We start from the raw sequence: 57,671 nt of genomic DNA on the forward strand, positions 1-57,671 counted from the left end.
TTTGGGTGAGATTTCGCGGGGAATGTAATAGAACATATCGCCATCTTTTTCAACGGTATCTAATACGGCTTCGGAATATTCAAGACTAGAGTAGAAAACAATATTGCCATCATGATCGGTTAAGCCATCAAAGGTAACAATATCACCATCGATAAACTCTTCCATAATGTATTCAACTTTTGGATTTTGCACCGCAAAGAAATCACTTAATTGTGCTTCATCACGGATTTTATAAGTGTCGGAAGCGCCAACGCCCGAATTTGGTTTGATAATGACAGGAAATTTGAGTTCTTTAGTTAATTTACGCGCATCTTGTTCATCTTTAAAAACACGTCCTTTTGCTACTTTTAAGCCCGCTTTGCGGAATACTTCTTTCATCTGCGCTTTGGTTTTGATCATGAGCATATCCTCATTCTTATAACCAAACACATTAAAATCAGTACGTAATTTTGCATCAAGTTCAAGCCAATATTCATTGTGTGACTCGATACGATCAATACGTCCATATTTATGTGCAAAGTAACCCACCGCACGATAAACCTGATCGTAATCTTCCATATTATCTACACGATAATACTCGGTTAAATGCGCTTTTAAATTATCGCTTAGTTGCTCGTAGGGCGTATCAGCGATACCTAAAGTGCGAATGCCTTTTTCCTTCATTCGGACGGCAAAAGTCTCGAAATTGGTCGGAAAGTGAGGCGAAATCATCACAAAGTTAAGAGGTGTTGTCATATGCTTCGTTCCTAAAATAAACAAATTATTATTAAAAAATATGATATGTGCTTAGATTCTAAGCGAGTTTAGTACTTTTTGATACTATTTTATTTATTAGAATATATATATGATTGATAACAAATAAAAAAGCGGTCGAATTTTTGCAAAAATTGCCCAAAATTCAACCGCTTGGATTAGTTTATCAAACGATTATTTGCTTTCAATCGCAATACTTTTGTTATCTGCAAGGTGAAGATTCATTTGGTTGTATGGAATCTCGATCCCTGCTTTATCAAATTCAACTTTTACCGCTTCGGTAATGTTCCAATACGCAGTCCAGTAATCGCTGGTTTTGACCCATGGGCGAACCACAAGTTGCACACTGTTTGAGGCTAATGCACCCACCGCCACCACGGGTTCAGGATCTTTAAGTACTAAGGTATTATTCGCTAAAATACGAGCCATAATCTCTTTTGCTTCTTTCAAGTTTGATTCGTATGAAATATCAAAAATGAAGTCAATACGGCGTACATCGTTTGCTGAGTAGTTTACGATACTGTCTGAAAATACCTTGCCATTTGGAATTAATACGGTTTTGTTATCGCCTGTGCGAAGTTCTAAAACTAATAAGCCCATTTGTTCGACTGTACCTGTCATACCACCTGTTTCGATTAAATCGCCTTTACGGAATGGCTTGAAGATTAATAACATCACGCCAGCAGCAAAGTTTTGTAATGAGTTCTGGAGTGATAAACCAATCGCTAAACCTGCCGCCCCAATTAATGCCACTAATGAGCTGGTATTAATGCCTAATTGTGAAAGTGAAGCAATTACGACGATTAAGAGTAATAAAAAGTAGCTGATTGAGCTCACAAAACTTTGCAACATTTCGTCTTTGGTAGAAGCTAAAGCCGCTTTACCCAATAATTTACTGATTAAGCGAGCTAAAAATTTACCAATTACAAAAATGGCAATCGCTAATAAAATTTTTGTACCGTACGGAATTACCCAATCGTTTAAGAGTGTTTGGGTGTCCATTGTACTGACTTTGTCGATAACTTTTGTTGTTTCAGCAACAACATCTACATTTTGTGCTGTTTCAGCGGTTTTTTCTGCTGACATTTTAGTTTCCTTTAAGTGATCCTTCGCCCAATGCGAGAGTAAGAATTTGGAGCGCGCATTTTGCATAAAATGCGTACTAATGACAAGCGATATCGTAATTAGTGCCATCTATTTGTAAAATTTTTGCTAAATCTGACCGCTTGCCTGCCGAGCCAATGTCTCTTGTGCTAAAATTAAGCCCAAACTTTTTATCATAAACAAAGAATCATAGACCTTAAAACCCATGACTACAGAAAAAGTAATTAGCGCCAGTGTACAATTTTTTACCATTAGCGATGATGAGGCTGGACAACGTTTAGATAACTTTCTACTTGCTAAATTGAAAGGTGTGCCAAAGAGTTTGATTTATCGTATTGTTCGTAAAGGCGAAGTACGAGTAAATAAAGGGAGAATCAAGCCTGAATATAAATTACAAGAAAATGATGTGGTGCGAGTACCGCCTGTGCGTGTCGCCGAAAAAAATGAAGCGCCAATTTCAACGAAACTGAATAAAGTTGCAGAATTAGAACAGCAGATTCTCTACGAAGATGATGTGATGTTAGTTATTAACAAACCATCTGGGATTGCGGTTCATGGCGGTAGTGGCTTAAGTTTTGGTGTGATTGAAGCATTACGTGCTTTACGCCCGCAAGCAAGATTTTTAGAGCTTGTTCACCGTATTGACCGTGATACCTCGGGCATTTTATTGGTAGCCAAAAAACGTTCAGCACTTCGTAATTTACATGAGCAATTGCGTGAAAAAGTGGTGCAAAAAGATTATCTCGCATTAGTGCGTGGTCAGTGGCAATCGCACGTGAAAGTGATTAAAGCGCCCTTACTCAAAAATGAATTGGCAAGCGGTGAGCGTATCGTAAAAGTGAGCGAAGTAGGCAAACCTTCCGAAACGCGTTTTGCGATTGAGGAACGTTATGCAGCTGCAACTTTGGTTAAAGCTTCCCCTGTAACAGGACGTACACACCAAATTCGTGTCCACACGCAATACGCAGGTCACCCAATTGCGCTAGATGATAAATACGGCGAAGCAGAATTTGATAGCAAAATGAAAGCAGTTGGTTTACACCGCCTCTTTTTACACGCCTATGCGATTCGTTTTGAACATCCCAAAACAGGCGAAGAAATGCTAATTACCGCGCCTTTAGATAAAGCTCTAAAAGGCGTACTGGCGAAGTTGAGAGCGGAAAAATAATTCAAATTAAAATAGGAGCTAGCGACGATGAGCTTAAGTATAGAACATTTACAGCACACTGCAGATACATTAGAGCAAGCCATTCTGCGTTTAACCGAAACAGATCCTCAAGATACTGTGCTATATGACCTCTTTCGTAATGCAGCAATTAAAAGTTTTGAATTTTCGCTTGAAATCACAGGAAAATTGTTACGAAAGGTGCTAAAGCTTTATAGTGGGAGCTCACGAGAAATAGATCGCTTAGTATTTAATGAGCTATTTCGTTACGCCAATAAACATGGGCTACTCGATGAAGAGGCAACGGAGCGTTGGTTAAATTATCAAGCAAATCGTAATGTTACGGCACATGATTATGGTGTTGCTTTTGCTGAAGAAACGCTAGCGATGCTACTACATTATTTAGTTGATTTACGTGCATTAGCACATTCGATGAAAGAGGTATTTGATGCGCCAGCCAATTGAAAAACTAATGCTTAAGCCAAGACATCTTACTCAAATTTTGCAAATTTTAGCTGAAAATGCACCGCTTGCAGAGGTTTGGGCTTATGGTAGTAGAGTGAATGGCGATGGGCATGAAGGAAGTGATCTTGATTTAGTCGTAAAAGGGGAAGTGAACCTTCGCTCATTAAGAGAGGCGTTCCAAAATAGCTTATTGCCAATGCTGATTGATGTGCATTTGTGGGAACAAATTCCACCGAGCTTTCATACCAACATACAAGCAAATTACGTCGTGCTACAAGAGAAACAATAATGCAAATTCATTTTAAAAATTATCAACAAAAAGACCGCTTGTTAGATTTAACTCGACCTCAAATTATGGGGATTTTAAATTTTACCCCAGATTCTTTTTCAGATTCGGGCAAATTTTTTAGCTTAGATAAAGCGCTTTTTCAGGTAGAGCGAATGCTAAATGAAGGGGCGGATATTATTGATATTGGTGGTGAATCGACTCGTCCGAATGCAGCAACTGTAACCCTTGAGCAAGAGTTAGAACGCGTGGTGCCTCTGGTGGAAGCGGTACGTGCACGTTTTGATTGTTTGATTTCAGTGGATAGCTCTAAAGCTGAGGTATTTAAGCAATCGGCTATGGCTGGGGCAGATATTCTGAATGATATTCGAGCTTTAACCGAACCCCATGCGCTAGATGTAGCAGCCGAATTGGCTTTACCCGTTTGCTTAATGCATATGCAAGGTAATCCACAAAATATGCAACAAAATCCCGTGTATGACGATGTGTTAGAGGATGTTGCTGATTTTCTTAATCAACGTATTTTTGAATGTATGCGCGCAGGCATCCCCAAAGAACATATTATCCTTGATCCTGGCTTTGGGTTTGGGAAAAGTGTTCAGCATAATTTTATACTACTCAAACATTTAAAGGCTTTTGTTGATTCAGGATTTCCTGTTTTGGCGGGGTTATCGCGTAAATCAATGCTTGGTGCAGTAACAGGTAAACCAGTAGAACAACGAGTAGCGGCCTCAGTGGCAGGTGCATTAATTGCAGTGCAACATGGTGCTAAAATTATTCGTGTGCATGATGTGGCTGAAACAGCGGATATGTTGAAGGTGTGGCTTGCGGTGCAAGAGTGTGAATAAATAAAAAAAGAGATGTGAGTTATAATTCACATCTCTTTTTGTTTAGTAAGAATAGATTTCGTTTTTTACAGGCTCCCAATTGACTTTAATGCGGTCACTTGGCGCTTGTGGTTTTTGGAAGGTTGATTCTTTTTCTTCCTGCTCAATTGCCTCTGAATCAAGCATATCTTCCTGAGCAATATCTAGTTGATCTTGGTTTTCGCTATTATCAACTTCTGGCTTCGTGACTCGAGTAGCTTTTTTCGTCGTTTTGGTTTTTTTGCTATTTTTAGCCGTGGTTGCTTTTGGTGCACTTGTCTGTTTTGCCGTTGCTTTAGTTGGTTTGGTTGGCTGCAGATAAGTGGCTTTTAATGTATTACACCATGCTTGGCTAAATTGTGCCTTTTGTGAATGTTCATACTGTTGTAATTTCTTTGCCAAATAACGTTGTGAGGCAGGATCTTGTGAGATAGTAAGATAGTTATCTTTCCCTATTACTTGACCTAACGTCGTTTGATAAACCGCCATTTGATATAGCATTCGGTTACCTTCAGACAATTTTGCGCCTTTTGCTTTTCGCTCTTTCGGATAGAGGCACTGTTCAGCTTTATTTTTTTCAAGCACCCATTTTTTTACATCTTCATTCGAAATCTGATATTTCGCTTTTTTGGGGTTGTGAGTATTTGATCCCGTAAAACTTCCGCAAGCCGTCAGCAACAACACAGCAAATAATGTGAGCGTTCTGAATGTTAATTTTTTCATTAGTGGTAATACCTTTGTAAAAGAGTGCGCAAATTATACCGACTATTTTTAATTTTTCATTACAAATTTTCGGAAGTTGCGAGTGTTATGCTTGTATCCTGCGGTAAAAAACACTAGAGTATTTAGTTTTTCTGAGCAATCTAAGGGACTCATTATGGTAGTACGTGTTTATGGTATTAAAAATTGCGATACGGTAAAAAAATCACTCAAATGGTTGGAACAACAAGGTTTACAAACTTGTTTGCATGATTATCGTGTCGAAGGATTAAGCGCTGAATGGCTGCAGCAAATTGAGCAGCAATTTGGTTGGGAAGCATTAGTAAATAAGCGCTCAACCACTTGGCGTAATTTAGATCAAGCGGTTAAAAATAATCTTGATCGTACAACGGCATTAAAGGTGTTATTTGAGCAACCAACACTGATTAAACGCCCGATTATTTTACAAGATGGGATTGCATTAATTGGATTTAATGAAAAGCAATACCAACAGGCATTCGGTAAATAAGATTATCTTGGAACTTAATATATGAAGCAACACATCATCGAACTCGCACAAAATTTAATTCGTCGTCCGTCTATCAGTCCTGATGATCAAGGCTGTCAGAAAGTAATTGCAGCGCGATTGGAAAAATTAGGATTCTCTCTGGAATGGTTGCCTTTTGGCGATACGCTAAACCTATGGGCAAAACATGGTAGCGGAGAACCCGTAGTTGCCTTTGCAGGACATACTGACGTAGTGCCAGTAGGTGATGAAGCGCAATGGACTTATCCTCCGTTTGAAGCACGTATTGTCGATAATATGCTTTATGGGCGCGGTGCGGCAGATATGAAAGGTTCGCTATCTGCATTAGTGGTTGCAGCAGAAGAGTTTGTTAAAGCAAACCCTAATCACATTGGTACTATCGCTTTATTAATTACCTCTGATGAAGAAGCGGCGGCAAAAGATGGAACAGTGAAAGTGGTAGAGACACTGATGCAAAGAGGTGAGCCAATCCATTATTGTGTAGTGGGTGAGCCTTCAAGCGGTAAAATATTAGGTGATGTGATTAAAAACGGCAGACGAGGTTCTATCACGGGTGATCTCTATATTGAAGGTGTGCAAGGACACGTAGCTTATCCTCATTTAGCTGAGAACCCTGTACATACTTCATTAGACTTTTTAGCTGAATTAACTCGCTATCAATGGGATAACGGTAATGAATTTTTCCCGCCTACTAGTCTTCAAATCGCCAATATTAAAGCGGGAACAGGGAGCAATAATGTGATTCCTGGTGAGCTATATGTACAATTTAACTTACGCTATTGCACCGAAGTTTCAGATGAAATTATCAAAAATAAAGTGGCGGAAATGTTGGCTAAACATCAGCTAAAACATCGCATCAGCTGGAATTTATCGGGCAAGCCATTTTGGGCAGGCAATGGTGCTTTGGTAAAAGCCACAGTACAAGCGGTCGAAAATGTAACAAAAATTACACCTCGCTTAGATACCAGTGGTGGCACTTCAGATGGGCGCTTTATCGCTTTAATGGGGGCAGAAGTTATTGAATTTGGGCCACTTAATGCCACTATTCATAAAGTGAATGAATGTGTCAGCGTAGAAGACCTTGGCAAATGTGGCGAAGTTTATTATCAAATCTTAGCTAATTTATTGAAATAACCAATTAGCACGGGCAACAAACCCCGTGCTAAATGTTTGTAGTAGTACAAATAGAAGAACAAGCAGGAGAACCTATGAACTTAAGCGCTATGCTGACAGGGAAAACGCGTGAACATCTTGTTGCTTTACCAAATCCGTTATCCGATAAACATTTTTTGCAGGCCCCTGTCGTTGAGGCTTTTCTTGCGTTGCAACAAGCAGCAAAACAAGCGGGTTTTAATTTACAACCAGCCAGCACTTATCGGGATTTTGAACGCCAAATGCTGATTTGGAATGCTAAATTTAATGGCGAGCGCAAAGTACATGATGATCAAGGCAATCAGATTGAAATGAATGAACTAGATGAGCAACAAAAAATTCAGGCCATTATGCGTTGGTCTGCTGTACCTGGCTCGAGCCGCCATCATTGGGGAACTGAAATTGATATTTTCGATCCTGATTTAGTGCCTGAAGGACAACAGCTACAGCTAGAGCCTTGGGAATATCAGGAAGGTGGCTATTTTGCGCCATTGGCAAAATGGCTAGCAGAACACGCCGCAGCTTTCGGATTCTATTTTCCGTTTGACGGCGTACAAAATTTAACAGTGGGCTACGAGCCTTGGCATATTAGCTATCGTCCACTTTCAGCAGAATATGAAAAACACTTTACTAATGAAATGTTGCAAAAAGCTTGGAAAAACGAACCGCTTGCGGGTAAAGCTTATTTACTTGCGCACTTTAACGAACTTTTTAGCTAATACTCCACTGTGGTTATACGATACTTACGATAAATATCATGACAATTCAACTGATTAACGAATCTTCACATGCTGAGAAATTTCAGCAGATTTGCCAAAAATGGCAGTTAAAGCATGATTCCTCCGCTATTTTGGCTTTAGTGCTAACGGATGAACGTTTAGAGTTACGAAAACTCGATGAACCAAAACTCGGCGCAATTGCAGTCAATTTTGTGGATGGCACAATGGCGCATCGCCGTAAATTTGGCGGCGGTCGAGGTGAAGCTGTCGCTAAAGCAGTTGGTATTAAAGGCGATTATCTCCCAACCGTCATTGATGCTACGGCAGGACTTGGGCGAGATGCTTTTGTCTTGGCTGCCGTTGGATGTAAGGTGTTATTAGTGGAGCGCAACCCGATTGTTGCTGCATTATTAGAAGATGGTTTAGCACGCGCTTATGCAGATCCTGAAATCGGAGCATTTATGCAACAGCGTATGATCTTGGCGGATGAGCGTAACATCAGTTTGCTTGATCCAGTACAACAGGTGGCGGATGTGGTTTATCTTGATCCAATGTATCCACATAAACAAAAAAGCGCTTTAGTGAAAAAAGAAATGCGAGTATTCCAACATTTGGTTGGCGCAGATCTGGATTCAGATGATTTCTTTTTACCAGCAAAAGCGTTGGCGGGTAAAAGAGTGGTGGTGAAGCGCCCTGATTACGCTCCTTTTTTAGCAGATCAGAAACCTGATTTTTCTCAAACCACCAAAAATCATCGATTTGATGTTTATTTATCGCATTTAAAATCTGCGTAAATTTTTGTGAAAATCAGACCGCTTGTCTTAGGATCTTCTAGGCAAGGCATGGTTTTTTTAGTAGGATTATAATCTTTGTAGTTTTTAGGTTTAAACAAGATAAGGTGTTATTGTGCCACAACGTGATTATGCTGCTCGCTCTAACAAAAAAAAGGGCTCCAATAAATCTCTCATTTTAGGGATTATCATTTTCTTGCTATTAGCAGCAGGAATTGGCTTATGGGTATTAAAAGAAAACGCACCAACGCAAACAATGCCTGTGCTACAACACACTCAGCCTGTTCAACAGCCACAAGGCCCAGCCTTACCAAGCCGACCAGAAGAGGTTTATAGTTATATTCGTGATTTAGAAACACGCGAAGTCTTAACCGACAATAGCCAAAAATCACAAGAGAAATTAGCGCAACTTTCAGCAGAACAAAAACAGCAACTGGAAGCAAAATTAAAGCAAGAAGAAGCAGCTCGTTTAGCAGTAGAAAAAGTAGCGCAATCTCAACCTGAAGTAGCAAATACTGCAAACTCAAGCGAAACCGCTACCAGCGAGGTACAACCTGCTGTGGTGGCATTAACGCCTGAAGAATTGGCAGCGAAAAAAGCAGCGGAACAGCAAAAGGCTGCAAAATTAGCTGAAGAAAAACGTAAGCAAACTGAATTGAAGAAACAGCAAGAGCTTGCGAAGCAAAATCAAGCACCTGTTGAAACGGCAAAACCTACAGAAGTAGCCAAACCGAAAAAAGCAGAGCAGACAAAAGTGGTAGCAACTGCAGCAAAACCAGCGGAAAAAGCGACAACACAAGCGGGTAAATTCGGGTTGCAATGCGGTGCATTTAAAAATAAAGCTCAAGCTGAAAATATGCAAGCCCGTTTAGCGATGGCAGGCTTCCACGCAAGAATTAGCTCAAGCGCAGATTGGAACCGTGTATTTGTTGGGCCTGTTGGTGATAGAGCAGCCGCTTCAACCGCACAGTCAAATGCGCGTAGTGTGGCAGAATGTGTAATTGTTTCAATGTAATGGGTATATGAAAAAAGGCTCAATTCTTAGGGGATTGAGCCTTTTGTTTATTTGCTTGCGATTATTTTTTCAGTAAGAAAGTGACTGCATCAACATAACGTTTGATAAATTCGTTGGTTGATTGCGAATCTGCAAAACCTTCCATATTTAATTGGTATTGACCGTTTACAAAGAACACGGGTACACCACGAATTTTGAAATCATCAGCTAATTGTACTTGCTTGTTCACTAAACCATTTACTGCAAAGCTGTTAATACCGTTATCGAAATCGGCTTCACTTACACCGTTTGCGGTGAACACTGCTTTGATGTCATCCATTGATTTGAACGCATCTTTTTGTGCCGCTTCAAATAGGGCTGTTTTTACTTTATCTTCCACGCCAAGAGCCATCGCTAATGCCCAAGCACGAGTAAGGTTCTCTGATTGGCGACCTAAAAAATTCACATGGTATTGCACTAATTTAGTGTCTTGTGGCAATGCTTGTTTAATTTGGCTTGGAATTTTATAAGTTAATTCAAAATCGTAGCAGTGAGGGCAGTAAAATGAGAAAAACTCAACCACTTCTTTCTGTGCTGAAGGAGCTTGGCGAATTTGAGTATATTCTTTACCCGCAACAGGATCAGCCGCTAAAGCGGTCGAATTTAATGTGAAAAGTGCAGAAAGTGCGATTAACGTTGATTTTAATGCAAATTTTTTCATTGGTTCATTCCTTAATAGATAATGCGTCTGTTTGACTATATTAGTCGTTTAAAATTCCACGTGCGCGTAATAATGCAGTTTTGAAATCTTCTTCGTAATCTTTTTTGATCCCTGGGATTGGTTCGTGTTTATCAGCGTTACGCATTTTCAGTTGATAAATTAACACTTCATCACTCAATGCGCTGTAATTATCAGGTTCACCTACTTCGACAGAAAGTTGTTGCAGAATATCAATCAGATGTAAATCTGGTTGTTTGCGCCAGTGTTCGCCTAATAGCTCAAGTAATTCTTCTAAGCGTTTGCATTTCATACTTTGCTTCCTTAAAAATTCTTGTTGAAAAGTGCTCGGAATCATATACTTTTAGCCACACTTTTGCAAAAACTTGGGCATAAAATGGAACAAATAAATCAAATTTCTGCGGTAATTTTAGCAGGTGGGCTAGCTCGTCGTATGAGCGGTGCGGAAAAAGGCTTACAAATGCTAAATGGCAAACCTTTAATCGCACATATCATTGAGCGCTTAGCTCCACAAACAGCGCAAATTTATTTAAATATCAATCGCTCACAAGCTGAATACCAAGCACATTTCCCTGCATTGCCGTTTTATTGTGATCGGCTTACCGATTTCCAAGGACCGCTTAGCGGTATGCTTTCAGGCTTTGAACATATCGCTAGCGAATATCTGTTATTTGTCCCTTGTGATACGCCATTCTTACCTGCTAATTTAGAGAGTAAATTATCGGTAGCATTAATGATCAACCAAGCACAAATTGCCTATGCGCATGACGGAGAACGAGCACACCCAACAATTGCGCTTATTCACCGTTCGGTAGTAGCACCATTACAAGCGTATTTAACCAAAGGTGAACGCCGTTTATTCCATTTTTTCCAAACACAAAAAAGTATAGCGGTCGATTTTTCAGAACAAAAAGCCGCTTTTCAAAATATGAATACCTTTGAAGATTTGGAAAATTTCCACTTTATTCAACAGCAAAGCACGCCGAAATTACTGGGTATTACAGGTTATAGTGGCACAGGCAAAACCACGCTATTGGAAAAATTAATTCCAAAATTGACCGCTTGTCAGCTGAAAGTTGGCTTGATTAAACATTCTCATCACAATGTAGAAGTGGATAAGGTCGGTAAAGATAGCTATCGCTTGCGGATGGCAGGAGCAAATCCAACCATGATCGTGTGTGAAGAGCGCTGGGCGCTAATGATGGAAACCCCAAAACAAGCGGTCGATTTTCAGCAATTAATTGCAAATTTTGCGAAAACAGAGGTTGATTTAGTTTTGGTGGAAGGCTTTAAACACGAGTCAATCGCCAAAATTCAACTACATCGCCAAGCGATTGAAAGACCATTGCCAGAGCAAGATCAATGGACGATTGCAACAGCAACGGATTACCCATTAGAGAGAGAAAATTGGTTAGATATTAATGATGTTGGGCAGATTGCAGACTTTATTCTACAATGGGTGAGAGGTTAAAAGAAAGCGGTAAGATTTTCAGGAAATCTTACCGCTTATTACTTATTTAAGACCTAATTTTTTCTCTAGGTAGTGAATATTGGTTCCACCTTCACGGAAGTGTTCGTCTTCCATAATAAGATTGTGTAATGGAATATTGGTTTTAATACCTTCCACAATCGTTTCAGATAACGCATTTTGCATACGGCGGATCGCAATATCACGATTTTCTGCAAAGGTGATTAATTTACCGATCATTGAATCGTAATGTGGCGGTACAGTGTAGCCTGTATAAATGTGAGAATCCCAACGCACGCCTAAGCCACCTGGCACGTGTAAACGTGTAATTTTACCTGGTGAAGGCAAGAATGTATTTGGATCTTCGGCATTAATACGGCACTCCATCGCATGGCCTTTAATCTTAATGTCTTCTTGCTTGATTGAGATTGGAAGCCCTGCAGCTACACGTAATTGCTCTTTTACTAAGTCCACGCCTGTAATCATTTCTGTTACTGGGTGTTCTACTTGTAAACGGGTATTCATTTCGATGAAATAGAACTCGCCGTTTTCAAATAAGAATTCAAATGTACCTGCACCACGATAGCCGATTTCACGACACGCATTTGCACAACGTTCACCGATAAATTTACGCAATTCAGAGGTAATACCTGGTGCAGGGGCTTCTTCTACCACTTTTTGATGACGACGTTGCATTGAGCAGTCACGCTCTGCTAAATACACGGCATTGCCGTGTGTATCTGCTAAGACTTGGATTTCAATATGGCGTGGATTTTCTAAATATTTTTCCATATACACCATATCGTTATTAAATGCTGCTTTCGCTTCTGCTTTGGTCATTGCGATAGATTCTTCGAGATCTTTCTCGTTGTAAACTACGCGCATACCACGACCACCACCGCCACCTGATGCTTTAATAATAACAGGGTAACCGATACGTTTTGCAATTTCTTTGTTTTTAACAGGATCATTACCCACAGGGCCATCTGAACCTGGTACACAAGGCACACCTGCTTTTTTCATCGCATTGATTGCTGAAACTTTATCACCCATTAAGCGAATGACATCAGCTGTTGGGCCGATAAAAGTAAAGCCTGAGTTTTCTACTTGTTCCGCAAAATCTGCGTTTTCTGATAAGAAGCCGTAACCTGGGTGGATTGCATCTGCGTTTGTTACTTCTGCCGCGGCAATGATCATTGGAATGTTTAAGTAACTTTTTACTGAAGGCGCAGGACCGATACAAATCGTTTCATCTGCTAAAAGCACGTGTTTTAATTCACGGTCTGCAGTTGAGTGAACTGCAACCGTTTTGATACCGAGTTCTTTACAAGCACGTAAAATACGTAATGCAATTTCACCACGGTTTGCAATGACAACTTTTTCTAACATTGGCGTTTCCCCTTTTGCCAAGGAAGAGAACGGAACACGCGGAACTGGTTAGAAGCGGTCGAATTGGCTGATTTTTTCGCAAAATTTGCGAGAAAACAGACCGCTTGATTGGCAGATAAAATTCCGTGTATTCCGTTATTTCCGAGATGAATAAATTATTCGATGATGATAAGTTTTTGGTCGAATTCAACCGCTTCGCCGTCGTTTACTAAAATTGCTCTTACTACGCCAGCTTTATCTGATTCGATACGATTCATCATTTTCATTGCTTCAACGATACATAATGCATCACCAATATTAACTGTTTGACCTACTTCAACGAATGGTTTTGCATCAGGGCTTGGGCTACGGTAGAAAGTACCTACCATTGGTGAAAGTACTGCATGACCGCTTACTTCTGCTGAAGCAGCTGGTGCAGCTACTGCTGGCGCCGCTTGTGCAACAGGTGCTGCTACTGATGCCGCTGCTGCTTGAGGTGCTGCAACATATTGTACTGCTGCTGAGGCTGCAGGTTGTGCACGGCTGATACGTACTGTACCTTCTTCTTCTGACACCTCTAACTCAGTGATGCCTGATTCTTCAACTAATTCGATAAGTTTTTTGATTTTGCGAATATCCATAGTGAGATTCCGTTTTATAGTCAATTAAAAAGAGAAACTCTGCACATCGTTGTGCAGAGTGAAAAACTTGCGTAGGTTACCTGAATTTCGCCTATTTTGCGAATGAAATCTTGCAATTTTGGCGAAATTCACGCAATTTTATAACTGATCGTAGCAGTGGCTTGAATGAAGTTATTTTAATAAATCTTCATTCTTTTTATAGTTCCATTTGCTGCGAGGTTTATCAATATATTGGAAATACTCGTTAGTGAAAGTACCTTGTGCACAAGTGACTTTATCACGGCGAGTATTTACCCGTTTATCGCCAATTGCCGTATTAAGTGTATCAGGACCTGTCATCACAAATACACCACCTTCAATACGACGATTTTCAATGTTACTTACAATAATCTCAAGAGTTTCTTTTAAGATCGGGTGTCCTTTCTCGCAAGCAAGGAAGAAATTGGTATATTTGTCACGCCGTTTAATCATCACTTCTTGATCGTTTTCATTGATGATTTGCGAGATTGGAAACACCAAATGCCCGTCGATATCAATGTAAATTCCGCCTTCTTGAAGCAAAGTAAATACACGCCAAAAGTCTGCCTGTGCTGCGCCGTCGGTGAGTTTGCTATAGGCATTAAAGATTCGCTCGTCCGCATTGGCTTTAATGTAAATTTCACGCTCTTCAGTGCTCACATAACGATAGTCGTAACTAAGCGACATCAAGCGGTTAAACAGATAATTGGCATACACAGGTAATGTGACTTTATTTGAATAATTCGTTTGCCAGATAGTTTTGGTAATTTTGGTTTTTTGGTTCGATTTAATTTTTGCAGGGCTATATTCTGGAATCGTAAAACGAAGCTTTGGGAACAGAGCATGAAACGGATAACTTAATACCTTTACCACATTTCCAAACAAACGCTCTAAACCGTTACAAACGACAATCAGCGATTCATATTTCACTGGATTCGCCATTAGTTAATCTCCTTGATTTAATTTTTTTAATTGCGAAATTGCAAAATCGAGAGCGTAATCATAACCTTTTGCACCTAAACCACAGATTACGCCTTTTGCTACATCGCTTAGATAAGAGTGATGGCGGAAAGGTTCACGTGCGTGTACGTTAGACAGATGCACTTCCACAAATGGAATGGCGATGGCCAATAACGCATCTCGAATAGCTACGCTAGTATGGGTAAATGCGCCTGGGTTAATAATAATAAAGTCAGTATTTTTAAATGCCTGATGAATGCGATTGATCAAAGGTTCTTCGCCATTCGCTTGGAAATAGTCTAATTGGTAGCCCTGTTTTTGTGCTTCGTTTTGAAGGTGCGTTTCAATATCTGCAAGGGTTTGTGAGCCGTAAATATGCGGTTCACGCTTGCCTAACATATTGAGATTTGGGCCATTAAGGAGCAGGATTTTGTTCATATTTAACTCTACAAGCGGTCAAATTTTGCGAATTTTTTGCAAAATAAAAAAAGGCACAAGCGAGGAGCTTGCGCCATCAGTTTCAAATTACTCTTCGATAGTACGAAGTAGTTCGTTGATACCCACTTTACCTAAAGTTTTAGCATCAACTTTTTTCACGATCACTGCGCAATATAAGCTGTATTTACCACATTTTGATGGAAGGCTACCTGAAACAACTACAGAACCTGCTGGTACACGACCGTAGTGAATTTCGCCTGTTTCGCGGTCATAAATACGAGTTGATTGGCCGATAAATACGCCCATTGAAATTACACAGCCGTCTTCAACGATTACACCTTCAACCACTTCTGAGCGTGCGCCGATAAAGCAGTTATCGCCGATGATTGTTGGGTTTGCTTGTAATGGCTCTAATACACCACCGATGCCCACTCCACCAGATAAGTGAACGTTTTTACCGATTTGTGCACATGAACCTACGGTTGCCCAAGTGTCCACCATTGTGCCTTCGCCTACGTATGCACCGATGTTCACATAAGATGGCATTAACACACAGTTTTTAGAAATATATGCGCCTTTACGCACTGTCGCTGAAGGCACTACACGGAAACCTTCTTGTGCAAAGCGTTCTTCAGTGTAATCTGCAAATTTTAACGCTACTTTGTCGTAGTATTTTGTTTCTGCACCATCAATGATTTGGTTGTCATTGATACGGAATGAAAGTAATACCGCTTTCTTTAACCATTGATGAGTAACCCACTCACCGTCAATTTTTTCTGCGACACGATATTTACCGCTATCTAAACCTTCGATAACTTGTTCGATTGCTGCACGAGTTTCAGCATCAACCGTTTTTGGTGTGATTTCAGCACGACGTTCGAATGCTGCTTCAATAATTGCTTGTAAAGACATTGTTGTGTTCCTTAAATGTGAATGGGAAAGAGAGAAAAAATTGCCCCAATTTTTAACATAAATAGCCATTTTTTTCTACTAGAAAAAAGATAATCGGTTAGATTGGCAAACTTTTTTGCAAAATTTCCGCCAAATCTGACCGCTTGTATTTATAAAGGGCAATCTATCGTTGATAAAAGTATGAGAATTAGGCGAACTTATCTACAATTTCTTTTAACAAGCGGTAAGATTTTGCTTGTTTTTGCTCATCGTAGATATAACTTACCGCCATAATTTCATCAATGGCTACACGATCAGCAAGCTGTGTCAACTGCGCTTTTACTGTTTCTGGCGCACCGACTAAAGTGCAAGCGGTCATTTGTGCTACTACAGCTTTTTCTTGTTGATAAATCGGAATTTCATTTAAATCAACGGGGCCAAAATGCAATTCATTTTCTCTACGGCTGAAGTTTTGCCACACTTCGGTATTACTTGCCATCGGAGGCTGTAAATTTTGCTGAGCGTTGGTGACTACGTTAATAAAAAATTGAGTTTGTGTGGTCGCTAATTGCTGCGCTTCGCTATCGGTATCCGCCACAATCGCATTTACGCCCATAATGACATAAGGTTTTGCCAAGTGAGCAGAAGGCTTGAAATAACGACGATAAATTTCGACCGCCTCTACCATCATGCGAGGTGCAAAATGTGCCGCAAATGCATAAGGCAAACCAAGTTCAGCCGCAAGATAAGCACTTTCTGTGCTAGAACCTAGAATATAGAATGGCACATCTAATCCCGCTGCAGGGTAAGCAGAAACCAGATTGGTATTCTCAAAATAGCCACGTAATTCCGCTATTTCATCGGGAAACTCAAGATGTTTTGCCCCACGACGCAACGCATTTGCGGTACGCATATCTGTACCAGGCGCTCTGCCTAAGCCAAGTTGAATACGGTTTGGATAAAGCGTCGCAAGCGTGCCGTATTGTTCCGCAACGATATAGGGACTATGGTTTGGCAACATCACTCCGCCAGAACCAACCGCAATTTTCTGCGTATTGGCTAAAGTGTGCTGAATCAGCAACGCCGTTGCAGAGCTGGCTAGATTTTTCATATTGTGATGCTCTGCAATCCAATAACGAGCGAGATCTAATTCTTCCGCTAATTGCGCCAGTTTAATCATTGACTGCATCGCCTGTGCATAATTTTGCCCTTCACGCACAGGGACGAGATTTAAAATAGAGAGTTGCATATAAATAAATCCGAGTGTGATAAATAAAAAAGTAAAGTGGTGCAAAAATATCATTTTTTACACCGCTTATAAAAGATTAATTGGTAATAACCATTATTCATTTATTAGCCAATCTACTACATATACTACAGGTACGCCGTCAATTTCTTTTTCAGGTTGGTATCTGCCTGTAATCAATATTTTGCGGTAATTATCGCGAATATGTAGCAAATTATCGGTCTCGTGTGTGTTGTTAGGCATATCGTAAGCGACTTGAACATATAAAATTTCATCTGTTTTACGGGCGATAAAGTATTTTGCGTTGGTTTTTAGATAGCCCTTGCCACGAATATCGTATTGTTTTGCTTTGTAAAACAGAAACGCATTTTCCAATAATTCCAAATACTTATTGATCGTATGATTAGAGGTTGGCACCCGCTCGGAAGTGAGTGTGTTACTAATTTTGTTTGGGTTCACCAACTGTCCTACATTATCGGCTAAAAACAAAATCACGTTTTTAAGAATATGTGTATATCGAACGCTTGCTCGATGAGCAATATCATTTAGCACGATAGAATCAAAAATACCTGATAAAATCGTGTCTTTCAGCATTTCATCAGCCAGCACGACACTTGGAAAACCGCCGTATTTTTCGTATTCCACATATACCAGATCAACCAAACATGATTGCAGGTCGATATTTTTTTGCGTAATAAGCACTTGAAAATCATCGGGATTTTTCACCCGTTGATACTCAAAACTCTCAAAATTAAGATAAATAATGCTTTCTGCTGATACGCCTTGGCTCTGTAAATAATCCCGATATTGCATTAGCAATACGGATTTTCCTGAATGACGAACACCAGAAATGACTTTTATAGAGTCAGTATCTTTGAATTGGAAGTGTAGTTCCAATTTTTATGACTTGTATGTAAGTTGGAATTGTAATTCCAATTTTAGGATCGCTACCAAATTCTCTTTCTAAACACGATATTGCCAGTAAGCGATAAACCCTATTTTAAAAAGAGTGACATGGCTTTATCGTTATCTGCCAGTTGTATAGATTGAAAAAGTTTCAATTATACTTGAAACTTTTTCGATAATTGCTTTCAGTTTCATTTATAAATGAAACTGAAAGCATAGGGGAGTTGTTTGGCTGGTACGGGAAAGCGCACCATGAACTGTACAAAAGATATGCGTAAATTTAAATTTGCTTAGCGCTATAACCGAGTTTTTCGATCGCTTTGATCATCTGTTCTAGCGAGCTGCTTTCTGTCGCATGAATTTTTACGGTGCGCTCTTTCATATTGGCTTTGGTGGAAAGCACGCCGTCAAGCGCACGTAATTCTTTATTCACCAAATAAACACAAAGTTGGCAGGTCATTTCTTTAATATAAAAATTCACTTCTTTTTGTGCTTGTTGCTCAACAGTAGCATTATTGCTCGCTACGTTTTCAGCATAGACAAGCGGTGAAATTCCCACAGAAAAAAGCAAAGTAAACAGTAATTTTTTCATTCTAACACCCAAGGTAAAACAAAAGGATAGCTGAGGAAAAACAGAATAATCGCAAAAGTAATCCAATATAAAATTATCAGGGTACGGCGCGAGCAATATTTGGTACAGATAATTTTCTTAGAAAACATCAGTAACCAAAAACCGTAACCGAACGACCCTAGCGAGATAAACAGCAACGGTAATTGCAAATATTCATATTCGCTTAAGCTGATTAGCCACGGCGAAGAAACACCGAAAATCAGATAAACTAGTGGGGCAATGCAGCATAAGGTTGAGCTCACTGCCGCCACAAGTGCAGCGGTGAGTGACGCGAAAAAGCGCTTATTTGAGTTCTGTTGAGATAAGCTCATAGCCAAACTCTTTTGCGTCAAATGAATTAAGCGGATCGTCCCCAACTTCGGCATACGGATAGCCAAAATTATTGATTGGCGTTAATTCAGGTTGTGGATATAAGTCAAAATCACGTGCGTGGTTAAAGCCCATCCAGTTTGCTTCCCAGTTGCCAAATAAATATTTGGCGACCGCTTGTGTATCAGGATCGTTGACCGCTTTTTTCTCGGCTAAACGCATTTTCGCTACATCAGCAGAATCCACAGGCACCCAGCCAAAACCAGCTAAATAAAATTCGGCACGGCAATGTTGTCCTGTATTTTCGTTCGCTATGCCATCTTTGGCGCTACCGAAGGCGGTTTGTGAATATTTTGACATTTTTGGTGCTGCACCTAAGCGAATCCCAAACACTTCTCGTGCGGGAATATTAGAGGCACGCGCTAACGCCACAAATACCGAGTTAATATCGGTACATTTGCCTTTGAGTACGCCAGTGGTGAGCATTTTCTCCACATCGCCATCGCCACAGCCTAACACCGAGTTATCACGCTCCATATTTTCAACAATCCATTGATGGATTAACGCTGCTTTTTTAAGCGGGTTTGTTTCATTTCCCACAATTTTATCGGCAAATTGCTTCACAATGCCGTCAGTTTTGATATGTGTTGTCGGTTTAAGATATTCTTGCACATCTACTGAATAAATGATGTTTTCTGGCACTTGGTAATTAGCGAGCGCACCTGTTGCCATTGGTTCACGATCTTTAGTCTGCACTACTAATTTCACTTTTAATAAACGTTTTTGTGCCTTTTCATCCCAATTGGCAAAGAGGGTTTTGGCGCCATATTGATTATTTTCGGTGATATAAGCTTTATTGTAGTTGCCTTCAAACTCAATGGATTTAACCTCTTGATAGTCATTGCTAAATGGCAACGGCACCCATAAATTGGTTACACCTTTTGAGCCTTGTGGCACAACTAAGTCATAGCTCTGGTCAAATTGATAAGTATGTATGGTGGTGTTTTGGTTTGGTAGTGGGTTTGCAAATGCAGTAGAACTTGCCAGTAAGCTGGCTAAAAGCAATTTTTTCATGAGGAATCCTTAAAATAAACAAACTTGTTATATTTCATTCGGAATGAATGAGAACGAGACAATAATAGATTAAAAACTATGAATAAGGAAATGGTTTATTTTTTGATTGCCTTCACAGTTTTGACGATAGCCCTTTGCAAGCGGTTAAATTTCTGTATAAATTTGCAACTGTAAAATACTTAGGGTGTTACGTTAATTCGGCAAGCCTAAGCAGAACGATACATAAGTATTTGTTCTGCTTAGGCTTTTTTGTTGCTTTTAGCAAGGGGTAGGTTATGGCGAAAGATGTTAGTAAATTAATTTTTTTAGATGTGGATGGGACGTTGGTGAATTATCAAAACCAAGTACCGCAATCAGCGATTAATGCGATTCAGCAAGCACGCCAAAATGGGCATAAAGTGTATATTTGTACTGGGCGTAGTCGTGCGGAAGTGTCGCCTGAATTATGGGATATTGGTTTAGATGGCATGATTGGTGGAAATGGTAGTTATGTAGAACATCACAATCAAGTTGTGTTACATCAGCTGATTCCTGAAGAGGTGGCGCACAGAGTCGTCGACTGGCTTATCGCACGCAAATTAGAATTTTATTTAGAAAGCAATAATGGCTTATTTGCTAGCGCTAACTTTGAGCAACGAGTAGAGCCTGTATTAGAAATTTATACCGCTCGCAAAGGCATTGCCAATAAAGGTGTGCGGGAGTTGATGCACGGTATTGTGTTTGACGGCGAGCTATATCGTAATGATTTAAACAAAATTAGCTTTATTTTGGAAAGTTACCAAGATCACTTAGATTCCAAACAGGCATTTCCTGAATTAAAAGCAGGAACGTGGGGCGGAGTAGGGGAGGTCGCCTTATTTGGTGACTTGGGAGTAAAAGATATTTCTAAGGCTTATGCCATTGAAGTCTTGCTTAAATATTTGAATATGCAACAAGCAGACACTTTTGCTTTCGGTGATGCTAAGATTGATATCCCAATGCTAGAATTTTGCCAAGTTGGCGTTGCAATGGGAAATGGTGGCGAAGAAATCAAAGCCATGGCAGATTATATTACGGATGATGTCGATCAAGACGGTTTAGCAAAAGCTTTCCAACATTTTGGGCTTATCTAAACAAACAAGCGGTTAAATTTTGCCAGTTTCAATAAAAATTTAACCGCTAATTTTTACGCTTGTGACTTGTGAGAATAGTGAATACGCCACAACATTCGAGCGTCTAAATTACTTGAGGCGATCATCGTCAGAAATACCGCCGCACCAAAGAAAAATGCCGCATCACCCACGGAAAAACTGAGAATTTGTCCTCGTTCTAATAATGACATCATTAGTGCTAATACAAATAAATCCAGCATCGACCAGCGACCAACAAAATGGACGTAATGTAGCGCTTTCATTTGCCAGTGAATTGGATGTTTCCACTGATAATGAATAGCGAGTAACAAATATAAAATAATTGCCACTTTGCTAAATGGCACTGCAATACTTGCAATAAAAACAATAGCGGCAACACTATAACTGCCCATTCCAATAAACGTTAATACCCCTGAAAAAAGCGTATCCGCTGAAACCGAACCTGCTAAACCTGTTGCAGAAATGGGTAAGGTATTGGCGGGAATCATCATAACCACACCTGCAATTAAACAAGCCCATACGCGTTGGAGTTTTACATTATCGGAAATCGCTAAATTGCTTTCGCAGCGCGGGCAACGTTGGCGACCTTTTAAATCGACAATTTTTTCATCAAAGGTATATTCGCAAGTAGGGCAAAGCGACGGATGAGTTGGATAGCCCTTCGGTAGTAAATGATATTCGGGGTAAAAATATGTCCAAGCTGCTTTTGGATCGATTTTGATAAATAATAAAGTGGTTAATACCGTAACGATCACAAACGCACTCAAATGAATGCTAAAGCTAAGATCCGCATAATCACGAATTTTAAATGCGGCAACGGCTAATGCAACCAGATACACATCTAACATTACCCATTCTTGAATTTTGGATAACAGTATAAGGGTATAGCGAGGGCGATGCCCAATCCATTTCTGGATCTGAATTAATAATACCAATGTTGCAAATGAAATTGGGAATACGACAGAGCAAAGCAACACCATAAATGCAGTATAAGGGTAGCCCTCGGTTGCCATTTTCCATACGCCACCCCAGACGGTGGCGTGCACGGGCATACCAAGTAAATCAATGCTCATTAGCGGAAAAGTCAGCGCAAATGGCAATAAAATTAAAATAGCGAGAGCTATGATCGCACAACGGCGTAAATTCCAGCTATTTGCAGGGCGCAATACGTCGTGGCAATTGGGGCAAACTGAAGTCTGGAACGGCAAATCAACAGGCACTTCCACAATCGTTTCACACTCAGGACATTGCTGTAAAGTTATCTTATTTATTTTCATCTATTTTTCCTATTTTTTAGCCATGCTATTTTCTACTTTATACGAGACATTGCAAGCGGTCATTTTTTGCTAAAATTTCGCAATTGTAATTGCATATTTTGCAATTTTAAATCGCAATAATATCAATTTACGCAATGTAAAAAACACATATAATCGGTTGCATACAAAATAACAATGTGTAAACACAACATCATATATACACACCAACATCATACAAAATAAGGAAGCACAAAATGGCTAACTATTTCAATACATTAAACTTACGTCAAAAATTAGACCAATTAGGTCGTTGTCGCTTTATGGATCGTGAAGAATTTGCAGATGGTTGCAATTTCTTAAAAGGTAAAAAAGTGGTTATTGTAGGCTGTGGTGCGCAAGGTTTAAACCAAGGTTTAAATATGCGTGATTCAGGCTTAGACGTAAGCTATGCATTACGTGCAGAAGCCATTGCAGAAAAACGTGCGTCATTTACTCGTGCATCTGAAAACGGTTTTAAAGTTGGCACATACCAAGAATTAATCCCAACGGCAGACCTTGTTATTAACTTAACCCCAGACAAACAACACTCAAAAGTAGTGGCAGACGTAATGCCGTTAATGAAACAAGGTGCTGCGTTTGGTTATTCACATGGTTTCAACATTGTTGAAGAAGGTGAGCAAATCCGTAAAGATTTAACCGTCGTAATGACCGCACCAAAATGCCCTGGCACAGAAGTGCGTGAAGAATATAAACGTGGTTTCGGTGTGCCTACCTTAATTGCAGTTCACCCAGAAAATGACCCGAAAGGCGAAGGTTTAGCAATTGCTAAAGCATGGGCATCTGCAACAGGTGGCGACCGTGCAGGGGTATTAGAATCTTCATTCGTAGCGGAAGTGAAATCTGACTTAATGGGCGAACAAACTATCCTTTGCGGTATGTTACAAGCAGGGTCTATCGTATGCTACGACAAATTAGTGGCAGAAGGTAAAGATCCAGCTTACGCAGGTAAATTAATCCAATACGGTTGGGAAACTATTACTGAAGCGTTGAAACAGGGCGGTATCACATTAATGATGGATCGCTTATCTAACAGTGCAAAACTTCGTGCATTCGAGCTTTCAGAACAAATTAAAGAAGAATTAGCGTTCTTATTTGAAAAACATATGGACGATATCATCAGTGGCGAATTCTCATCAACAATGATGGCAGACTGGGCAAATGGTGATGCAAACTTATTAAAATGGCGTGAAGCAACAGGTAAAACCGCATTTGAAAATGCACCAAAAGCAGACGGAATCAAAATTTCTGAACAAGAATATTTCGATAACGGTGTAGTTATGGTGGCAATGGTGAAAGCGGGTGTAGAACTGGCATTCGACACAATGGTGGCAAGTGGTATTTATGAAGAATCAGCATACTATGAGTCATTACACGAATTACCATTAATCGCAAATACCATTGCACGTAAACGTTTATACGAAATGAACGTAGTAATTTCAGATACAGCAGAATACGGTAACTACTTATTCTCACACGTAGCAACTCCAATTCTTGCAGAGAAAATTATCCCGAACTTACAAAAAGGTGATTTAGGTGAACCAACACCAGTAGTAGAAATCGACAACGTATTATTACGTGAAGTAAACGATGCAATTCGTAATCACCCAATTGAGTTAATCGGTCAAGAATTACGTGGCTATATGACAGATATGAAACGTATTTCTTCACAAGGTTAATTGATATTCAAGGAAGCTTATTTCATGAGCCACACCTTAAAAGTTGGATCATCTTTCCAACTGAGAAGGTGTGGCTTTTTTATTGGTTTTAAAACATTTTCAGCTTTTCGGATGAACACTAAAGTTTGGGTAGCGTAGTATCAACTCAACCCTTAACGGTAGGGTTCGCTTATTTTTGAGAGGGGCTTATTTATTAAAACAGTTTTTCCAATGTCATAAACACTTCTTGATTACGGCGAGAGTAAAAATCGGCAATATTACTATCGATTTTTTGGTAACGGAAATTCAGCTTCGGCACAATGCCTTTATAATGCCACGCTCGATTCCAAATCGCCAAGTTTCCTTGATATTCCTTATCTTGTCGCTTATAGCCAAATAGATAGTGGTTATCTGCAAAATAACGTTTCCCAAATGCAACATTAGCTTGCACCGCCCAGCTATTCGTTTGATAAATCGCTCCAATTCTTACTAACCATTTATTTGAGCTTTGTGCCTTCTCGCGTGTTATTTCACGGCTGGCTTGAGCATTTGCAAAAAATCGCCAGTTTTTGACCGCTTGCCACTGCAAACTCCCCTCAAGTTGGTTTTTATAGCCATTGTAGCGATGAGCAAGTAACGGCTCAAAATAACGTTTTTGCGAATGGCTAATACCTCCAGAAAGTAGCCATCTATCATTTAAGATACGTAAGCCGTTTAATTTTGTGCCAAATTGATAGTTATAGCGTGAGCTACTAAGCCAATTTTGCTCAATAAAAGGCGAAAAGCTAACACGGTAATTCGCCTGGCGATAACTATATTGTGGCGAGACAGACAGCGATTGTTCACTGTAATCGTGATTATCCCAATAATAAACTCCGTTATAGTTCAACGCGATCCCAACAAAATGATTGCCTACAATATTCCACTTTTTACTTAGTCCAAGACCATAACGCAATCCTTTGGCAGATTGTGGCAGGCTCTCTTTATTTTTATGGAAAATTCGCCCATTCACATTGACTGTTGGGGAAGTTGCAGCATTATTCACATTATCGGTTTGGGTGTATTGCAGATACACATCGTGCTGCCAATTTTCCTGCTCTGCGATTTGTGCTTTAGTTCGTTCTGCAATGTTTTTCAAATCCGCAGGTAACTTAGAGGCAATCTTGTTAAAGGCTTGCTCTGCATCACGATATTGTTGGTTTTCAGCCAAAACTAATGCTAAATCAAAGTGTGGATAAAGCAAATCGGGTTGTTTCGCTAACAAAGAGCGATAATGGAAAATAGCTAATTGATGATCTTTCTGTCCATAAGCTAAGGCAGCTAAACCGTAATCGAGCAAAAGCGGATCTTGATTAGGCTGCTTAGCATAATCATTTAGCAAAATATCTAACTGCTGCCAATTTTGGCTTACAATGGCTTGATTAATCTGCTGTTCAATACTTTTGCCACTTATCTGCGTTTGGTAAGCGGTTATCTTTTGCGCTTTTTTTGCAAAATTTTGCTCAAATTTAACCGCTTGCTGTTGTGGCTCAAACACGATTGGATCGGTGTTGTGTTCAATCACATTTTCAGCAAAAGCCGTGGAACTAAAAATAGGTAATAAGAGTAATGTTTTTTTCATAATAAAAAAGAAATGCCGTTTAGTGTTTAAACGGCATTAGAATTAGTATTCAAAAGGGCTATTTTTCAATATCATATCGTGTCCCAGCGACACCTAAGCTATAACCTTTTTCTTGAGATGTAGGCTTCATCTCAATTTTTCCTGCAATTTCTTCTGCATTTGGTCCGAAGAAGCTAAAGTTGTAAGTACCTGTCTCAGAATTTTCTATTTTTGCAGTAGAAGAAATTTGATTCTGCGTTATCTTTCCTTGCTCTAAGTCAATTGAGCGACCATTATCTCTTTCTACCTTGCCAGAGCCTTCCTGTTTAGCAAAATCTACATCGTAGCTCAATTTGCCACTGAGTTGAGGATTCTTACCGAAAGAATCAAAGGCTTCACCTACATAGGTTGCTTTTCCTTCACTAGGGAGTTTCTCTGTTTTTAAGCCTTTTACCTCAACAGAATCACTAAAATGGGTAGAATCTGTTTGAGTTTTTGTGACAATGACTAACGAATAAGGTTGGTTGTAAATTGAGCTTTGAGTGTTTTTTCCATCTTTTTGTTCAGTGGTCGGTGTTCTTAGACCGTAATTATTGTCAGAAACCCCTTTTTCTTTTTTAGCTTTTTCTAAAGCATCCCAATCAATCTCTGATTGATCATTTTTAGGTTGAGTTTTGGGATTATTTTGAGGCTGGTTTTTTACCTCATTTTTAGGTTGAGTTTTGGGATTATTTTGAGGCTGGGTTTTTACCTCATTTTTAGGCTGAGTATTGGTATTACTTTGAGATTGAATGTTCTTTGGTGATGTTACATTCTCCTTTTGTGGTTTGGTAGATGTTGCGCTATTTCCGCTAGAACCGCTACAAGCAGATACCAATAACACCAAACTTGCCAACGCTACTTTTTTAAACATGATCTTTCTCCTTTACAAAAAGTACTTATCATACATAACACACTGTCATGTAAATTAATGTATATTATATAGAAAAACTAAAATACACTCAAATGATTAATTTACTTTTATAAAAATTCGACTAGCAATAAAACTAAAAGGACTGCGTTCAGTGCCATACTGAAATCAGTCCTGTAATTAGCGTTTAGCATTTATATTAGTTAAATCATAAACTCAATTAATTCATTTTGAACAAAGAAGTTAAGCAATAGCGGGTGGAAATAAACGTCGTCGCCTACGCTAAAACGTTCATACTCAAATTGAGCGTAGCTGACGGATATTTCAATTGGATCATGATTTTTATGTAGCACTTCTAAAAATACTGTTGGGCCTGCGGTGTGCACACGTGCGACAGTACCTTTTAACGCATTGTCTACTGGCATTTTGCTGATCGCAATTTCATGTGGGCGCACATAAACCACTACATCATCAGCAGTATAGCAATTTGCAATTGGCTTTTTAAAGTTATCAATATGCAAAGTACCCGCCAAAATATAACCATGCAAAATATTTACATCGCCTAAAAAATTCGCAACAAATGCGGTACGAGGCTGTTTATACACCTGTTCTGGCGTACCAATTTGCTCAATTTGCCCTTTATTCATCAAAATAATTTTATCGGCTACTTCCAACGCCTCATCTTGGTCATGGGTCACAAAAATGCTGGTTAAATTGATTTCATGATGAAAATCACGCAGCCAGCGGCGCAAATCTTTACGCACTTTAGCATCTAAAGCACCAAATGGCTCATCTAGCAATAGTACTTTGGGCTCGGTAGCAACTGCTCTTGCTAAGGCAACACGTTGACGTTGTCCACCCGAAAGCTGATCGGGATAGCGCTTTGCAAGGTGTTCAAGCTGAATCAGTGCTAGCAAATTTTTGACTTTCGCTTGAATTTCGGCTTCAGATAAACGCTCGTGTTTAGGTTTCATACGTAAGCCGAACGCAATGTTATCAGTAATGCTCATATGGCGAAAAAGTGCGTAATGTTGAAACACAAAACCGATATCTCGTGCTTTGGCGGAAAGATTAGTGACATCGCAATGGTCAAACAAAATTTGACCGCTTGTTGCACTTTCAAGCCCCGCAATAATGCGTAACAACGTGGTTTTGCCACAGCCAGACGGCCCGAGTAAGGCAGTTAGCTCGCCATTTTGAATACTAAAATCAATATTGTTTAACGCTTGGAAGTGTTCAAACTGCTTATTAATTTGTTTTACGCTAATCGCCATAATTTCCCCACTATCGTGCTAATTTCGCCTCTGTCCATTGGCGAATAAATAATAAAATTAAAGATAAACCGAGCAATAAAATCGCAACGGAAAAGGCTGCCACAATGTTGTATTCGTTATATAAAATTTCGATTTGGAGTGGTAAGGTATTGGTTAAACCTCGAATATGCCCCGATACCACCGAAACAGCCCCAAACTCGCCTAACGCACGGGCAGTACAAAGTACTACGCCATGCAATAATGCCCATTTAATATTGGGTAAGGTGATGTGATAAAAAATCTGCCAGCCATTGGCGCCAAGTACGCTTGCCGCTTCTTCTTCGGTGGTGCCTTGTGCTTCCATTAACGGAATTAGTTCCCGTGCTACAAAAGGCACAGAGACAAATAAAGTGGCTAAAACCACGCCTGGAATTGCATAAATAATTTGAAAATCAACCGCTTGTAAATGTGGATAGAGCCAACTTTGCGCGCCAAACAACAGCACGTAAATAAGCCCTGCTACTACAGGTGAAATTGAAAAAGGTAGATCGATCAGAGTTAGTAAAAATTGCTTGCCTCTAAATTGATATTTGGTGACTGCCCAAGCAGCAGCAATGCCGAAAATAACGTTAAGCGGCACAGCGATTGCCGCCGCTAATAGGGTTAATTTGAGCGCTGAAATAGTCTCTTCTTCGCTAATTGCTGCAAGGAAAAAATTTACGCCTTTTGCCAAACCTTGTGAGATCACCACTAATAACGGCAGCAATAAAAAAATGGAGAATAACGCCACTGCCAAAGCAATTAAGAGTGTTTCAACAAGCGGTCGTTTTTGGGGTAAAAATTGCATTTTGTTATCCTTTAACATGAATTGCCTGTTAGCCTGTGCGTTTTGCAAAGTAGCGCTGGATAATGTTAATTGTAAAAATCAGTACAAATGAAATGAGTAGCATCAAAGTGCCAATAGTGGCAGCGCCAATGTAATCGTATTGGTCAAGCTTCGACATAATCACAAGCGGTAGAATTTCAGTACGAAATGGCAAATTCCCAGAGATAAACACTACCGAGCCGTATTCACCAATGCCACGTGCGAAAGCGAGGGTAAAACCTGTAATCCAAGCGGGCAAAATGGCAGGGAAAATCACATAGCGGAAGGTTTGAAATGCGTTTGCACCTAAAATTTCTGCCGCTTCTTCCACATCGCTCGGTAAATCTTCGAGTACAGGTTGTAGTGTTCGTACCACAAAGGGCAGTGTTACAAACAAGAGTGCCAACGTAATACCCAGCGAACTATACGCAATTTTCGTTTCAAAAAATTGCCCGATAATGCCATTACGAGAATAAATTGCAGTTAGTGCAATTCCTGCCACTGCCGTAGGAAGTGCAAATGGCATATCAATAAACGTATCCATAAAGCGTTTGCCCCAAAACTGGTAGCGCACCAAAACCCAAGCAAGCAGTAAGCCAATAAAACTATTAATCAGGGCGGCACTGAAAGCACTTTGAAGAGAAAGCCTAAGTGCAAGCAATAATTGGCGACTGGTCATTAGCTTTATAAATTGCTCCACAGAAATTTGTGCTGAGAAAATAAATAATCCAGCCAGTGGAATCAGCACCACAAGGCTAAGAAATGTTAGAGTATAACCAAGTGAAAGATTAAAACCTGGAATAATTCGGGTTTGGTTCATTGTATTTCCTTATCAAAACAGCTGTTATTGATAAATCTTTTCTAAAATTTGATCGAATATGGCGCCATCATCAAAGAATTTCGGTTGAATTAATTGCCACCCTCCACCAAAAATATCGTGCATGTTTAGCAATTTCAAATTAGGAAATTGTTGGCAAAATTCTGCTAAAATCTGACCGCTTGCAGGGCGGTAATAATGCTTAGCAATCAGGCGCTGAGCGGGCATACTATACAAATAGTGCAGATAAGCTTCCGCTTGTTTACGAGTGCCTTTTTTATCGACCACACTATCAACCCAAGCCACAGGTGGCTCAGCTAGAATCGAAACTTTCGGGGTGATAATTTCAAATTCGCTACCGCCTTCTTCTTGTAGCGCTAAATGTGCTTCATTTTCCCAAGCAAGCAATACATCGCCCAATCCACGCTGAAGAAAGCTCATTGTTGCCCCTCTTGCCCCTGTGTCTAACACAGGCACTTGTTTATACAACTGTGTCACAAATGCCAGTGCTTGTTGTTCATTGCCAAACTGATCGAGCGCATACGCCCAAGCAGCTAGAAAATTCCAACGTGCGCCACCCGAAGTTTTCGGATTGGGCGTGATCACTTCAATATTGGGATCTCGCACAAGATCTTGCCAATCATGGATCTGTTTTGGATTGCCTTTGCGTACTAGAAATACAATGGTGGATCGATACGGCAAGCTACGTTCAGCTAAGCGTTGTTGCCAGTTTGGTTCAATTAAATTTTGCTGTTTGTTTAGTGCATCAATGTCCCCTGCTAATGCAAGGGTTACCACATCGGCTTGTAAGCCATCAATTACGGCGCGCGCTTGTTTACCTGAGCCACCATGTGAGGTTTTTATCGTAATTTGTTCACCTGTTTGCTGTTGCCAATGATTGGCAAATAAGCGGTTATATTCTTTGTATAACTCACGGGTGGGATCATAAGAAACGTTTAACAACTCAACTGCAAAAGTTGGTGCTGAAAGCAGTAAACAAGCGGTTAAAAAACAGAATTTTTTTACAATCATCATATGAAATCCTCATCTTGACTAAAAATCTAACCGCTTAATCTGCTTTAGCAAAGAACTGAAACTTCCCTTATATAGCGTTATGGAATAAAAATGAGTGGCAACATCAAAAATGTTTGGAGTAAATCAAAGTAGTATTGAGTAATGCTTTTAAATATCGGTGTTATTCCAAAAGACTCTAATCTATATCCTGTTATTATTTTTCAGAATAATAAATTTCTCTTATAACTTAGCGCATGATAAATGGCTCGTTTTGAGTAAGTGGGGAAAAGATGAATTACTTACCAATCTTTGTAGATTTAAAAAATCGTCCAGTACTGGTAGTTGGAGGTGGACACGTCGCAGTGCGCAAAATAGATGCGCTGTTAAAAGCTGGTGCAAACGTGAAAGTAGTGGCAACGGCTTTACATAAATCATTGCAACGATTGGTGGAAGCCGAACAAGTAGAATGGCTGGCTAAGCAGTTTGACGCTGAGCAAGTGAAGCATGCCTATTTGGTGATTGCTGCTACAGACGATAATGCGTTGAATCAACTTGTATTTGAAACGGCGGAAAGTCAACAGCGTTTGGTGAATGTGGTGGATGATCAACCTCGTTGTAGTTATATTTTCCCTTCGATTATCGATCGCTCACCCGTACAAATTGCGATTTCAAGCGGCGGTGCAGCGCCTGTATTGATTCGTTTATTACGTGAAAAATTAGAAGCGCTTATCCCGCAAAATTTAGGAGAAATGGCAGAGATTGCCACTCGCTGGCGTCATGCAGTAAAAGCAAAATTCCCGCAATTAACTCAACGCCGTCGCTTCTGGGAAAAATTATTTACTCATCAAGCGTTTCAGCGTTTAACGGAAAATCATCAAACTGTGCAAGCGGAAGCGCTATTGAATGTTGAATTACAGCGAGATAACCCTGTATTAGGTGAAGTCGCTTTAGTTGGCGCAGGGCCTGGTGATGCAGGTTTATTAACGCTCAAAGGCTTGCAAAGTATTCAGCAAGCAGATGTTGTGCTATACGATGCGTTGGTTTCAGATGCTATTTTAGAATTAATTCGTCGCGATGCGGATAAAGTGTTTGTCGGCAAGCGTGCAGGTAAACACAGCGTAAAGCAAGAAGATACCAATCAGTTATTAGTGAAATATGCTAAACAAGGCAAACGAGTCGTGCGCTTAAAAGGTGGGGATCCGTTTGTGTTTGGACGTGGTGGCGAAGAATTGGAAATTTTAAAAAGTGAAAATATTCCATTTAGTGTCGTGCCAGGTATTACCGCCGCACTTGGTGCAACCGCTTATGCAGGGATTCCGCTAACTCACCGAGATCATGCACAAACTGCGATGTTTATTACAGGGCATCTCAAACCAGATGGCAATAAACTCAAGTGGGAAACCCTCGCTCAAGGCAATCAAACGCTAGTGGTTTATATGGGCATGATTAAAGCTGCCGAACTAGCTATTGAGCTACAAAAATATGGTAAGCCAGCAGAGACGCCAGTTGCGATTATTAGTAACGGTACCTTACCCACCCAACAAGTTCAGACTGGCATATTAAGTGAGCTTGCCAGCCTTGCAGAAAATGCGCCAACGCCAGCACTGATTGTGATTGGTGAAGTCGTGAAATTGCAAAAAGATCTTGCATGGTTTGGCAAAGAAGCGGTGCAATTTGTCTCAACCCAAGAAACACTTTGGAAGCCAGAAAGCCTGTTGAAAAAAGCGGCTTAATTGCAAAATTTGAGGAGAAAATGACCGCTTACTCTGTGAAACAAGCGGTCATTTTTATAGTAAAAAAGCAAATAGTGCGCAACTTTCTTGATTTTGTTGTGTGCTGAAGCATTCGGCAAAACAGAATAAAAAATTGCGCTATATTCCAAAACGCTATAAAAAACTTAAGGTATTTTGATTTTTATCATCTGGCACAAGATTTTTGGTTTTTTATTCCAAAAGACTCTAATCTATATTTCCTTATTATTTTTCAGCATAACGATTTCCGCTTATAACTATCCTTACTTGAGCAAGTTGCTCGTTGAATTAATAAATTTGTGGGAGTGATATGAGCTTTGTTAGACCAGCCTTATGGGAGATTCCAACCCCTTCAGAAGCGGACTTTGTAAATCTTTCCGAAAAAGAGACCGCTTTATATGAGCGTATTCAGCATATTAGCCAACAGCATCACCATGCAAAATTCGCCAGCAGTTTGGCGGTAGAAGATATGGTCATCACCGATGCGATTGCTAAGAGCCAAGCCAATATTGCGGTATTTACCCTAGAAACAGGGCGTCTGAACCCTGAAACATTGGCGCTGGTGGATAACGTTAAAGCGAATTACCCCAATCTACATTTTCAACTTTACTATCCTGATCCCGAAAAAGCAGCGGAATACGATCGCCAAAAAGGCAAATTCGTCTTTTATGAAAGCGTGGAGTTACGCCGTGAATGTTGTTTTATCCGCAAAATTGAACCGCTTAATCGAGCGTTACAAGGGGCTGATGCGTGGCTTACAGGGCAACGCCGAGAACAGTCGGTGACTCGTAGCGAACTTGCATTTCATGAGCCAGATAGCGGACGTGGCATTGATAAATATAACCCGATTTTTGATTGGTCGGAGTTAGAGGTTTGGGCGTATATCTTAAAACATCAAATTCCATATAACGAATTGTATAAACAAGGTTTTCCAAGTATCGGCTGTGAGCCTTGTACTCGCCCAGTGAAAGCGGGAGAAGATATTCGAGCAGGTCGTTGGTGGTGGGAAAACAAAGACAGCAAAGAATGTGGGTTACATAAATAATTCGTAGGGTGTGTTTGAACGCCCCATAGATAATCATTTGGTGCGTTAAAACGCACCCTACAAAGGAAGCATCAATATGACAACACAAAATAATATCGAAAACGGGCATTTAGATTGGCTTGAGGCGGAGTCCATTTACATTATTCGTGAAGTGGTTGCGGAATGTAGCAACCCCGCATTACTGTTTTCTGGCGGCAAAGATTCCGTGGTGTTATTAGCATTGGCACGCAAAGCATTCCAACTTGAAGGGCGAGCGCTTGTATTGCCCTTCCCTTTGGTGCATATCGACACAGGGCATAACTATCCTGAAGTGATTCAATTCCGTGATGAACAAGTGAAAAAACTGAATGCAAAATTGGTCGTTGGTCACGTTGAAGATTCAATAGCCAAAGGTACAGTGGTATTACGCAAAGAAACCGATTCTCGCAATGCCGCACAAGCGGTTACTTTATTGGAAACAATCGAAGCGCACGGTTTTGATGCACTAATGGGGGGGGCAAGACGTGATGAAGAAAAAGCACGTGCTAAAGAGCGAATCTTCTCATTCCGTGATGAATTTGGTCAGTGGGATCCGAAAGCACAGCGCCCTGAATTATGGTCGTTATATAACGCTAAATTGCATAAAGGCGAAAATATGCGTGTATTTCCGATTTCAAACTGGACAGAGCTCGATATTTGGCAATATATCGAACGTGAAAAATTGGAATTACCGCCAATTTATTATGCTCATCAACGTGAAGTAGTAGAACGCAATGGCTTGTTAGTACCCGTTACGCCTTTGACGCCCAAACAAGCAAACGAGCAAAGCAAAGTGGTTTCTGTGCGATTCCGAACCGTTGGTGATATTAGCTGTACTTGCCCAGTGGCAAGTATCGCTGCAGCTCCAGCCGATATTATTAAAGAAACTGCCGTTGCGGAGATTTCCGAGCGTTCTGCTACTCGTATGGATGACCGGGCCAGCGAAGCGGCGATGGAACAGCGTAAAAAGCAAGGGTATTTCTAGATATTGTTACTTTATTCGCTTTGCGCTGCCAAAGAAAGGGAACCCAATTTGCCCCAGTGGAGGGCTCAATATGTAACCTTGTACGGCTTTGCCGTGCTAGGAATAAAAGGATAATAAATTATGAGCAATTTAAACCAATATGCACCACTTCGTTTTATTACAGCAGGTAGTGTGGACGATGGCAAAAGTACGTTAATTGGGCGCTTACTTTACGATAGTAAGGTGTTGTTAAGTGATCAGCTGCTAAGCCTTAATAAATCAAAAAATGCGGGGGAAGTGATTGATTTCTCAATTCTGACAGATGGTTTAGAAGCGGAACGTGAACAGGGTATTACGATTGACGTTGCCTACCGCTATTTCTCTACTGCTAAACGCAAATTTATTATTGCCGACACGCCAGGGCATGAACAATACACTCGCAATATGGTAACAGGTGCTTCAACTGCAAATGCAGCGGTAGTATTGATCGATGCTTCACAATTAGATTTTAGCCAGCCAGAATTGGAATTATTACCACAAACTAAACGCCATTCAGCAATTCTGAAACACCTAAATACCCCGTATATTTTGGTGGCGGTAAACAAAATGGATTTGCTTGGTTTTGATATTGCAAAATTTGAAGCAATTACGACCGCTTACCGTAAATTGGCAACACAACTTGGCATTGAGCAGGTGCAATTTGTCCCCGTTTCAGCCTTGCAGGGCGATAATGTTGTGCATAAAAGTGAGCGTACGCCATGGTACGACGGTGAGCCATTACTCAGCATTTTAGAAAACTTACCGAGCAATGAAAATTTATCAGAACAAACGAGCGATTTTCATTTTCCTGTTCAGTTAGTGAGCCGATTAGATCAGGACAAAGCGGACGATTTTCGTGGCTACCAAGGCAGAATTGAAGCGGGTTCGGTGGCTGTAGGCGATACAATTCGACTTGAGCCAAACGGCTATACTGCTAAAGTTTCAGAAATTATTAGTCCAAATGGTATCGTACAACACGCAAGTGCAGGCGAGCAAGTGACTATTCGTTTAGCGGATGATATTGATATTTCTCGTGGCGATACTTTTGTCGCTGAACATTCGCCCGTAGTTGCGACCAAGCGTTTAACCGCAACAGTGTGTTGGTTTGACCAACGAGCGCTTAATCCAGCACGCAAGTATCTACTTAAACACACCACCCAAACGGTATTTGCAAAAGTTGTAGCAATTGATCACGTGTTAGATGTAAAAACGTTGAGCAATTCATCTGAAGCGGATAGCTTGAAATTAAATGATATTGGCGAGTTACAAATTAGCTTACAAAAACCAATTACTGCGACAACTTACGCACAAAATCCTGCAACAGGCTCATTTATTTTGATTGATGACGCAACCTATCATACTGTAGCTGCGGGAATGATTATTGCGTTTGAATGAAGCTGAGGCTATAAGTTAAAATAATTTATGCATTTACAAATATCAATGAGGAAATCACAATGAATCCTAAATTTAGCCCTTTATTCCAATCATATACATTAAACAATGGTGTAGAAATTAAAAATCGCTTAGTCGTTGCGCCAATGACGCATTTTGGTTCAAACACAGACGGTACTTTAGGCGAGCCAGAGCGCAAATTTATCTCAAATCGTGCAAACGATATGGGGATGTTTATTACGGCGGCCACATTGGTGCAAGACGGTGGTAAAGCGTTCCATGGTCAGCCTGAAGCCATCCACGAATGGCAACTCGGTAGCCTAAAAGCAACTGCTGAGATTATTAAAGCGCAAGGTGCAAAAGCGATTTTGCAAATTCATCACGGTGGGAAACAAGCCGTAACAGAATTGCTCAATGGTAAAGATAAAATCTCAGCGAGCGCAGATGAAGCGACAGGCACACGTGAAGCAACAGATGTCGAAGTGCGTTCATTAATTGCAGCATTTGGCAATGCGGCAGATTTAGCGATTCGTGCAGGTTTCGACGGAGTAGAAATTCACGGTGCAAATAATTATGTTATTCAACAATTCTACTCAGGTCATTCAAACCGTCGTACTGATGAATGGGGCGGTTCGCGTGAAAATCGTATGCGCTTCCCTCTGGCTGTAGTGGACGCAGTGTTAGCCGTAAAAGCAAAACACGCAAAAGCGGATTTTATTGTGGGCTACCGTTTCTCGCCAGAAGAGCCTGAAGCGTTAGGTTTAACGATGGAAGACACTTTTGCGTTAGTGGATGCATTGGTGGAAAAACCATTGCAATATTTGCATATCTCCTTATGGGATTTCTACAAAAAAGCACGCCGTGGTGCAGATAGCAATGCGTACCGTTTACAATTAGTGCATGATCGTATCGCAGGAAAATTACCGTTAATTGGTGTGGGTAATCTTTATACTCCAACGGAAATTTTAGAGGCGTTCAATACAGATTGGGCGGAATTTATTGCGTTAGGCAAAACGGTAATGGTAAATCCAGATATCGCAACTCGTATTATTAATGGCAATGAGGCTATGATTCAGCGTGCGGTAGATCCAGAACAAACAGATCACTATGGGTTTCCAGATTTCCTTTGGAATGCGACCCTAAGTGGTACTCAAGCATGGTTACCGCCGTTAAAAGGTCAAGCGCCAAATCTGTTAGATCTATAATATTATAGCTATAAAAAATGCCACCTAAATTAAGGTGGCATTTTTGGTTAAGCGGTCTAATTTGCTTTATTTTTTACTTATGATTTTGGGGCTACCAAACCGATTCCCAATTAAGAAAGCGATTAAACCAATAACCAATGATGGCACAATTGCGTGGAAACTCAAAATGCTGATTTTAAACGTAGTTAAAATCACATAGCTTACTAGCCCTGCTAACATTGAACTGATTGCGCCAGCTGCATTTGCATTTTTCCAATAAAGTCCTAACACAATCACCCATAGGAAGGTTGCTTCTAAGCCACCTAATGACAGCAAGTTTAGCCAAATTAACATATCTGGCGGATTTAATGCTGCAAATACTAATAACACCGCAAAGGTAAGGGTGGTCATGGTAGAAAATAATTTTAGCTTGTGTTCGTTATTTACTGCTTCAGGTTTTACCGCTAAATATAAGTCTTTGATTAAGGTTGAAGAGGATTGAATCAATAACGAATCAATAGATGACATAATCGCCGCCATAGGTGCAGCTAAGAAAATCCCTACCACTAATGGGGGCAACACTTGAATCATCAAGGTTGGAATAACTTGATCTGGAATTTTTAAATCAGGAATCACCGCACGTCCAAGCACACCTGCTAAGTGCATACCAAACATTAATAACGATACAACTAAAGTCCCGATCACCAATGCTTTATGCAGCGAAGCGCTATCTTTATATGCCATACTACGCACTGCAAGTTGCGGTAAACCAATTAAACCAAAGCAAACCAAAACCCAAAATGAAGTCATAAAAGTGAAATCAAGAGGGCGCTCATCAATACCATAAGGCTCTATCAATTGTGGATTAATCGCTTGTAGAGTGTTCATTGCATTTTCAACGCCACCTGCTGCATAAATTACCCCACCGAGTAATAACGCCGTGCCGACTAACATTACTAAGCCTTGAATAGTATCGGTCAGCACTACCGCACGGAAACCCCCGATAAACGTATAAATGCCAACAGTAACTGCAAAAATAATCACTGCAGTTTGATAAGGCACCGCTAATGTTGTTTCTAACAAGCGCCCAGCGCCAATAAATTGCACTGTCATCATGGCAAAGAATGAAAGTAATAGGGCAAGACTTGCAATCCACACCACAAATTTATTTTGATAGCGGGCAAGTAATAAATCGTTAATGGTTACTGCATTGTATTTTCGCGCAAGCAAAGCAAATTTTTTGCCTAATGCACCCAATGCGAGTAATACCGCGGGGACTTGGATCATCGCAAGTAACACCCAGCCCAAGCCATATTTATAAGCTGCACCTGGCCCACCGATAAATGAACTGGCACCAACATAGGTGGCTGCAGTGGTCATTGCCAGCACAAAGCCTGACATTGAACGGCTACCGACGTAATATTCAGATAAAAAACTACCGCCTTGGCGTTTACGATAAGCGTAAAATGCCACACCAAAAACAAAGCATAAATAAGCGATTAAGGGTAATAACATCTCTTTATTCATGGTTTTGCTCCTGATTTAAATCGATATTCTGATAAACCTTTTTTACCATCCAGTAAACCACCATAGTGAAAATCAGCGGTAGCGCAATGCACGCTAGTTCAAACCAAATGGGAAAGCCTAGCCACCCTCGTCCTGTTGGGGAAAAATAGGCAAAAATGACCCAGCCAAACAAATAAACTAAAGCTAACCAGAACGCCCAGCGAGCTTCTCTTGAAAGTTGTTGATACTGCATTCAGTCTCCTTTTGTTGTATAAAAAAGCCTCACTGAGTGAGGTGGTTATCAGGCTAATATTGCCATTTATCGGGATCAATTCCCAATTCTCGCATTCTTATTTTTGCTTCCTCTGGAATTTCGTCGCTACGATCTTTTAATAAATCTTCATCAGTTGGGAGTGGTTGCCCCGTGAATGCGTGCAAAAAAGCTTCACACAGTAATTCGCTATTAGTCGCATGACGTAAGTTTTTGATCTGACGCCGAGTACGCTCATTGGTTAAAATTTCTAATACTTTTATTGGGATCGATACCGTGATCTTTTTCACTTGCTCACTTTTTTTGCCGTGCTCAGCGTACGGGCTAATATATTCACCACTCCAATCTGCCATGCTTAAATTCCTAAACTATTATAAAAATTGTTGGTATTGTAATCAAAACTGAAGGCTACCGCAATCTAGACGTCTAGATTTCTATCTTGAATTTTACGCTTGTTTACTTGGTGTTTTGAGCGTAGTTGGTTAAAATGTGGTTATTTGTATTCCTAATAAGGCAATGTATGAAATTAAAACAACTGAGTTTAGTCGCCGCTGTATTAGTATTAACCGCTTGTTCATCAGCGATTGATCCTGCAACAGGGCAACGTAAAGATCCTCTCGAAGGCTTTAACCGCGCGATGTGGAAAGTGAATTATGAATATATCGATCCCTATGTGTTAAAGCCAGTAGCAACAGGTTGGCGTGATTATGTGCCAAGCCCTGTCAAAACAGGTTTAACCAATGTTGCGAATAACCTTGATGAACCCGCAAGCTTTGTAAACCGCTTATTAGAAGGCGAAGGCAAAAAAGCGATGATTCATTTTAACCGTTTCTGGATCAATTCTATTTTTGGTTTAGGTGGTTTAATTGACTGGGCAAGTTTAACGCCAGATCTAAAATTAGAGAATGGCAATCGTGAATTTGGTCATACGCTAGGGACTTATCACGTTCCTGCAGGTACTTATATTATGGTGCCTGGTTATGGCGCAACCACACCACGCCAAGCGGTCGGAAAAGCGGCAGATTCTGCATATCCAGTATTATCTATGCTAACTATGCCATGGACAGCCGCAAAATTTGCGGTGCAAGGCGTAGATAGCCGTTCGAAATTGTTAGATCAAGATGCGTTATTACAGCAATCTTCTGATCCATACGTTACCTTCCGTGAAGCTTATTTCCAAAATCTCGAATTTAAAGTAAGAGATGGCAAAGCAACAGAAGAAAGTGACAAAGAGCAACTTTCTGAACAAGAATTACAAAATATCGACTAAGACGGACAAGCGGTCAAATTTGCAAAAAAAGTTGTAAATTTGACCGCTTATTTTTGGAAGTCATTTAGTTTGGAATTAAAAGAGATAATCCGAAGGAGAAGTAAATGAAAACAGAATTTATTCGCCAAATTAGTGAGGGTATTAGCCTTGAAAAATGCAACGAATTATATGTGGTGCGTGTGGCGCATTCATTGGGTTCGGCAGTGGTGGCATTGCAAGGGGCGCAATTATTAAGTTGGCAACCTACGGGAGCACAACAAAATGTACTTTGGCTCTCTGAAATCGAGCCATTTTGCCAAGGCAATGCCATTCGTGGTGGGGTACCGATTTGCTATCCGTGGTTTGGTTCGGTGAAAAGTCCGTCGCACGGCACAGCGCGTATTCGTGAGTGGGCGCTAAGTCATTATGAAATGGATGCAGAATACGCCTATTTAGAATTTTCGCTTTATGATGAACAAAATATCATTGAGGCAAAAATTGAAATGGTATTTAGCGAAGAATGTCATTTGATTTTTACCCATTACGCTCAACAAGAAGCACAAGCCGCATTACATAGCTATTTTAATGTTGCGGATATTCAGCAAACGGAAGTACAAGGTTTAGCGCATGAATGTTTTGATTCACTTACCAAACAATTTGTACAAGTGCCTTCGCCACGAAAAATCAGCGAAAATATAGATTGCATTTATAATGCTGAACAAAGCGACAATCGTATTATCGATCAAGCGAATCAACGCACGATTCAGATTAAACACATTGATGCTAGCGATATTGTATTATGGAACCCGTGGCATAAAGCCACTAGTGCGATGAGTGAAACGGGCTATCAAACGATGTTATGTGTGGAAACTGCTCGAATTAATCGGAAATTACAATCAGGCGAAAGCTTTGAAGTGATTTTCAAATTAGCTTAAAGATGACAGCGGTAAGGGAAACCTTACCGTTTTACTTTGAACTTTTTCGCGTAAAATAGCCTCGTAATTATTGCAATTTAAGAAAATTAGGAACAAATAGGCTCAAATATGCCCAAAATAAAACTTAATGAAAATAATCTTTTATCCTTCGTTAATCAACAAATTGAACAAAACGATGCTTTTACCTTACTAAATGGACTATGTTATTGGCTTAGAGCAGATAAACCTGAACAAGCGGGCGAAAAATTGATATTTTTTACCCAGTTACTGAAACAGCAACCAGAGCTAGGTCAAGCGATAGCAACGTTGATCTGCCGTTGGCTTTGTCAGCTACGTTTGTATCCGATTTTAGTGAGTAGTGGTATTTTAGGTCGCCAAGGTTTCGGACGAGAAATGCGTAACCGCTTGTACGAAAAACTGAATCCCTCTTTTAAAGACGTGAATGATCTGCGTGATGTTTTTATGCTACTGTTTTGTGATCGACACGATATTGAATGGATTAATGCGATTCCAACCAAAAATTGGCTGAATTTTCTGAATACTTTAGATCATTTTGTGAATGAACAAGATCGAGCTTGGTTAGATACGCATATTCGTCACGAAGGTTTATTTGCAATCAAAATGCTATCTATTTGGATTGCAGCAGAAGATTTAGAGCCTGAGCTAATTCGTCTTGAGCCAACCCTATTAGATGCAGATTCGCCTTTTGTGGCGTTGCAGAAAGAAGTGTTCTTATGGCTAGATGCTCGCCGTCAGAATCAATATTATGATGATAGCCATTTACAAGTGATGTTTAGCCAGTCTCGCAAATTGGTTGAGCGATTACAGAAAAAGGGCGCAACGGCGGGGTCATCACTGGGTATGGCGCATTTGCTTGAGCGTTTAAGCCAAACGTTAGAGCGTTTGTCGATGTTGATGGAATTGTTTTCAACCCATCGAGTAGCTCGTTTGCGTGTGTTACAAATTACCAAAATGTTGGCGGAGGCTGCGGCAAATCAGCACAGTATTTCGGATTTGTGGAAACAAAGTGTCAAAATGCTTTCCCGTAGTATTACACAGCATACCAGTGATCACGGTGAGCATTATATTACCCGTGATAAAAAAGAATATTTCAGTATGTTCTATTCCGCAGCGGGCGGTGGCGTGTTGATTGCCCTGATGGCGCTATTTAAAGTATATTTAGGCGGTGTGATTGACGATAAAGTGTGGAAAGGTGTTGCAGAAGGTCTGAATTACGGCATCGGCTTTACCATTATCTTTATGTTACATTTTACCGTTGCAACCAAACAGCCTGCGATGACCGCAGCCCGCTTTGCTGAAGCCGTGGAACGCAACCCGCAGGGGCGAGCAGTGAATATGAAGTTGGCGCAATTGTTGGTGGATGTATTACGTTCACAAAGTGTTGCGGTATTAGGGAATGTGTTAGTGTCGATGAGTGTAGCAGCGCTGATTGCTTATGGCTATGCGCACTATACTAATACGCCTTTATTGGATCAGACCACAGTCGAATATCAATTAAATTCAATTGATCCAACTAAAGGCACATTATGGTTTGCTACTATTGCGGGGCTATGGTTATTCTGTTCTGGGATTATTGCAGGTTATTTTGATAACCGTAGCAATTATTTAAATACTCGAATGCGGTTAAGACAGCATCCGTGGCTTAAACGCGTGTTACCGCTTTCAATCCGTGAAAAATTTGCCGATTATATACATGACAATTCAGGTTCGATCATCGGTAATTTAGGTTTCGGTATGTTGCTAGGTATTACTGGTGTGGTTGGCTATTGGCTGGGATTACCGCTTGATATTCGCCATGTAGCATTTTCTTCAGCGAATGTCGGTTATGCGGTGGTAAGCGAATCGCTTGGCTGGCAAGTTCTGTTACAAAGTATCTGTTTTGTGCTGATGATTGGTGCGGTTAATTTGATGGTGAGTTTTTCACTCACACTCTGGATTGCACTACGTTCACGCAATACTGAAATTGATAGTTGGCGAGAGATTTTTAAATGTCTATGGGAAATTATCCGTAAGCGCCCATTAAGTTTGATCTTGCCTGTGCAGTTAAATCAATAAAATACAAGCGGTCAAATTCCCCGAAGATTTTGCAAAAAATCAGAGAAATTTGACCGCTTACTTTTAGCTATACATTGCTTCAATTTGCTGGCGATAACGTTCTAAAATCACTTTACGGCGCAATTTAAGGGTTGGCGTAAGTTCTTCCATATGAATACTAAATGCCTGTGGCAACAAGGTGAATTTTTTGATTTGTTCAAAGTGTGCCAATTCTTGCTGTAGCTCTTCAAGACGTTTTTCAAATAATTGAATGATGGCTGAATGTTTTACTAACTCAAGTCGATCATAGTATTTGATATTCAATTGTTTCGCATATTCTTCTAACGCTTCAAATGATGGCACAATCAATGCGGATACATATTTTTTAGCATCTGCAATAATCGCAATTTGCTCAATAAATTTATCTTTAGCTAATTTACCTTCAATATACTGAGGCGCAATATATTTGCCGTTGGAGGTTTTCATTAGCTCTTTAATGCGATCAGTAATATACAGATTGCCATGTTCATCTAATGCTCCCGCATCACCTGTGCGTAAAAAGCCGTCTTCGGTGAAAGCCTTAGCGGTTTCTTCTGGATTTTTGTAGTAGCCTTTCATCACCATGCCACCACGCACCAAAATCTCATTATTCTCACCAATTTTTACTTCTGCATTTGGCATTAATTGGCCAATCGAATTAAGCGCAAAATGCTGATCAGCCCAGCACGATACCGTTGCTGTCGTTTCTGTCATGCCGTAGCCTAATTTCACATTAATTCCAATGCTATGGAAAAATTCACCGATACTAGGCTCTAACTTAGCTCCACCACACGGCATCATTTTAATGTTGCCACCTAATAGCGTGCGTAATTTTGAAAGGACTAATTTATCTGCCAATTTATAAGCGAGGGTTGTTTTGCGGGTAAATGCAAACTGTTTACCTTGTTTTAGTGCCCAGTGGAATAAGGCTTGGCGATAAAAAGGTGCTTGTTTCACTTTATCAAAAATCGCGCTATACATTTTTTCGTATAAACGAGGTACGGCGCACATTAAGGTTGGCTTGATTTCGGTGAGTGCGTTGCGCACTTCGTTCGTGTCTTCCAAGTAACAAACTGTTGCGCCTTTATGTAATAAATAAGCAACCCAAGCTCGTTCGAAAATATGCGAAAACGGTAAGAATGATAACGATACATCATCAGTGCCAACTTCAGGTAATGCTAAATCATGAGCTTGTAGCTGGTGAGCCAAATTAGCAAAATCTAACATTACGCCTTTTGGTGTCCCTGTGGTACCTGAAGTATAGATTATGGTGAATAAATCATCTGGTGAAGCATTATCAAGACGTCGGAGCAGTTCAGTGCGGTGTTTTTCGGAACTTTTTGCTAGGAATTCATTCCAACCACACGACGAAGAATTATTGTAAAAAGCCTGATTTAAATGAGGTTTCATCACAATAATCCCTTCAAGCGAAGGACAGCTTTTAGCAATTTCTAATGCAACATCAAGTTGTTCTTGATCGCCTACGAACAAGAGTTTGATGTCTGCATTATTAATAATTAGTTCAGCTTGTTTGGCAGTATTAGTTGCATAAATAGGTACAGTGACAGCACGGATTTGTAACGCACCTAAATCCACCATAGTCCATTCGGGCATATTGTGAGCAAAAATGCCAATTTTGTCTTGTATTTCAATACCATAAGCTAGTAATGCGAGTGAAACTTTATCAATCTGAGATTGGAAGTCTTGCCAAGAAATATCCACCCAGCTGCCATTTTTCTTATGGCGTAAAGCGGTCGAGTTTTGTAGTTTTTTTGCTTGTTGTCGTACTCGATGAACGAAATGGAATTCTAATAGCTGATTCATACAAATCCTTTATTTATTAATTTAAGCTTACATGTGTACGCTAATGTAATATTTAATAAAGAGAAAAGCTAGATCCAAGATAGATAAAAAGCGAACAAATGTGCGCTGATAATCTACATTATTATAAATTTTAAACACATTATGGATGTAATTATGGGTATCAAATTCAACCACGTTGTACTTGCCCTCCTATCAACCACTGCGACTAATGTAGCGTTTGCTAATTTGTCGCCAATTGATATTAAGCGTGAAGAAATCGTTGTTTTTGCACGCCAAGGAGATAGCCAGCTTGAGCAAGCTATTACTCAAATGTCGGCTTTGTATAAAAAGACGAAAAACCAGAAAGTTAGAGATGATTTAATTGCATTGATGGTGAGAAACGGTCAATTCAAAGAAGCGACTGAAGTTTGCTCTACATGTGATATCAACGGTTTTTCTGAAAGTGAGCTAGAAAATTTAGCAAAAGCATATCGTACAAGCCAAAACCTCCCTAAATCCCTCCAGTTGTACACAAAGTTACGTCATGCTCATCCGCAGAATCCAAATGGCTTACTGGGGAGCGCACTGGTGGAAACCGAATTAGCACAATATCCAGCAGCACAAGCTCACCTCGCACAATATAAGCAAAAGTTTGGGGCAGATGCTGGTTATAAAGATGCTTCCAGTTTTCTGCTTGATAAAACAGAGCCAGAGCTATCTAAATTAGGTCGTTGGCAAGACGAATTGAAGGCAAATCCAGCGAATCATCATTTGGCAACGCAACTTTATCGCTTAGCCGCTAAATTAAATGTTCACCCTATTCAAGATAAGTTAGTACAGCAATACCCAGATCTATTTAGCGCAAAAGATAAAGCGTGGCTCATACATAGCGAAGTGATTTCAAGTGTAAAAGGTAATAGCAGTTTGAAAAAAGCTGATTTGCAGGTTGCGTATCAGTATTTAACTCAAGTGATTGAAAATACCAAACCAAAAAATCCGTTATATCAGCAAGCTATTCAAGATCGTTTAACCATAGCTAATCGCTTAAATGAGAATGGCTTAGTACGTCAAGATTATCAAAGGTTAAATGAATTAGGCGCAGAGATGCCTGATTATGTAAAAGAAGCCTATGCAGACACCTTGTTAAGAGAAGGATCGGCATTTAAAGCATTAGGCGTTTATCAAGAATTAGAAACTAAAGAACGTGCATTGCATAAAAAGGTGAGTACACCGCTCTTGTTTAAATTGATCAGTGCATCAAGTGATGCGGGTTATTTTGAGCAGGCCCAAGCTTATCAAGAGCAAATTCGTGAAAGTGAAACCATTTGGGATTTTACTCGTACGACCCATTTGATTAACCCCAATTATGAACGAGCTTATTACAATCAAGTGAATTTGCATAACTGGCGAGGTGATAAAACAACGGCAGTCGCAAAATTAACAGACCGCCTAACTAATCTGGTTCCTGGTGACCCATGGACAATGCTGGCGTTAAGTGAAGTAGAAAGTGCGCGTAATAATTATGATGATGCAAACTTTTTAGCGGATAAAGCAAGCTATTTCTTAGGTGAAAGCGAGCAAAGCGCTTATAAAAATCAGAGTGCAAATATTGCGTTAAGCCAAGGTAACTTGAGAAAAGTACGCAAATTAGTTGAAAGTTATACCCCAGAAGAACGTGAGTACGCTGAATCAGTATTGAAAAATTATGAGGATCTGCGCCGTGGTAGTTTTAATGCTTCATTCGGGGTGCAACATCAAACTGCACCAAGCAATAAATCAAGCAATGAAACGAGCCAAGAATACTATTTAAATTCACCGAAAACTGCAGATGGACATTACGCTTATGTTCACTACGTAGAAGAAAAAGTGCCAACTGAGGATACCTTGTTAAAACAACGCCGTATTGGTGTAGGGGGGAATCTGAATTTATTCCCTGTAAATGTGAATGTTGAAGCAGGTAAAGGGATTAAATTACACGATAAAGGTTACCTTTCATTAGCGACTTCGTATGTACTGAATCAGAACTGGCGTTTTGATTTATCAGGAAATCTGAACGGTAGCGGTATCCCAATTAAAGCGATTAATCAGGGTGTTTACAACAAAGATATTGGCTTTGGCACAACTTATACCTATCTTGATTTATTGCGTATCGGTACAGGGGTGAATGCGATGAAATTTGATGATGGCAATTTGCGTAAATCATTCTACGCATGGGCATCGGTAGAAACGTTTAGAAAAGATCGTTGGGCATTAACCAATAATTTACGTTTTGATTATCAACGTAATAAGCAAATAGATTCCGCTTGGTATTACAACCCATTAAAAAGCCGTAATGTCGAGTTTGGTGTGGATTTAAGCTATTTGCAGCCAATGAATTATGGCTTGGCTTTAACCCATCATGTACGAGGCACTGTAGGACAATATAAACAACAAAGCCATAACGCTCAGCGCTCTTGGTCGTTAAGCTATGGACATGATTGGCGCATTACCAAAAAAGTGAGCTTATCTTATGAAATTGGTCGTAAGAAAAATATTTACGATGGCGATGCGGAATTTAATAACTACGGTAATGTAAATCTTTCATATTCTTTTTAATGGGTGAATAAGATGATTTTAAAAAAACTCGGTACAACACTAGCGGTCTGTTTTTCGCTATTTTTTACAAAAGCATTTGCGGCTGATACTTATAGCGTTCTGGCTTATCACTCTGTGGTAGATGAAAGTGCACCTAAAGATCAACGCCTTTATGTTTCACAAACGATTACTTCACAACAGCTCATTGCTCACTTTAACTGGTTTAAATCACAGGGCTATAACGTTGTGAGCTGGCAGCAAGTCATTGATGCTGAAAAAGGAAAAGCCCCCTTACCACCGAAAGCAGTGGTGATGTCGTTTGATGATGGTTATGAAACCATGTATAGCGTGATTTTCCCGCTGTTAAAAGCCTATAACTATCCAGCGGTTTTTGCGCCTGTTTCAAGTTGGATTAGCACCCCAATGGGGGGCAAAATTCAATACGGTAGTGAAAAGTTAGATCGTGCGAAATTCTTTGCAACTTGGCAGCAAATCGATGAAATGCAAAATAGTGGTTTAGTTGAAATTGCGTCACACACACATGATTTACACCATGGTGTAAAAGCAAACCCAGGCGGAAGTCAACTTGCTGCAATGATTGCGCCAGAATACAAAAATGGTAAATACGAGACAGAAGCAGAGTATCAGTCTCGCTTACTTAACGATATGAAAATGTCGGTGAATTTAATCAAAAAACACACGGGTGTCGCACCACGAATAATGGTTTGGCCGTATGGGGCATTTAACGATGCAGCGATTAAATTAGCGAAGCAAGCAGGTATGCCGTATCACTTTACCTTAAAAGAAAAAGTGAATCATGTCGGGGATACGCATATTGGGCGTTTCTTAATTGATGCGGAATCTAATTTTGCTGTGATTGCAGAGTATTTAAATCGCACTAAAGATCATGATGATGAGGTTCGGGTACAGCGTGAGCTACACATTGATTTAGATCATGTGTATAGCCCCGATCCCGCACAATTTAAAGTTAACTACGATAATTTAATTAGCAATGTCGCAAAATATGGAGTAACGGCGGTTTATTTGAAAGCTTATTCAGATCCAGATAACGATGGTGTGATGGATGCGGCTTATTTCCCTAACCCACATTTACCTGTAAAAGCGGATATTTTCAGTCAAGTTGCTTGGCAGTTAAGAACACGTGCTGGTGTGAAAATTTATGCTTGGATGCCCGCTTCGGTGAATAGTTTACCAAGTAATATTCGTCGTCCAGAAGTGATGAAATCGCTTTATAAAAATCTTTCACTTTATTCGAAAAGTGATGGCTTATTCTTTGACGCAAAAGAAGGAAAAGATACGTGGCTCGCAAATGATTCAGCTTCGATTGAATTTACAAAAGAGTTAAAAACTGTGGCAGAGCCGTATTTGTTCTTTGGTACTCGTCACCAAAAATTATTGAGAAATATTAATCCGACCTCAGAAAACTTTAGTCAAGACTTAGTGAAACTCAGTAAAGAATATGACCGTGTGTTAATTGATGCACGTCCTTATTCGTTAGGAGGTGTAACCACAGAGGCTCAAGCAAAAGATTGGCTAACAGATATTGCACATAGTGTGAAAGCATCAGGCGTGCCAAACAAGAAAGTGTTATTTGATTTCTCAATTGTTAATCCGAAAACAACTAAAAACATTTCAACCTCAGAATTAATTAGTTGGATTAAGGTGTTAGAACGTCATGGAATGATGAGCTTTGGATATTATCCGAATCGTTATTTATTCGACGCAACAGTTCTGAAAGAAATGAAGCCCTATGTCTCTAGTAACCGAGATATCACAAGGAAGTAGGTGATTTTATGATTTTAGAAGTATTGAGTTTATTTGTATTCGCTTATCCTGCCGTTATGGCGTTTTATTGGACCGTAGCGGGCGGTGCATATTTTTTATTTAAAGAAAAATTAAAGGTTCCTCCTAAGTTTAGTGAAATGAAAAAAGAGGACGTGCCTTTAGTGAGTTTAATGGTTCCTTGCTATAACGAATCAGAGAACTTAGATGAAGCAGTACCCCATTTATTGAATTTGAAATACCCAAATTACGAGCTGATTTTTATCAATGATGGTAGTCGCGATAATACTGGAGAATTAATTGATAAATGGGCTAAAACAGATAGCCGTATTGTTGCTTTACACCAAGAAAACTCAGGTAAAGCGAGCGCTTTAAACAACGGATTAAAGATTGCAAAAGGCAAATACGTTGGGTGTATTGATGGTGATGCTGTATTGGATTATATGGCGCTTGATTATATGGTTCAGGCTTTAGAAGCTAATCAAGAATATGGCGCAGTAACAGGCAACCCTCGTGTACGCAATCGTAGTACGATTTTAGGGCGTTTACAGGTTTCGGAGTTTAGTTCGATTATCGGTTTGATTAAACGCGCACAATGCTTAATGGGCACGATTTTTACTGTGTCTGGTGTATGTTGTTTATTTCGCAAAGACGTGATGTATGAAATCGGTGGTTGGAGTACTAATATGATCACCGAAGATATTGATGTGAGCTGGAAAATCCAAACGTCAGGTTATGACATTTTCTATGAGCCACGTGCGCTTTGTTGGGTACTCATGCCAGAAACGATTAAAGGATTGTTTAACCAGCGCTTACGTTGGGCACAAGGTGGTGCGGAAACCATGATGAAATATTTTCCGAAAATATGGCGCTTAAAAAATCGTCGTTTATGGCCAATGTTTGTAGAATATATTGTAACCGCTATTTGGGCTGTATCACTTGTTAGTGCAATGATTGCAGGGGTATATCAATTAATTTTTACTGGCGATATCAGTTTGATTAATTGGGGTTCATTAAAGCCAAGTATGGCGATTTTATTCATTGCCTTTTTTGCTCAATTGAGTATTAGCCTTTATATCGATAATCGTTATGAAAAAGGGGTAGTAAAGTACGCTTTCTCGTGTATTTGGTATCCGTGGTGGTATTGGATGCTTAATACCGTGACATTGCTATGTGGTATTCCCAAAGCCATTTTTCGCAATAAATCGAGATTAGCTGTATGGACAAGCCCAGATAGAGGAGTATAAGGATATGCCAGCACAACAATTACAGAAACTCATGATCATCAATAAAACTAAACAGTTAGGCTGGAAAATTCGCTTAAAAAGCATGTTTTTAACCGCTTTAACTTGGGCTGTTTGGTTAGCAATGGCATTTATGGTATATGAGTACAAAGAACATATTTTAGATAACCCCGTACTAGATGCTTACCACATTGGTGAGGTTATTTTGATTATGTTTGCGATTGTATTTGTATTGATTTTATTCACCATTTGTTGGTCATTTTTAGCGAAAAGTAGACGTAATCGTCATAAATAATCTAAACCAACGCCCCGAGTCATTAAACGTACTCGGGGCTTTTTTATCTCTCTTCCCCTAAAAACAAGCGGTTGAATTTGTCTAAATTTTTGCATTTCCGTCCTTCGTTTGTTTGAGTTTTATTCCCTAAATTTATTCTCGCTAAACATCAGTTCAATAGTTTAAAAAATGAATTTGAGAAAGATAGGTATGTATTTTTTTATTTTTATTTGTTCATTTTTTGAAGCAAAAATAGTCTAATTTCATGAATTGGAAAAAAAGTAAATAAAAAAATGAACTATTTCTATTCATACATACTCTATCTAAATACTCTATTTATTAGAAATAAGAAATACTACAAAAATACATAATTACCATTTGTGTGTAAATAAATGTAAATAACAAATAATGTATGGTGGTGAATTTTTATTTAAAATTTTTAATTTTTTTGATTTTTTGAACAGAATAAATTTCTGGTTTTTTTAGTGACTGCCATTTCCCTCAATCCCTTTTGCTCTTTATGCTAATTGTAATTATTATCAATCTCAATAATCAGTGGTTTTGCATAAATTTTGTCTGATTTCCTGCTTTTTTATGCGTGAATTATGTTACATATTTTTAATCGTCAATGAATTGTAAATTAAAAGCTTGTTGGTCATCTTACTTGATCTAAGTTTACGAATCAGTAAAATCTACCGCGCAAGCGATTAATGAACGATCGTTTTGTAGTTCTTTCAAATAATAAGAGGTGTAAATATATGAAAATAAAATATTCTGCCTTGGCTATTGCGATTATATCTGCAACCGCAAACTATGCTCAGGCCGATAATTTTTCAAACTATATTAAATCTGGTTTATATAATTCAAAATCAGGTTTGGGTTTTTATTCTGGCTACCAACCAATCTCATGGTTCAGACCAGTTAGCAGTAATTCAACAACACGAATTACGGATCATACTAGAACAACAAATGACAGTATTATCCGTACCGTAACTAAAGTTGTGAATGGCGTGACAACTCAAACGATTTATAAGACAGTGAATGGTGTGACTACGGTTACGACAATTGTAGATGGCGTAGTAGTTTCGGAACCTGATGTAAATCCACCAGAAAATGAAAATAAGCCTGTTACTGAACCACCAGCGATAGAGCCAGTTGTAAATGAACCAAATCCTGATAACGGAAATGAGCCAGTAACTGAACCAGTTATAGATGTTCCAAGCCCAGGAAATGAAAATGGCCCAACTACCGAACCACCAGAAGTTGAGCCAGAGAAGCCAGTAGTAGAACCGATTGCAGACGATACTCCTATTAGCCCTTCGTTACCTATTGTAATCAAGCCAACGAAACCGTCAAGTCCAACTTCTCCAATAGTGGCGAGAAATGTACCGAAAACAGGTGTTGTTTGGAATGATTCTTCTCGTGGTTATGACCCAGAAGATCCGAATAATAAGGCTAATGTAAAGCTAACGGGGACGGGCGTAACTATCGCAGTCGTAGATAGTGGTTTTAACAACCCAACTGTCGCAAGAGATATTACCAATAAATTCGGTGCGCGTGGCACAATCTTAAACACTGGTCGTTATGCTCCATCAAATGCAACCCATGGCATTCAAGTGGCAGAAATGGCTGGCGGTAATACTGTTAATGGTGTTGCCCCAGGTGCTAACCTATTGCTGGCAGATATCACGAAAGTAAATGCGAATGGTTCTACAAGTCTTTTAGCCAGTTCAGATATTTATCATCAATTATGGAATAGCGGTGCGCGAATTTTTAACCAATCTTATGGTATGCGTAAACAAGTAACCGATTTTAATGATAACCCTCGTTCTGCGTATTACTATGGTTATCAGTTTGATCAAAACATTTTAGATTTCTATACCAAAGCGGTAGATAACGGTGGCTTATTTGTATGGGCTGCGGGTAACAGCCGTGGTGATCGTGAATCATCTCCACAAGCAGCGCTTCCATATTTTGAAACACAATTAGAAAAAGGTTGGTTATCAGTTGTTGCATTAGCTGCACGTGATAACGGTCGTTTAGGTGATTTCTCATGGTCTAATTTATTACCGTATTCACAAGCAGGTGTAGCGAAAAACTGGACAATCTCTGCAATGGGTGATTATGTATTTAATATAAAAGGTAGTAACTACATCGCAAGTGGTTCTTCTTTTGCAGCACCAGCGGTAACAGGTACAGCAGCATTAGTTAAACAAAAATATCCGTGGATGGACGGTAACCTAATTAAGCAGTCAATTTTAACAACGGCAACCGATATTGGTGCTCACGGTGTGGATGATGTATATGGTTGGGGCTTATTAGACGTTGAAAAAGCAGTTAAAGGTCCTGCTCGTTTCGATAGCCGTATCACACTTGGTGAAGACGTAAATGTTACGATCCCACAAGGTAGCTATGCATTTGAGAATGATATTGCAGGTGACGTGGGCTTAGTGAAAAACGGTCAAGGTGAATTAGTGCTGACAGGTGCAAGTTCATTTACAGGTGATACAACCCTAAATGAAGGTGCGATCACGATTAACGGTAAAAGTTATGGTTCTGCAGTAAATGTTGGTAGAAACGGTACTTTAGTTGCGAATAATACCGTGTTATCAAACGGCGTGAGCAATGACGGCGTTGTGGTGAATAATGGCGAGACTGTCATTGAAAACGGCTATGAAGCATCATCTCATGCGACTTTAGTTTCAAACTTAGATTCTAAATTATCGGTAAAAGGCGGTGTGGATTTAAATAATTCAACATTAGTGCTGACTTCAGAAAAAGATGGTCAAGCGCAATATATTACGTCGAAAGGCGTAACGACTGAAGCAATTAGCTCAGACAGCGTAATTAATGGCGACTTCGGTATTGTAGAAACCACTACTGGCTTATTAAATGCAACGGTGGCAAAGACCGCTGATAATAAAGTAGCGGCAATATTAAGCCGTCAAAATGTTGAAAGCTTTGTCGCAGCAAGCGAAGCAAGTGATGCAATGACGGAAAGTGTTGCGAGCAACTTAGAAAATTCATTCGCTGCATTAGATCGTCAAATTGATGCAAATAATACAACAAATTTGACCGCTTTCGCACAGGATGCTGCGCTACTACAAAATAGCCTGGCATCAGTTTCAGCAGGTCAGACAGCGGTGTTAGATAGTCTTTCTGGTCAAATTTATGCATCAGCACAAGCGCTAACATTCCAAAATGCAGAAACTGTTAATAAAGATTTAACCAACCGTCTCACTATGCTGGGGACATTAAACAATGCAGATAGCACTGCAGGTGTTTGGGTATCAGGAATCTATGGTAACGGTAAGTTAAAAGAAAATGGTTTTGGTGAAGGTAAAACGAAAACTTACGCAGGTCAAATCGGTTTCGATAAATTAGTAAGCGATAACTTTATTTTAGGTACTGCAGTAAATTACTCAACGGCAGATGTAAGTTTCAACCGCTATGGTGGTAAATCAGATGCAAAAGGCGTAGGCGTATCATTATACGGTCGTTGGAGCGATAAAAATGCACCTTGGTATTTACAAGGTCGGGTAGGTTACGGCTGGATTGATTCAGATGTGGAACGTACCATAATCTTAGATGAAAACCACAGCAGTAGAGCGAAAATCAATCATAAAGATAAAGTGATCTCAGGTTACTTAGAAACAGGCTACGACTTCAAACAAGGTAACTTCACATTCACGCCATACATTGGTGTGAGCCATGATGTGGTAAAACGTGGTGCATTCAGTGAAACTAACAGCCAATTTGGTTTAACTGCAAACAAAGCGACTTACCAACAAACAAGTGGATTAGCGGGTGTACGTATGTCACAAGCAATCAATTTTGATAGTGGTGTGAAAACAACCTTACAAGGATATGTAAACCATCAAACAGCATTTAATAATGAAGATTTAAGCTTCAATGCAAGTTATACAGGTTTACAAAATGCAGATTTCCGTGTGAAAGGTATTGGTCTGGCGAAAAATAAAACATGGGTAGGTGTTGGCGCGCTAACTGAATTCACACCGAATACTGCGTGGTATTTAAATTATGACTTAAAACTTGAGCACGAGAAAGGTAAAAATAACGTGTTATCAACGGGGGTGCGTATAAGCTTTTAATCAGAACATACTCTAAATTTACATACATATTTCTTTCCATTAATAAAATAGGTACAAACAAGAGGTTTGTACCTATTTTTTTATCTGAGATGCACCTATTCAAGCAAAAGAGAAGCGGTCGAATTTGCAAAATGTTTTACCCATTCGACCGCTTGCTAACCTATTGAATTAATTAAGCTTTTGCTTTTTCAGCTGCTTTTACGATTACCGCAAACGCAGGTGCTTTTAATGACGCGCCACCCACTAATGCGCCATCAATATCTGGTTGAGTAAATAATTCTGCTGCATTCGCATCGTTTACTGAACCACCGTATTGGATGAGCACTTGGTCTGCAACTGCTTGTGATTTTGCTGCAATGTGACCACGGATAAATGCGTGTACTGCTTGAGCTTGCGCTGGCGTTGCTGATTTACCTGTACCAATTGCCCAGATTGGTTCGTATGCGATTACCGCACCGTTGAATGCTTCAACGCCTAATGCATTAATCACTGCATCAATTTGTTTTGCACATACTGCTTCAGTTTGACCCGCTTCATTTTCGGCTTCCGTTTCACCGATACATAACACTGGTACTAAGCCCGCTGCTTTTAATGCACCAAATTTTTTCGCAATAAAGTCATCGCTTTCTTTGTGATAAGTACGGCGCTCTGAGTGACCGATAATGATATATTTTGCACCGAAGTCTTTTAACATTTCTGTTGAAATATCACCTGTAAATGCACCTTGTACATTTACGTCTACGTTTTGTGCACCAAGAGCAATCACTGATTGATCTGCAAGCGCTGCTTCCGCTTCAGCTAAATACATTACTGGTGGAGCGATCGCAACATCACAGCCTTTAACATCCGCTAATTCTGCTTTTAAGCCAGCGATTAACTCTTGAGTAAATGCTTTGCTACCGTTTAATTTCCAGTTACCCATTACAAGTGGACGACGTGCCATTTTACTTCTCCTATTGAGTGTGAATATAAAAAATATAAGTGGTGCGAACTATATCAAATTTTGACAAAGAATTTGATTGTTTTCTGAAAGAATTGCGATTTGAGTCAAGTTTAAGATGACGTTATAACAATAAAGCATAACAAAATTTTAATTATGACAAAAAAGTCTAGATAAAGTTCTATCTTTTTTTTGAAAATTTTATAGAATTCCGCCCTCCTTACTGGTCGGATAATTTAGGAATGATATGGATTTTCAAAAAACAACAATAGCTTCACTTATCTCGCTGTTAATCAGTTTAAATGCAGGGGCTTCTGCAGTACGAGATGATATCGATTATCAATACTTTCGTGATTTTGCGGAAAATAAAGGGCAGTTCTCTGTTAATGCAAGCAATATTGATATCTATAACAAAGATAAACAATATATTGGTACGATGCTTAAAGATACGCCAATGATCGATTTCAGTGCTGCGGATAGAAACTCTGCCGTTTCGGTAGCAATTAGTCCTCAGCATATTACGAGTGTTGCGCATAATGTGGGCTATGGCTCAGTTTCATTTGGTATGCCTGGCACTAATGAAGATGGACATTATTTTAACTACTTAATAGTGGATCGTAATAATTATCCAGAAGGGCAGGAATTAGATAAAGACTACCATATTCCTCGTGTACATAAATTGATCACAGAAATTGTACCAATGACTTATTCAACTCTAGGGTTGGATGTGAGTGTTTATAAAGATAAATCTCGTTTCACTGAATTTGTGCGTGTTGGTAGTGGTACGCAGGTGATTCGAGATAGAAAGAATAATGTCCAAACATTAGCTCAGGCTTATCAATACTTGACTGGCGGTGCTGCTTTGCCAGTATTAGCTAATCGTAACAATTGGTTAGATGTGCAAGGCAATCTTTATGATAATGCACACAGCCCGATGGCAACCTATGGTTTGCCTGGTGATAGTGGTTCTTCAGTCTTTACATACGATAAACTAGAAAAACGTTGGATTTTAGTTGGGGTATTAAATTTTTATACTGGCATGACAGGTAATAAAAATATTTATACCTTAATGCGCCCAGACTATGTGTCAAAAATCTTTGCAGAAGATGAAGGCATAAAAATTTCAAACCGTACACATAATGAAAAATATGTATGGCGTAAAGGTGATGGACAAAGTGTATTAACTAATAGCAACGGCGAAAACTTTACGCTTGCGCTTCAAGATGAGAGCTTAGTTTCAAAAGATACCAGTAAAGAACGCCCATCGTTAAATGCAGGTAAGAATCTTGATTTATCTGGCTACCGTGCAACGATTGAACTAGCAGATGATATTAATCAAGGTGCAGGTGCGCTTTACTTTAATGCAGGTGTGATTGTACGTCCTAAAGCAGATCAAACATGGCAAGGTGCTGGTGTTTCTGTTGCTAAGGGGAAACGTGTTGATTGGCAAGTTAAAAACCCAGAAGGTGATCGTCTTTCTAAGATTGGCGAAGGTATCTTATACGTAAATAGCGTTGGTAAGAACTTAGGCGATATTAGTGTTGGTGATGGAACTGTTGTACTTGCACAAAGAGCAGATAAAGATGGTAACAAACAAGCGTTCAATACAGTTGGTATTGTAAGTGGCAGACCAACTGTTATTTTAAGTAGTGCAGATCAAGTTGATCCAAATAATATTTATTT

At 39.8% G+C, this 57,671-nt stretch carries 53 protein-coding genes (2 of these 53 cut by a window edge); 26 read left to right on the forward strand and 27 right to left on the reverse strand.

Annotation, left to right across the window (positions count from 1 at the left end):
* Both F8M47_RS10855 and F8M47_RS10860 read right to left on the reverse strand, forming a co-directional pair.
* Positions 1–735, reverse strand: partial view of an ATP-grasp domain-containing protein gene (locus tag F8M47_RS10855; RefSeq protein ID WP_150540093.1) — the 5' portion only. 444 nt of this gene lie to the left of the window's left edge; the window shows 735 of its 1,179 coding nt (coding positions 1–735); it begins with the start codon at positions 733–735; its stop codon lies beyond the left edge, outside the window.
* A 192-nt stretch (positions 736–927) separates the two neighbouring features.
* Positions 928–1,839, reverse strand: coding sequence for a mechanosensitive ion channel family protein (locus tag F8M47_RS10860; RefSeq protein ID WP_150540094.1), 912 nt, complete (start codon positions 1,837–1,839; stop codon positions 928–930).
* Positions 1,840–2,062: 223 nt separating this feature from the next.
* On the opposite strand from F8M47_RS10860, the gene rluC reads away from it, so the two are divergent.
* The 4 genes from rluC to folP are packed head-to-tail and all read left to right on the forward strand — an operon-like array spanning position 2,063 to position 4,621.
* Positions 2,063–3,025, forward strand: coding sequence for a 23S rRNA pseudouridine(955/2504/2580) synthase RluC (rluC, locus tag F8M47_RS10865; RefSeq protein WP_150540095.1), 963 nt, complete (start codon positions 2,063–2,065; stop codon positions 3,023–3,025).
* Positions 3,026–3,052: 27 nt separating this feature from the next.
* Positions 3,053–3,487, forward strand: a complete 435-nt coding sequence (locus F8M47_RS10870) for a nucleotidyltransferase substrate binding protein (protein WP_150540096.1) — start codon at positions 3,053–3,055, stop codon at positions 3,485–3,487.
* A gap of 7 nt (positions 3,488–3,494) precedes the next feature.
* A complete protein-coding gene (locus F8M47_RS10875; RefSeq protein WP_244298128.1) occupies positions 3,495–3,776 on the forward strand; it encodes a nucleotidyltransferase family protein in 282 nt (93 codons plus the stop codon).
* Positions 3,776–4,621 carry a dihydropteroate synthase gene (folP, locus tag F8M47_RS10880; RefSeq protein ID WP_150540098.1) on the forward strand — a complete coding sequence of 282 codons (846 nt, stop codon included), beginning with the start codon at positions 3,776–3,778 and terminating at the stop codon, positions 4,619–4,621. Before F8M47_RS10875 ends, folP begins: the two co-directional genes overlap by 1 nt.
* Positions 4,622–4,663: 42 nt before the next feature.
* Here folP and F8M47_RS10885 read toward each other — a convergent pair whose 3' ends face one another.
* Entirely contained in the window at positions 4,664–5,362 is a 699-nt protein-coding gene (locus F8M47_RS10885; protein WP_150540099.1) for a DUF5358 family protein, read from the reverse strand.
* A gap of 154 nt (positions 5,363–5,516) precedes the next feature.
* Between F8M47_RS10885 and F8M47_RS10890 the strand changes: the two genes are divergently transcribed.
* The 5 genes from F8M47_RS10890 (at position 5,517) to ftsN (ending at position 9,562) form a co-directional block, all read left to right on the forward strand.
* Positions 5,517–5,867, forward strand: a complete 351-nt coding sequence (locus F8M47_RS10890; RefSeq protein WP_150540100.1) for an ArsC family reductase — start codon at positions 5,517–5,519, stop codon at positions 5,865–5,867.
* A gap of 21 nt (positions 5,868–5,888) precedes the next feature.
* Complete coding sequence (gene dapE, locus F8M47_RS10895; RefSeq protein WP_150540101.1) at positions 5,889–7,019, forward strand: succinyl-diaminopimelate desuccinylase; 1,131 nt, start codon at positions 5,889–5,891, stop codon at positions 7,017–7,019.
* A gap of 74 nt (positions 7,020–7,093) precedes the next feature.
* The gene (locus F8M47_RS10900; protein WP_150540102.1) at positions 7,094–7,756 is read left to right on the forward strand and encodes a M15 family metallopeptidase; all 663 of its coding nucleotides are present in this window, start codon (positions 7,094–7,096) and stop codon (positions 7,754–7,756) included.
* Positions 7,757–7,794: 38 nt separating this feature from the next.
* Positions 7,795–8,550, forward strand: a complete 756-nt coding sequence (locus F8M47_RS10905) for a class I SAM-dependent methyltransferase (RefSeq protein ID WP_150540103.1) — start codon at positions 7,795–7,797, stop codon at positions 8,548–8,550.
* 112 nt (positions 8,551–8,662) lie between these two features.
* Entirely contained in the window at positions 8,663–9,562 is a 900-nt protein-coding gene (gene ftsN / locus F8M47_RS10910) for a cell division protein FtsN (RefSeq protein ID WP_150540104.1), read from the forward strand.
* A 61-nt stretch (positions 9,563–9,623) separates the two neighbouring features.
* Here ftsN and dsbA read toward each other — a convergent pair whose 3' ends face one another.
* On the reverse strand, positions 9,624–10,262 hold the full coding sequence (gene dsbA / locus F8M47_RS10915; protein WP_150540105.1) for a thiol:disulfide interchange protein DsbA: 639 nt from the start codon (positions 10,260–10,262) through the stop codon (positions 9,624–9,626).
* A gap of 40 nt (positions 10,263–10,302) precedes the next feature.
* Positions 10,303–10,572 carry a YihD family protein gene (locus tag F8M47_RS10920; protein ID WP_150540106.1) on the reverse strand — a complete coding sequence of 90 codons (270 nt, stop codon included), beginning with the start codon at positions 10,570–10,572 and terminating at the stop codon, positions 10,303–10,305.
* Between the two features lie 84 nt (positions 10,573–10,656).
* Between F8M47_RS10920 and mobA the strand changes: the two genes are divergently transcribed.
* Positions 10,657–11,751, forward strand: a complete 1,095-nt coding sequence (gene mobA / locus F8M47_RS10925; RefSeq protein ID WP_150540107.1) for a molybdenum cofactor guanylyltransferase MobA — start codon at positions 10,657–10,659, stop codon at positions 11,749–11,751.
* A 42-nt stretch (positions 11,752–11,793) separates the two neighbouring features.
* Here mobA and accC read toward each other — a convergent pair whose 3' ends face one another.
* The 10 genes from accC to F8M47_RS10975 form a co-directional block, all read right to left on the reverse strand.
* The gene (gene accC, locus F8M47_RS10930) at positions 11,794–13,137 is read right to left on the reverse strand and encodes an acetyl-CoA carboxylase biotin carboxylase subunit (RefSeq protein WP_150540108.1); all 1,344 of its coding nucleotides are present in this window, start codon (positions 13,135–13,137) and stop codon (positions 11,794–11,796) included.
* Positions 13,138–13,292: 155 nt separating this feature from the next.
* Positions 13,293–13,757 (reverse strand): acetyl-CoA carboxylase biotin carboxyl carrier protein, encoded by a 465-nt coding sequence (gene accB / locus F8M47_RS10935; protein WP_150540109.1) that lies wholly within the window; start codon positions 13,755–13,757, stop codon positions 13,293–13,295.
* A gap of 171 nt (positions 13,758–13,928) precedes the next feature.
* Positions 13,929–14,717, reverse strand: coding sequence for a glycosyltransferase family 32 protein (locus tag F8M47_RS10940; protein WP_150540110.1), 789 nt, complete (start codon positions 14,715–14,717; stop codon positions 13,929–13,931).
* A gap of 3 nt (positions 14,718–14,720) precedes the next feature.
* Positions 14,721–15,173 carry a type II 3-dehydroquinate dehydratase gene (aroQ, locus tag F8M47_RS10945; protein ID WP_150540111.1) on the reverse strand — a complete coding sequence of 151 codons (453 nt, stop codon included), beginning with the start codon at positions 15,171–15,173 and terminating at the stop codon, positions 14,721–14,723.
* Between the two features lie 87 nt (positions 15,174–15,260).
* Positions 15,261–16,085, reverse strand: coding sequence for a 2,3,4,5-tetrahydropyridine-2,6-dicarboxylate N-succinyltransferase (dapD, locus tag F8M47_RS10950; RefSeq protein ID WP_005609322.1), 825 nt, complete (start codon positions 16,083–16,085; stop codon positions 15,261–15,263).
* A gap of 187 nt (positions 16,086–16,272) precedes the next feature.
* A complete protein-coding gene (locus F8M47_RS10955) occupies positions 16,273–17,313 on the reverse strand; it encodes an LLM class flavin-dependent oxidoreductase (RefSeq protein WP_150540112.1) in 1,041 nt (346 codons plus the stop codon).
* A gap of 93 nt (positions 17,314–17,406) precedes the next feature.
* The gene (locus tag F8M47_RS10960) at positions 17,407–18,207 is read right to left on the reverse strand and encodes a DUF4143 domain-containing protein (RefSeq protein WP_150540113.1); all 801 of its coding nucleotides are present in this window, start codon (positions 18,205–18,207) and stop codon (positions 17,407–17,409) included.
* Positions 18,208–18,496: 289 nt separating this feature from the next.
* Complete coding sequence (locus F8M47_RS10965; RefSeq protein WP_150540114.1) at positions 18,497–18,808, reverse strand: heavy-metal-associated domain-containing protein; 312 nt, start codon at positions 18,806–18,808, stop codon at positions 18,497–18,499.
* Complete coding sequence (locus F8M47_RS10970; protein WP_150540115.1) at positions 18,805–19,158, reverse strand: mercuric transporter MerT family protein; 354 nt, start codon at positions 19,156–19,158, stop codon at positions 18,805–18,807. Before F8M47_RS10970 ends, F8M47_RS10965 begins: the two co-directional genes overlap by 4 nt.
* A complete protein-coding gene (locus F8M47_RS10975) occupies positions 19,130–20,230 on the reverse strand; it encodes a transglutaminase-like domain-containing protein (protein ID WP_150540116.1) in 1,101 nt (366 codons plus the stop codon). Before F8M47_RS10975 ends, F8M47_RS10970 begins: the two co-directional genes overlap by 29 nt.
* A 275-nt stretch (positions 20,231–20,505) precedes the next feature.
* On the opposite strand from F8M47_RS10975, the gene F8M47_RS10980 reads away from it, so the two are divergent.
* Positions 20,506–21,342: a Cof-type HAD-IIB family hydrolase gene (locus tag F8M47_RS10980; protein ID WP_150540117.1), complete on the forward strand. Its 837-nt coding sequence runs from the start codon at positions 20,506–20,508 to the stop codon at positions 21,340–21,342.
* 53 nt (positions 21,343–21,395) lie between these two features.
* Here the strand turns inward: F8M47_RS10980 and F8M47_RS10985 are convergent, their stop codons facing one another.
* A complete protein-coding gene (locus F8M47_RS10985; protein ID WP_150540118.1) occupies positions 21,396–22,637 on the reverse strand; it encodes a paraquat-inducible protein A in 1,242 nt (413 codons plus the stop codon).
* Between the two features lie 233 nt (positions 22,638–22,870).
* Between F8M47_RS10985 and ilvC the strand changes: the two genes are divergently transcribed.
* The gene (gene ilvC, locus F8M47_RS10990; RefSeq protein ID WP_150540119.1) at positions 22,871–24,352 is read left to right on the forward strand and encodes a ketol-acid reductoisomerase; all 1,482 of its coding nucleotides are present in this window, start codon (positions 22,871–22,873) and stop codon (positions 24,350–24,352) included.
* Between the two features lie 193 nt (positions 24,353–24,545).
* On the opposite strand, the gene F8M47_RS10995 is transcribed toward ilvC, so the two are convergent.
* The 6 genes from F8M47_RS10995 to F8M47_RS11020 all read right to left on the reverse strand — a co-directional run bounded on the left by F8M47_RS10995 (position 24,546) and on the right by F8M47_RS11020 (position 30,808).
* Positions 24,546–25,952, reverse strand: a complete 1,407-nt coding sequence (locus F8M47_RS10995) for a surface lipoprotein assembly modifier (protein WP_150540120.1) — start codon at positions 25,950–25,952, stop codon at positions 24,546–24,548.
* 58 nt (positions 25,953–26,010) lie between these two features.
* Positions 26,011–26,844 (reverse strand): Slam-dependent surface lipoprotein, encoded by an 834-nt coding sequence (locus tag F8M47_RS11000; RefSeq protein WP_150540121.1) that lies wholly within the window; start codon positions 26,842–26,844, stop codon positions 26,011–26,013.
* A 200-nt stretch (positions 26,845–27,044) separates the two neighbouring features.
* On the reverse strand, positions 27,045–28,115 hold the full coding sequence (locus F8M47_RS11005) for a sulfate/molybdate ABC transporter ATP-binding protein (protein WP_150540122.1): 1,071 nt from the start codon (positions 28,113–28,115) through the stop codon (positions 27,045–27,047).
* Positions 28,116–28,125: 10 nt separating this feature from the next.
* Positions 28,126–28,941, reverse strand: coding sequence for a sulfate ABC transporter permease subunit CysW (gene cysW / locus F8M47_RS11010; RefSeq protein WP_150540123.1), 816 nt, complete (start codon positions 28,939–28,941; stop codon positions 28,126–28,128).
* Between the two features lie 28 nt (positions 28,942–28,969).
* Positions 28,970–29,779 carry a sulfate ABC transporter permease subunit CysT gene (gene cysT, locus F8M47_RS11015; protein ID WP_150540124.1) on the reverse strand — a complete coding sequence of 270 codons (810 nt, stop codon included), beginning with the start codon at positions 29,777–29,779 and terminating at the stop codon, positions 28,970–28,972.
* Between the two features lie 24 nt (positions 29,780–29,803).
* Entirely contained in the window at positions 29,804–30,808 is a 1,005-nt protein-coding gene (locus F8M47_RS11020) for a sulfate ABC transporter substrate-binding protein (protein WP_150540151.1), read from the reverse strand.
* Between the two features lie 272 nt (positions 30,809–31,080).
* On the opposite strand from F8M47_RS11020, the gene cysG reads away from it, so the two are divergent.
* From cysG to F8M47_RS11045, 5 genes are all read left to right on the forward strand, one after another.
* Positions 31,081–32,523: a siroheme synthase CysG gene (cysG, locus tag F8M47_RS11025; protein WP_150540125.1), complete on the forward strand. Its 1,443-nt coding sequence runs from the start codon at positions 31,081–31,083 to the stop codon at positions 32,521–32,523.
* Positions 32,524–32,851: 328 nt separating this feature from the next.
* On the forward strand, positions 32,852–33,586 hold the full coding sequence (locus F8M47_RS11030; protein ID WP_150540126.1) for a phosphoadenylyl-sulfate reductase: 735 nt from the start codon (positions 32,852–32,854) through the stop codon (positions 33,584–33,586).
* Between the two features lie 76 nt (positions 33,587–33,662).
* Positions 33,663–34,589: a sulfate adenylyltransferase subunit CysD gene (gene cysD, locus F8M47_RS11035; protein ID WP_150540127.1), complete on the forward strand. Its 927-nt coding sequence runs from the start codon at positions 33,663–33,665 to the stop codon at positions 34,587–34,589.
* 120 nt (positions 34,590–34,709) lie between these two features.
* Complete coding sequence (locus F8M47_RS11040) at positions 34,710–36,002, forward strand: sulfate adenylyltransferase subunit 1 (RefSeq protein WP_150540128.1); 1,293 nt, start codon at positions 34,710–34,712, stop codon at positions 36,000–36,002.
* 59 nt (positions 36,003–36,061) lie between these two features.
* Positions 36,062–37,204, forward strand: coding sequence for an NADH-dependent flavin oxidoreductase (locus F8M47_RS11045; protein WP_150540129.1), 1,143 nt, complete (start codon positions 36,062–36,064; stop codon positions 37,202–37,204).
* A 66-nt stretch (positions 37,205–37,270) separates the two neighbouring features.
* Here F8M47_RS11045 and panF read toward each other — a convergent pair whose 3' ends face one another.
* The 3 genes from panF to metJ are packed head-to-tail and all read right to left on the reverse strand — an operon-like array spanning position 37,271 to position 39,313.
* Entirely contained in the window at positions 37,271–38,710 is a 1,440-nt protein-coding gene (gene panF / locus F8M47_RS11050; protein WP_150540130.1) for a sodium/pantothenate symporter, read from the reverse strand.
* Positions 38,703–38,942, reverse strand: a complete 240-nt coding sequence (locus F8M47_RS11055) for a YhdT family protein (RefSeq protein ID WP_150540131.1) — start codon at positions 38,940–38,942, stop codon at positions 38,703–38,705. The genes panF and F8M47_RS11055 overlap by 8 nt, the downstream gene beginning before the upstream one ends.
* A gap of 53 nt (positions 38,943–38,995) precedes the next feature.
* On the reverse strand, positions 38,996–39,313 hold the full coding sequence (gene metJ / locus F8M47_RS11060; RefSeq protein WP_150540132.1) for a met regulon transcriptional regulator MetJ: 318 nt from the start codon (positions 39,311–39,313) through the stop codon (positions 38,996–38,998).
* Between the two features lie 167 nt (positions 39,314–39,480).
* Here metJ and F8M47_RS11065 point away from each other — a divergent pair, with 167 nt between their 5' ends.
* From F8M47_RS11065 to F8M47_RS11075, 3 genes are all read left to right on the forward strand, one after another.
* Positions 39,481–40,230, forward strand: coding sequence for an MlaA family lipoprotein (locus F8M47_RS11065; protein ID WP_150540133.1), 750 nt, complete (start codon positions 39,481–39,483; stop codon positions 40,228–40,230).
* A gap of 104 nt (positions 40,231–40,334) precedes the next feature.
* Positions 40,335–41,144 carry a D-hexose-6-phosphate mutarotase gene (locus F8M47_RS11070; RefSeq protein WP_150540134.1) on the forward strand — a complete coding sequence of 270 codons (810 nt, stop codon included), beginning with the start codon at positions 40,335–40,337 and terminating at the stop codon, positions 41,142–41,144.
* A gap of 108 nt (positions 41,145–41,252) precedes the next feature.
* The gene (locus F8M47_RS11075; protein WP_150540135.1) at positions 41,253–43,220 is read left to right on the forward strand and encodes a site-specific recombinase; all 1,968 of its coding nucleotides are present in this window, start codon (positions 41,253–41,255) and stop codon (positions 43,218–43,220) included.
* Between the two features lie 63 nt (positions 43,221–43,283).
* On the opposite strand, the gene F8M47_RS11080 is transcribed toward F8M47_RS11075, so the two are convergent.
* On the reverse strand, positions 43,284–45,062 hold the full coding sequence (locus tag F8M47_RS11080) for an AMP-dependent synthetase/ligase (RefSeq protein WP_150540136.1): 1,779 nt from the start codon (positions 45,060–45,062) through the stop codon (positions 43,284–43,286).
* 153 nt (positions 45,063–45,215) lie between these two features.
* Between F8M47_RS11080 and pgaA the strand changes: the two genes are divergently transcribed.
* From pgaA to F8M47_RS11105, 5 genes are all read left to right on the forward strand, one after another.
* Complete coding sequence (pgaA, locus tag F8M47_RS11085; RefSeq protein WP_150540137.1) at positions 45,216–47,636, forward strand: poly-beta-1,6 N-acetyl-D-glucosamine export porin PgaA; 2,421 nt, start codon at positions 45,216–45,218, stop codon at positions 47,634–47,636.
* A gap of 12 nt (positions 47,637–47,648) precedes the next feature.
* A complete protein-coding gene (gene pgaB / locus F8M47_RS11090) occupies positions 47,649–49,421 on the forward strand; it encodes a poly-beta-1,6-N-acetyl-D-glucosamine N-deacetylase PgaB (RefSeq protein ID WP_150540138.1) in 1,773 nt (590 codons plus the stop codon).
* 8 nt (positions 49,422–49,429) lie between these two features.
* Positions 49,430–50,665: a poly-beta-1,6-N-acetyl-D-glucosamine synthase gene (gene pgaC, locus F8M47_RS11095; RefSeq protein WP_150540139.1), complete on the forward strand. Its 1,236-nt coding sequence runs from the start codon at positions 49,430–49,432 to the stop codon at positions 50,663–50,665.
* Positions 50,666–50,669: 4 nt separating this feature from the next.
* Entirely contained in the window at positions 50,670–50,957 is a 288-nt protein-coding gene (locus F8M47_RS11100; RefSeq protein WP_150540140.1) for a peptidylprolyl isomerase, read from the forward strand.
* A 737-nt stretch (positions 50,958–51,694) separates the two neighbouring features.
* Positions 51,695–55,048, forward strand: coding sequence for an autotransporter domain-containing protein (locus tag F8M47_RS11105; protein ID WP_150540141.1), 3,354 nt, complete (start codon positions 51,695–51,697; stop codon positions 55,046–55,048).
* A 172-nt stretch (positions 55,049–55,220) separates the two neighbouring features.
* Here the strand turns inward: F8M47_RS11105 and tpiA are convergent, their stop codons facing one another.
* Positions 55,221–55,991 (reverse strand): triose-phosphate isomerase, encoded by a 771-nt coding sequence (gene tpiA, locus F8M47_RS11110; RefSeq protein ID WP_150540142.1) that lies wholly within the window; start codon positions 55,989–55,991, stop codon positions 55,221–55,223.
* Positions 55,992–56,235: 244 nt separating this feature from the next.
* On the opposite strand from tpiA, the gene F8M47_RS11115 reads away from it, so the two are divergent.
* Positions 56,236–57,671 carry the start of a S6 family peptidase gene (locus F8M47_RS11115; protein ID WP_150540143.1) on the forward strand. It continues 3,112 nt past the right edge of the window, so 1,436 of the gene's 4,548 nt are visible here — the first part of the coding sequence; the start codon lies at positions 56,236–56,238; its stop codon lies off the right edge, out of view.

The sequence above is a fragment of the Actinobacillus vicugnae genome (genome assembly GCF_901687125.1).
Lineage (GTDB): Bacteria > Pseudomonadota > Gammaproteobacteria > Enterobacterales > Pasteurellaceae > Actinobacillus > Actinobacillus vicugnae.

Bases quoted from the DNA above. Each gene is read 5' to 3' on its own strand.
- F8M47_RS10860 (WP_150540094.1), bottom strand. From the start codon at position 1,839: ATGTCAGCAGAAAAAACCGCTGAAACAGCACAAAATGTAGATGTTGTT.
- rluC (WP_150540095.1), top strand. From the start codon at position 2,063: ATGACTACAGAAAAAGTAATTAGCGCCAGTGTACAATTTTTTACCATT.
- F8M47_RS10870 (WP_150540096.1), top strand. From the start codon at position 3,053: ATGAGCTTAAGTATAGAACATTTACAGCACACTGCAGATACATTAGAG.
- F8M47_RS10875 (WP_244298128.1), top strand. From the start codon at position 3,495: ATGCTTAAGCCAAGACATCTTACTCAAATTTTGCAAATTTTAGCTGAA.
- folP (WP_150540098.1), top strand. From the start codon at position 3,776: ATGCAAATTCATTTTAAAAATTATCAACAAAAAGACCGCTTGTTAGAT.
- F8M47_RS10885 (WP_150540099.1), bottom strand. From the start codon at position 5,362: ATGAAAAAATTAACATTCAGAACGCTCACATTATTTGCTGTGTTGTTG.
- F8M47_RS10890 (WP_150540100.1), top strand. From the start codon at position 5,517: ATGGTAGTACGTGTTTATGGTATTAAAAATTGCGATACGGTAAAAAAA.
- dapE (WP_150540101.1), top strand. From the start codon at position 5,889: ATGAAGCAACACATCATCGAACTCGCACAAAATTTAATTCGTCGTCCG.
- F8M47_RS10900 (WP_150540102.1), top strand. From the start codon at position 7,094: ATGAACTTAAGCGCTATGCTGACAGGGAAAACGCGTGAACATCTTGTT.
- F8M47_RS10905 (WP_150540103.1), top strand. From the start codon at position 7,795: ATGACAATTCAACTGATTAACGAATCTTCACATGCTGAGAAATTTCAG.
- dsbA (WP_150540105.1), bottom strand. From the start codon at position 10,262: ATGAAAAAATTTGCATTAAAATCAACGTTAATCGCACTTTCTGCACTT.
- F8M47_RS10920 (WP_150540106.1), bottom strand. From the start codon at position 10,572: ATGAAATGCAAACGCTTAGAAGAATTACTTGAGCTATTAGGCGAACAC.
- mobA (WP_150540107.1), top strand. From the start codon at position 10,657: ATGGAACAAATAAATCAAATTTCTGCGGTAATTTTAGCAGGTGGGCTA.
- accC (WP_150540108.1), bottom strand. From the start codon at position 13,137: ATGTTAGAAAAAGTTGTCATTGCAAACCGTGGTGAAATTGCATTACGT.
- accB (WP_150540109.1), bottom strand. From the start codon at position 13,757: ATGGATATTCGCAAAATCAAAAAACTTATCGAATTAGTTGAAGAATCA.
- F8M47_RS10940 (WP_150540110.1), bottom strand. From the start codon at position 14,717: ATGGCGAATCCAGTGAAATATGAATCGCTGATTGTCGTTTGTAACGGT.
- aroQ (WP_150540111.1), bottom strand. From the start codon at position 15,173: ATGAACAAAATCCTGCTCCTTAATGGCCCAAATCTCAATATGTTAGGC.
- dapD (WP_005609322.1), bottom strand. From the start codon at position 16,085: ATGTCTTTACAAGCAATTATTGAAGCAGCATTCGAACGTCGTGCTGAA.
- F8M47_RS10955 (WP_150540112.1), bottom strand. From the start codon at position 17,313: ATGCAACTCTCTATTTTAAATCTCGTCCCTGTGCGTGAAGGGCAAAAT.
- F8M47_RS10965 (WP_150540114.1), bottom strand. From the start codon at position 18,808: ATGAAAAAATTACTGTTTACTTTGCTTTTTTCTGTGGGAATTTCACCG.
- F8M47_RS10970 (WP_150540115.1), bottom strand. From the start codon at position 19,158: ATGAGCTTATCTCAACAGAACTCAAATAAGCGCTTTTTCGCGTCACTC.
- F8M47_RS10975 (WP_150540116.1), bottom strand. From the start codon at position 20,230: ATGAAAAAATTGCTTTTAGCCAGCTTACTGGCAAGTTCTACTGCATTT.
- F8M47_RS10980 (WP_150540117.1), top strand. From the start codon at position 20,506: ATGGCGAAAGATGTTAGTAAATTAATTTTTTTAGATGTGGATGGGACG.
- F8M47_RS10985 (WP_150540118.1), bottom strand. From the start codon at position 22,637: ATGAAAATAAATAAGATAACTTTACAGCAATGTCCTGAGTGTGAAACG.
- ilvC (WP_150540119.1), top strand. From the start codon at position 22,871: ATGGCTAACTATTTCAATACATTAAACTTACGTCAAAAATTAGACCAA.
- F8M47_RS10995 (WP_150540120.1), bottom strand. From the start codon at position 25,952: ATGAAAAAAACATTACTCTTATTACCTATTTTTAGTTCCACGGCTTTT.
- F8M47_RS11000 (WP_150540121.1), bottom strand. From the start codon at position 26,844: ATGTTTAAAAAAGTAGCGTTGGCAAGTTTGGTGTTATTGGTATCTGCT.
- F8M47_RS11005 (WP_150540122.1), bottom strand. From the start codon at position 28,115: ATGGCGATTAGCGTAAAACAAATTAATAAGCAGTTTGAACACTTCCAA.
- cysW (WP_150540123.1), bottom strand. From the start codon at position 28,941: ATGCAATTTTTACCCCAAAAACGACCGCTTGTTGAAACACTCTTAATT.
- cysT (WP_150540124.1), bottom strand. From the start codon at position 29,779: ATGAACCAAACCCGAATTATTCCAGGTTTTAATCTTTCACTTGGTTAT.
- F8M47_RS11020 (WP_150540151.1), bottom strand. From the start codon at position 30,808: ATGATTGTAAAAAAATTCTGTTTTTTAACCGCTTGTTTACTGCTTTCA.
- cysG (WP_150540125.1), top strand. From the start codon at position 31,081: ATGAATTACTTACCAATCTTTGTAGATTTAAAAAATCGTCCAGTACTG.
- F8M47_RS11030 (WP_150540126.1), top strand. From the start codon at position 32,852: ATGAGCTTTGTTAGACCAGCCTTATGGGAGATTCCAACCCCTTCAGAA.
- cysD (WP_150540127.1), top strand. From the start codon at position 33,663: ATGACAACACAAAATAATATCGAAAACGGGCATTTAGATTGGCTTGAG.
- F8M47_RS11040 (WP_150540128.1), top strand. From the start codon at position 34,710: ATGAGCAATTTAAACCAATATGCACCACTTCGTTTTATTACAGCAGGT.
- F8M47_RS11045 (WP_150540129.1), top strand. From the start codon at position 36,062: ATGAATCCTAAATTTAGCCCTTTATTCCAATCATATACATTAAACAAT.
- panF (WP_150540130.1), bottom strand. From the start codon at position 38,710: ATGAATAAAGAGATGTTATTACCCTTAATCGCTTATTTATGCTTTGTT.
- F8M47_RS11055 (WP_150540131.1), bottom strand. From the start codon at position 38,942: ATGCAGTATCAACAACTTTCAAGAGAAGCTCGCTGGGCGTTCTGGTTA.
- metJ (WP_150540132.1), bottom strand. From the start codon at position 39,313: ATGGCAGATTGGAGTGGTGAATATATTAGCCCGTACGCTGAGCACGGC.
- F8M47_RS11065 (WP_150540133.1), top strand. From the start codon at position 39,481: ATGAAATTAAAACAACTGAGTTTAGTCGCCGCTGTATTAGTATTAACC.
- F8M47_RS11070 (WP_150540134.1), top strand. From the start codon at position 40,335: ATGAAAACAGAATTTATTCGCCAAATTAGTGAGGGTATTAGCCTTGAA.
- F8M47_RS11075 (WP_150540135.1), top strand. From the start codon at position 41,253: ATGCCCAAAATAAAACTTAATGAAAATAATCTTTTATCCTTCGTTAAT.
- F8M47_RS11080 (WP_150540136.1), bottom strand. From the start codon at position 45,062: ATGAATCAGCTATTAGAATTCCATTTCGTTCATCGAGTACGACAACAA.
- pgaA (WP_150540137.1), top strand. From the start codon at position 45,216: ATGGGTATCAAATTCAACCACGTTGTACTTGCCCTCCTATCAACCACT.
- pgaB (WP_150540138.1), top strand. From the start codon at position 47,649: ATGATTTTAAAAAAACTCGGTACAACACTAGCGGTCTGTTTTTCGCTA.
- pgaC (WP_150540139.1), top strand. From the start codon at position 49,430: ATGATTTTAGAAGTATTGAGTTTATTTGTATTCGCTTATCCTGCCGTT.
- F8M47_RS11100 (WP_150540140.1), top strand. From the start codon at position 50,670: ATGCCAGCACAACAATTACAGAAACTCATGATCATCAATAAAACTAAA.
- F8M47_RS11105 (WP_150540141.1), top strand. From the start codon at position 51,695: ATGAAAATAAAATATTCTGCCTTGGCTATTGCGATTATATCTGCAACC.
- tpiA (WP_150540142.1), bottom strand. From the start codon at position 55,991: ATGGCACGTCGTCCACTTGTAATGGGTAACTGGAAATTAAACGGTAGC.